General features: G+C 47.1%; 37 protein-coding genes, 1 tRNA gene, 1 other RNA gene and 2 riboswitches. Of the genes, 11 read left to right on the top strand and 28 right to left on the bottom strand.

Translation table 11 applies throughout. The annotated features are described in order from the left end of the window. Positions 1-443 precede the first annotated feature (443 nt). A riboswitch (cobalamin riboswitch) is annotated at positions 444-633 on the bottom strand. Positions 634-816: 183 nt separating this feature from the next. The 4 genes from PHQ97_11785 to PHQ97_11770 all read right to left on the bottom strand — a co-directional run bounded on the left by PHQ97_11785 (position 817) and on the right by PHQ97_11770 (position 5,330). Then, the gene (locus tag PHQ97_11785; GenBank protein MDD4393411.1) at positions 817-1,989 is read right to left on the bottom strand and encodes an MFS transporter; all 1,173 of its coding nucleotides are present in this window, start codon (positions 1,987-1,989) and stop codon (positions 817-819) included. A 619-nt stretch (positions 1,990-2,608) separates the two neighbouring features. Beyond that, positions 2,609-3,421 (bottom strand): heme ABC transporter ATP-binding protein, encoded by an 813-nt coding sequence (locus PHQ97_11780; GenBank protein MDD4393410.1) that lies wholly within the window; start codon positions 3,419-3,421, stop codon positions 2,609-2,611. Further along, positions 3,418-4,428 carry an iron ABC transporter permease gene (locus PHQ97_11775; protein MDD4393409.1) on the bottom strand — a complete coding sequence of 337 codons (1,011 nt, stop codon included), beginning with the start codon at positions 4,426-4,428 and terminating at the stop codon, positions 3,418-3,420. Before PHQ97_11775 ends, PHQ97_11780 begins: the two co-directional genes overlap by 4 nt. Then, positions 4,425-5,330 carry a cobalamin-binding protein gene (locus PHQ97_11770; protein ID MDD4393408.1) on the bottom strand — a complete coding sequence of 302 codons (906 nt, stop codon included), beginning with the start codon at positions 5,328-5,330 and terminating at the stop codon, positions 4,425-4,427. Before PHQ97_11770 ends, PHQ97_11775 begins: the two co-directional genes overlap by 4 nt. A 311-nt stretch (positions 5,331-5,641) precedes the next feature. Here PHQ97_11770 and PHQ97_11765 point away from each other — a divergent pair, with 311 nt between their 5' ends. Both PHQ97_11765 and PHQ97_11760 read left to right on the top strand, forming a co-directional pair. Then, the gene (locus PHQ97_11765) at positions 5,642-6,037 is read left to right on the top strand and encodes a PilZ domain-containing protein (GenBank protein MDD4393407.1); all 396 of its coding nucleotides are present in this window, start codon (positions 5,642-5,644) and stop codon (positions 6,035-6,037) included. Between the two features lie 133 nt (positions 6,038-6,170). Beyond that, entirely contained in the window at positions 6,171-6,614 is a 444-nt protein-coding gene (locus PHQ97_11760) for a DnaJ domain-containing protein (GenBank protein MDD4393406.1), read from the top strand. Between the two features lie 8 nt (positions 6,615-6,622). Here the strand turns inward: PHQ97_11760 and PHQ97_11755 are convergent, their stop codons facing one another. Together PHQ97_11755 and PHQ97_11750 are read right to left on the bottom strand one after the other, a co-directional pair. After that, positions 6,623-7,579, bottom strand: a complete 957-nt coding sequence (locus PHQ97_11755; GenBank protein MDD4393405.1) for an aldo/keto reductase — start codon at positions 7,577-7,579, stop codon at positions 6,623-6,625. 419 nt (positions 7,580-7,998) lie between these two features. After that, positions 7,999-8,208: a cold-shock protein gene (locus PHQ97_11750; protein ID MDD4393404.1), complete on the bottom strand. Its 210-nt coding sequence runs from the start codon at positions 8,206-8,208 to the stop codon at positions 7,999-8,001. Positions 8,209-8,920: 712 nt separating this feature from the next. Between PHQ97_11750 and PHQ97_11745 the strand changes: the two genes are divergently transcribed. Further along, entirely contained in the window at positions 8,921-9,406 is a 486-nt protein-coding gene (locus PHQ97_11745) for a TIGR00725 family protein (GenBank protein ID MDD4393403.1), read from the top strand. 3 nt (positions 9,407-9,409) lie between these two features. Here the strand turns inward: PHQ97_11745 and ispD are convergent, their stop codons facing one another. The 13 genes from ispD to hisB form a co-directional block, all read right to left on the bottom strand. Beyond that, positions 9,410-10,114: a 2-C-methyl-D-erythritol 4-phosphate cytidylyltransferase gene (gene ispD, locus PHQ97_11740; protein ID MDD4393402.1), complete on the bottom strand. Its 705-nt coding sequence runs from the start codon at positions 10,112-10,114 to the stop codon at positions 9,410-9,412. Positions 10,115-10,287: 173 nt separating this feature from the next. Further along, positions 10,288-11,592: an HPr family phosphocarrier protein gene (locus PHQ97_11735; GenBank protein MDD4393401.1), complete on the bottom strand. Its 1,305-nt coding sequence runs from the start codon at positions 11,590-11,592 to the stop codon at positions 10,288-10,290. A gap of 9 nt (positions 11,593-11,601) precedes the next feature. Next, the gene (locus tag PHQ97_11730; protein ID MDD4393400.1) at positions 11,602-12,783 is read right to left on the bottom strand and encodes a SufD family Fe-S cluster assembly protein; all 1,182 of its coding nucleotides are present in this window, start codon (positions 12,781-12,783) and stop codon (positions 11,602-11,604) included. After that, complete coding sequence (locus tag PHQ97_11725; protein MDD4393399.1) at positions 12,771-13,529, bottom strand: ABC transporter ATP-binding protein; 759 nt, start codon at positions 13,527-13,529, stop codon at positions 12,771-12,773. The genes PHQ97_11730 and PHQ97_11725 overlap by 13 nt, the downstream gene beginning before the upstream one ends. A 325-nt stretch (positions 13,530-13,854) precedes the next feature. Next, an RNA gene (gene rnpB / locus PHQ97_11720) (RNase P RNA component class A) lies at positions 13,855-14,274 on the bottom strand. 6 nt (positions 14,275-14,280) lie between these two features. Continuing rightward, positions 14,281-15,000 carry a C4-type zinc ribbon domain-containing protein gene (locus PHQ97_11715; GenBank protein ID MDD4393398.1) on the bottom strand — a complete coding sequence of 240 codons (720 nt, stop codon included), beginning with the start codon at positions 14,998-15,000 and terminating at the stop codon, positions 14,281-14,283. A gap of 196 nt (positions 15,001-15,196) precedes the next feature. Beyond that, entirely contained in the window at positions 15,197-16,333 is a 1,137-nt protein-coding gene (locus tag PHQ97_11710) for a Nif3-like dinuclear metal center hexameric protein (protein MDD4393397.1), read from the bottom strand. Between the two features lie 368 nt (positions 16,334-16,701). Beyond that, positions 16,702-16,774, bottom strand: a tRNA-Ile gene (locus tag PHQ97_11705). Positions 16,775-17,036: 262 nt separating this feature from the next. Next, complete coding sequence (gene rpoD, locus PHQ97_11700) at positions 17,037-18,803, bottom strand: RNA polymerase sigma factor RpoD (protein MDD4393396.1); 1,767 nt, start codon at positions 18,801-18,803, stop codon at positions 17,037-17,039. A gap of 31 nt (positions 18,804-18,834) precedes the next feature. Then, positions 18,835-20,640, bottom strand: a complete 1,806-nt coding sequence (gene dnaG / locus PHQ97_11695; protein MDD4393395.1) for a DNA primase — start codon at positions 20,638-20,640, stop codon at positions 18,835-18,837. 227 nt (positions 20,641-20,867) lie between these two features. Beyond that, complete coding sequence (gene hisA / locus PHQ97_11690) at positions 20,868-21,608, bottom strand: 1-(5-phosphoribosyl)-5-[(5-phosphoribosylamino)methylideneamino]imidazole-4-carboxamide isomerase (protein MDD4393394.1); 741 nt, start codon at positions 21,606-21,608, stop codon at positions 20,868-20,870. A gap of 38 nt (positions 21,609-21,646) precedes the next feature. Further along, complete coding sequence (locus PHQ97_11685; GenBank protein MDD4393393.1) at positions 21,647-22,348, bottom strand: hypothetical protein; 702 nt, start codon at positions 22,346-22,348, stop codon at positions 21,647-21,649. Positions 22,349-22,460: 112 nt separating this feature from the next. Next, complete coding sequence (gene hisB / locus PHQ97_11680) at positions 22,461-23,045, bottom strand: imidazoleglycerol-phosphate dehydratase HisB (GenBank protein ID MDD4393392.1); 585 nt, start codon at positions 23,043-23,045, stop codon at positions 22,461-22,463. 1,046 nt (positions 23,046-24,091) lie between these two features. Between hisB and PHQ97_11675 the strand changes: the two genes are divergently transcribed. Further along, entirely contained in the window at positions 24,092-26,542 is a 2,451-nt protein-coding gene (locus tag PHQ97_11675; protein ID MDD4393391.1) for a heavy metal translocating P-type ATPase, read from the top strand. An 8-nt stretch (positions 26,543-26,550) separates the two neighbouring features. Here PHQ97_11675 and PHQ97_11670 read toward each other — a convergent pair whose 3' ends face one another. Together PHQ97_11670 and PHQ97_11665 are read right to left on the bottom strand one after the other, a co-directional pair. Continuing rightward, complete coding sequence (locus tag PHQ97_11670) at positions 26,551-26,775, bottom strand: flagellar basal body rod C-terminal domain-containing protein (GenBank protein ID MDD4393390.1); 225 nt, start codon at positions 26,773-26,775, stop codon at positions 26,551-26,553. A 249-nt stretch (positions 26,776-27,024) separates the two neighbouring features. Then, the gene (locus PHQ97_11665; protein MDD4393389.1) at positions 27,025-29,310 is read right to left on the bottom strand and encodes a dynamin family protein; all 2,286 of its coding nucleotides are present in this window, start codon (positions 29,308-29,310) and stop codon (positions 27,025-27,027) included. 701 nt (positions 29,311-30,011) lie between these two features. Between PHQ97_11665 and PHQ97_11660 the strand changes: the two genes are divergently transcribed. Then, complete coding sequence (locus tag PHQ97_11660; GenBank protein ID MDD4393388.1) at positions 30,012-30,173, top strand: hypothetical protein; 162 nt, start codon at positions 30,012-30,014, stop codon at positions 30,171-30,173. Between the two features lie 46 nt (positions 30,174-30,219). Here PHQ97_11660 and PHQ97_11655 read toward each other — a convergent pair whose 3' ends face one another. Continuing rightward, positions 30,220-30,870 carry a YqgE/AlgH family protein gene (locus tag PHQ97_11655; GenBank protein MDD4393387.1) on the bottom strand — a complete coding sequence of 217 codons (651 nt, stop codon included), beginning with the start codon at positions 30,868-30,870 and terminating at the stop codon, positions 30,220-30,222. Positions 30,871-31,078: 208 nt separating this feature from the next. Between PHQ97_11655 and PHQ97_11650 the strand changes: the two genes are divergently transcribed. From PHQ97_11650 to PHQ97_11640, 3 genes are read left to right on the top strand one after another with little or no spacing between them, the layout of a single operon-like run. Next, positions 31,079-31,528 carry a hypothetical protein gene (locus tag PHQ97_11650; GenBank protein MDD4393386.1) on the top strand — a complete coding sequence of 150 codons (450 nt, stop codon included), beginning with the start codon at positions 31,079-31,081 and terminating at the stop codon, positions 31,526-31,528. 25 nt (positions 31,529-31,553) lie between these two features. After that, positions 31,554-31,838, top strand: a complete 285-nt coding sequence (locus PHQ97_11645; GenBank protein ID MDD4393385.1) for an MOFRL family protein — start codon at positions 31,554-31,556, stop codon at positions 31,836-31,838. A gap of 13 nt (positions 31,839-31,851) precedes the next feature. Further along, positions 31,852-32,739: a phosphatidylglycerol lysyltransferase domain-containing protein gene (locus PHQ97_11640; protein MDD4393384.1), complete on the top strand. Its 888-nt coding sequence runs from the start codon at positions 31,852-31,854 to the stop codon at positions 32,737-32,739. 305 nt (positions 32,740-33,044) lie between these two features. Here PHQ97_11640 and thiL read toward each other — a convergent pair whose 3' ends face one another. The 6 genes from thiL to PHQ97_11610 form a co-directional block, all read right to left on the bottom strand. Next, positions 33,045-34,040 (bottom strand): thiamine-phosphate kinase, encoded by a 996-nt coding sequence (gene thiL / locus PHQ97_11635; protein ID MDD4393383.1) that lies wholly within the window; start codon positions 34,038-34,040, stop codon positions 33,045-33,047. Next, positions 34,030-35,337 carry a phosphomethylpyrimidine synthase ThiC gene (thiC, locus tag PHQ97_11630; GenBank protein MDD4393382.1) on the bottom strand — a complete coding sequence of 436 codons (1,308 nt, stop codon included), beginning with the start codon at positions 35,335-35,337 and terminating at the stop codon, positions 34,030-34,032. The genes thiL and thiC overlap by 11 nt, the downstream gene beginning before the upstream one ends. Positions 35,338-35,554: 217 nt before the next feature. After that, positions 35,555-36,181 carry a thiamine phosphate synthase gene (gene thiE / locus PHQ97_11625; protein ID MDD4393381.1) on the bottom strand — a complete coding sequence of 209 codons (627 nt, stop codon included), beginning with the start codon at positions 36,179-36,181 and terminating at the stop codon, positions 35,555-35,557. A gap of 96 nt (positions 36,182-36,277) precedes the next feature. Beyond that, positions 36,278-36,376, bottom strand: a riboswitch (TPP riboswitch). A gap of 174 nt (positions 36,377-36,550) precedes the next feature. Beyond that, a complete protein-coding gene (locus PHQ97_11620; GenBank protein ID MDD4393380.1) occupies positions 36,551-38,131 on the bottom strand; it encodes a polyamine aminopropyltransferase in 1,581 nt (526 codons plus the stop codon). Beyond that, positions 38,097-38,942 (bottom strand): DUF350 domain-containing protein, encoded by an 846-nt coding sequence (locus PHQ97_11615; GenBank protein MDD4393379.1) that lies wholly within the window; start codon positions 38,940-38,942, stop codon positions 38,097-38,099. Before PHQ97_11615 ends, PHQ97_11620 begins: the two co-directional genes overlap by 35 nt. Before the next feature lie 3 nt (positions 38,943-38,945). Continuing rightward, complete coding sequence (locus tag PHQ97_11610; protein ID MDD4393378.1) at positions 38,946-39,662, bottom strand: hypothetical protein; 717 nt, start codon at positions 39,660-39,662, stop codon at positions 38,946-38,948. Positions 39,663-40,265: 603 nt separating this feature from the next. On the opposite strand from PHQ97_11610, the gene PHQ97_11605 reads away from it, so the two are divergent. The 3 genes from PHQ97_11605 to PHQ97_11595 all read left to right on the top strand — a co-directional run. Next, positions 40,266-42,539, top strand: a complete 2,274-nt coding sequence (locus PHQ97_11605) for a Tex family protein (GenBank protein MDD4393377.1) — start codon at positions 40,266-40,268, stop codon at positions 42,537-42,539. Between the two features lie 853 nt (positions 42,540-43,392). Continuing rightward, the gene (locus PHQ97_11600) at positions 43,393-44,445 is read left to right on the top strand and encodes a peptidoglycan-binding protein (GenBank protein ID MDD4393376.1); all 1,053 of its coding nucleotides are present in this window, start codon (positions 43,393-43,395) and stop codon (positions 44,443-44,445) included. Positions 44,446-44,868: 423 nt separating this feature from the next. Beyond that, the coding region (locus PHQ97_11595; protein MDD4393375.1) for a serine protease at positions 44,869-45,517 on the top strand (649 nt) is incomplete at its 3' end.

Raw genomic sequence — 45,517 nt, 5'->3', positions numbered from 1 at the left:
TTTGTGTAATTCAATAAGGTAGAAAAATATAGTAAAGCAAATGTTTCGTAATATGATAAAGTATGGCATTAATTCAGATGTAACCATCTGATATAATAAAACCCAACCGTTATTTGGGTTCATAGAATTTTTTAATTGTACAATCACCAAATACCTTTTTTTAACATTCTTCATCTCCGTAAGAATAACTTAAGGGGTACGATCGGCGGTCGTACCCCTTAAGCCTAACACTTCCCCGGCATGGCAAAGGAAGCGCACAGGAGTGCTTTATAAACTGCAATATATTTATTGATGCAAATCATTGTTGTGAGCCTTACACTTAGCGAAAAGCCATTTATTCTACTGATTCCGGCCAAAAAAAATCCCCGGACCGATTGATATCGATCCAGGGATGTCCCTTTTCTATCCTTGAAATCCAACGGCAAACCTTCCGTCCGCGAAAGCAGTACCGAGTATATTCAGGAAGGTCTTCTGACTTACGGATCATCCTACCTGCCGCGCCTTCCCATTTACCTGATGGTAAAAAGTGGCATGATGCGGCATTCGTCCCCGATTACAGCGGCGGGCCCGTCTCCGAATCTAACGGAGTTCCCTTTTAAGCTCGTTAAGAGCACCTGAATATAATTTATTTATATGTATTACTGAATAAGTTATTTAAAAATCCTATCGATGTCAATAACAATTTTTCTTTTTAAGAGCACCTGCTATTAAAAATATATTATATCAGGATATTAATCACACATAAAAAATCTGAAGCAAGTCAATATCCATACTAAAACACAAAAATAGAAAATCATCGGTTGCATCGCCGATGAATCATCGGCCGGACCCGGCAGCCTTATACATTTCAATGATACCCGTCCCCAGAGGAATCATCAGCATCGCAGCGCCCAACAGGACAACACCGATCCACTCAAAATGCACATACACGTATCCGCTGATGGTGATACCCGTGTACCCGCCCAGGTAATAAAAGAGCACATACAACGAATTGGCACGCCCCCGGCTGCAGGAGAGCTTCAGGTTCAAAGCCCCTACCGCAGTGGAATGAATCGCAAAAAACCCCGCACAGATGCCTGCAAGGCTCAGAATGATGGCAGCGATGGAATGAATCAGCGTGAAGAAAAGAGACAGTCCGAAAGCCACCGCACCCAACGCCATGGTCGGACCGTTTCCGAACCGGTTGCTGATGTTACCGGCAACCGGTCCCATGATAACCCCGATAATATACGACAGATACATCATCGTAATCAGACGGGTGGAGGCATTGAAATCCGATCCGGCCAGATAAAACGGCAGGTAGTTGAACACGGATGAAAACACGAAAAATGAACCAAACCCCACGGAATAGAGCCTCAGCAGATCGTATCTGGAAAGCAGTTTGATAAATCCCAGGTTATTATCTTCCGCCGCTTTTCCGGCATTGGATTCTTCACCGGGAAGCCATTTGACCGCGGCCACCGTTGCGATAAACAGGAGAATCGATGCGGTGATAAACGCATAGCGCCAGTGAAGCGGCGGATGTATCCACCCCCCGAGAAGTCGCCCCCCCAGTCCCCCGGCTACCGTAGCCGAAACATAACATCCCATGACCACATTCAGCCTGTGGGGAGGAAGGCTTCTTCCCAGATAGGCAGCCAGGCATGAGCTCAAAGAGGGCAGAAACAACCCCTGTATAAAACGGGCTGCAATCAGAAGCGGAAGGCTTCGGGTTGCGGCACACAACAGGCCGCATGCCGTCACCATGGTCCCCCCGATCAGGATAATGGGCTTGAGAGGAAACAGATCGGCAATTTTACCAAAGGGGAGGGTCGAGAGCGCAATGCCGAGAACTACCACTGAGATGGATAACGAAGCCATGGTTTCACTGACACCGAATTCTGCCTGAAGCACGGGAAGAACGGGCTGAGTGATATAGATGGTAGTAAACGTGGCGGCCACCAGGCAGAAGACAGAGGTCTCCAGACCGATGGAATGCTCGTGTTTCATAGCGTGAACGCCTTTAGTGTCTTATTCCTTAAACGCTGTCAAAAAAAACAAGATTATTTCCGTTATAGTTACCGCCCGCTTCGCTCGAGACGCGGAGAACGCAGGGCCTCGAAACGGTGGTTTTGATCTCTGCGATCTCTGTGCCTCGAGAGAGCGAGGCGAACGGGCGGTAGAAAATTCGGGCTTGATCATAACTGCGGCCATAACGTCGTGAGAAGCGCCCCGGCCGTTGCCGGCTTCTCCAGCACGATCCGGGGGGATGCCGGTGCCATGTCGTACGCCGGCAACGGCCGGGACTTCGAAACTACACGTAAGAGAATATGGCCGCAGTTATGATCAAGCCCGAAAATTAAAACGTTTTTTGTAACGGCAATTCCATGTAAATTGGGTTGCGGGCACGGCCCGCGTTAGAACGATTACGGGGCGTTTCCGCGGCACATCACGGCAACTGCTGAGTTCATGCGATGGCGGCTTGTATGGGAGGCTAACAAGATAAAACAGGTTCGTCAACTTATGATAAAACAGGCTGTCAAGTATGTTCGTTCGCCAATCGGGGCAATTTTAAAATCCGGATATGGTATGAACGGTGAACCCCTGATCAAAAAGGATAAAATCGCGGTTACCTCCGGTCTGCGTTCATAAATTTACGGGGTACCAGCGTCACCCTGGGGACCTTTCCCATGGGGCTTTCATCCACCAGGAGGGTACATCCATAGGCGGTTTCGAGCGTTTCAAAGGTGAGTACCTCATCGGGCCTTCCCAGACTGACAATTTTTCCCTCTTTTATCAGCAGCAGCTGATCCCCGTACATGGCGGCCAGATTCACATCATGGGACACCATCACCACGGTGATTCCTTTTTCATGTTTCATTTTTTCCATCAGGTCCATCACCCTGACCTGGTGGGCCAGATCCAGCGCCGCGGTAGGCTCATCCAGAAAAATAACGTCCGGCTCCTGACAGATGGCACGGGCGATAAATACCCGTTGACGTTCACCGCCGCTGAGCTGTGCGATGCTGCGGCCGGCCAAATGCTCAACGCCGGTAAAGGCAAGTGCCTGAACTGCAATATCAAGGTCCTTTCGCTCATGCAGCCCCAGCATGCCCAGATGAGGCGAACGTCCCATAAGCACCACCTCCAGCACCGTAAACGGAAAATCCATGGACACGGTTTGAGGAACAAAGGCGACGATTCGCGCCAGATCTTTTCGCGAATACCCGTGCAACGGCCGGTTCATAATTTCAACGGTCCCGCTGGCGGGCCTTTCAATTCCGGCAAGGATCTTCATCAAAGTGGTTTTTCCAGAACCGTTCGGACCGATAATGATAAAAAAATCGCTCTTTCGAACCGAAAAAGAGATATCGTTGAGCACGGACGACTGCCCGTACGCATAGGTTAGTGCACTGGCGTTAATGGCGTTAACGGCGTTCATCGTTTTGTCTTTTTCAGCAGGATAATAAACAGAGGCGCGCCGATCATTGCCGTAATGACACCGGCCGGCATTTCCCCCTGCTCGGGAATGGCCCTGGCCAAAAGATCACAAAACACCATGTATGCCCCCCCGCCCAACAGACATGCCGGAACCAGCACCCGGTGGTCCGGCCCCAGCAGGAGTCTGAGCAGATGAGGCATGACCAGACCTACAAACCCCAACAACCCGCAACTGCTGACCGTAGCACTGACCATAAACGAGGTGGTAGCCAGCAGCGCCAGGGTCACCAGTTTAACGTTCACCCCCATGGTCTGGGCCAGCTCTTTTCCCATCAGGAGAATATTCATCGTATGAGACAGCCAGAAAATCAGCACAAAGCACGGCAGGAGACATGCCGCGAGGATGGCGATCTGATGCATATCGGCCATGGAAAGGTCCCCCATCAGCCAGAACATGATATTATGAAGCCGTGAATCCTGTGTCATGGAGATCAGAAACATGATTGCAGCAGAGCAGAACGAATTGATCATAACGCCGGAAAGCAAAATGGATTCTTTTTTAATAAGCGTCTGCCCGAAGGAGATCATCAAAATCAATCCCAGAGTGATCATGCTGCCGGCAAAGGAGGTGAGGCTGACCCCCGGAAACCGCGATAAACCCGCCAGTATGCCGATAATGGCACCGACCGCCGATCCGCCGGAAATCCCGAGAATATAGGGTTCCGCCAGAGGATTTCTCAGCAGGGCCTGAAAAACGAGCCCTCCCAGAGAAAGCGTCGCTCCGACCAATGCTGCCAGAAAAACACGGGGAAGCCGAATCTGCCAGATGATGGACGAGGCCATGGAATCCGTCGGATTGCTTCCCGTCAGGATACTGACAACGGTTGAGAGGCTGCTTCCCGAAGAACCGACAGACAGCCCCAGGAGCATTGCCACGCAAAGCACCCCCGTCAGAGCCACTGAAACGGCCAGCATCCGTTTTGTCAGAGACCGGGGGGTGGCTTTCACTGCTGCTCCTTTACCAGTTCGGGATGAATCAGGGTCAATAGGAGTTCAAGCCCATCGACCAGTCGGGGGGTTGGACGGTCAAAGATATCAGAATCCACCACGGAAATACGCTGATACTTTACGGCAGGCAGATCCGGCCAGCAGGTCCACTGGGACAGAATCTCGTCAAACCCGCGTTCTCTGGCCATGGAGGTGATGATAAGAACCTCCGGCGATAAAGCGATTACCTGCTCTTTGGAAAACCGGGGATACGGTACCGGACCCTCCGAAAGGTTCGTGCCTCCGGCAATCGATATCAGCTCATGGGTGAATGTATGGGTTCCAACCGACACAATGGGGGATATGCCGATCTGGAAAAACACCCCCGGTCGATGCTGGCTTTTCTCAACCATGGCTTTCACCTTCCCGATGCGTGTCTGCATCTTCCGGACCAGTATTCGCGCATTTTCACGGGCATCGAGCAGATCCCCTATTTCCGAAATCGTATTCATCACCGTTTTCAGATCTCTTGGATCCACCGCATACACCGGTATATTCATTGCCTGAAGCCGAAAGGCGATTTCGCGCGGATTCCCGTCCTTGATGGCAATACACAGATCCGGTTTCAACGCGACAATTTTTTCCAGATCCAGATGTACATAGGAGCCGACCCTGGGGAACTTTGCCACTTCATCCGGATAATTACTGAATTGTGTCACCCCAACCAGACGGTGGTCCTGCCCGAGGGCAAACACGATTTCGGTTATGCTGGGTGCCAGTGCAATCACCCGTTTAACGTCATCAGTCACTGTAATCTGACGGCCCAATTGATCCGTAACACATATTCCGAACCCACGGGATGATATCAGCACCAGCGCTGCCGTCACCCATAAAATCCCTATCTGCTTCCATCGACGTCCCAATCCTGCCCCCATTGTTTCATTTGCGCCCACCTATTGGAAAACAGATGGATGGGCAGCAGTTATCCGTTAATCGGTTATCTGGCCACAGATCCCGTGTTTTAACGTTGATGCCCTAATGAATCAAGAAAAAATACGCCATCGATACCATACCGGAATGCTTTAACACGAAATGGCCACATCATCATTTCATAAATTTAATCAAAAAATTCAAGCTGTAATTGACATGCAGAGGGCTTTTCGTTATAGATGGATATCTTGGGCATTTAGTAAGCACGTAATTAAAAAATAATACAAAGTATATACATTGCGCCATGAAAAACAATCAAAGAAAACGCCCCCGATATCCGGTAAAAATTGATGGAATGGTTATCACTCCCGAAGCGTCAATCCCGATACTCGCAACGGAAATCAGTGTTGACGGCATCAGAATTCAGTCGTCAAAGCCCATCAGCTCCGGAACCAATATCTCCATATCTCTCCAGTTCGAAGAAGAGATATGGTTGTATGGAACGGTCATCTGGGCATTGGATTCAGGCTCAGAAAGTCAACGCATCTATCAAATCGGAATTGAAACATATGCTATTGGGATTCCTGAAATCAAAGCAATTTCGTTTCCGGAAAAGGCCGAGCTTTTTGAAGAAATCCTGAGCCGGTTACAAAAAATGGGGCAACAGGAAAAAAACTCATCATTACAGGAGGGGCTATAACCATCCCCCATTTTTAAATAGAGTAGTTTTTTCAAATTCAAGCAGAGCAAAAGTTTTAACCGCAGCGACAGCGGCTTTTCACTTGTCCGTTCAGAACCACTCCATAAATTTCAGTATTGCTGGCATAAAAACCATGAAAATTGTATTGACCATTCTGGGTCTGCTGTATGTAATCTGCCCATATGACCTCGATTTCATAGTCGGATGGGGGTGGATCGATGACCTTGTCATATTGGTTTTGCTCTGGAAATATTTTTACTCCGGCAAGGCCCGAAAGCAACCCGGGTTCTCCAGACCCCGGGGGTATTCGGGTACCGGAGAGAACACCGGCTCCTATCAAAACCGGTCTCGGGATAACGTTTCAGGTACGCAGGAAACGGATGCCGAAAAAGACCCCTATATCATTCTGGGTATCGATAAAACCGCCTCCATTGAAGATATCAAAAAAGCGTACAAAGAGCTTGCCAGCAGATATCACCCCGACAAGGTCAGTTATCTCGGAGACGAGTTCAGGACCCTTGCCGAAACAAAATTCAAAAAAATTCAGCAGGCCTATCAGAAACTGTGCCCGAAATAAGGACCGGATCATCCCCACAGTACCGGATTATCATCGAGATGATCTGTTACCATCCGCCCGATATCGCCGATAATCGACAGATCCGCCTGACTCAGCCGGATTTCGGCCGCTTTCACGTTTTCTTTGACCTGGTCGGCATTTCGTGCCCCGGCAATGGCACAAGTTTGTGGCTGGGCAATGGTCCATGCCAGAGCCAGTTGCCCCAATGTGATATTATAACGCTTCGCGATCGGCTTTAATTTTTCGATTGCCGACTGAACCCGTGTGAAATTTTCTCCTTTTAACAACCGGTTTCTGAAACGATGATCCCCCTTGGAAAATTTATGGCCCGGTTCGAACTTACCGGTTAAAATACCCTGGGCCATTGAAGAATAGGCGCATACCGTAATGTGATGCGCTTTGCAGTACGGCAGCGCATCGGTTTCCACATGACGCCAGAATAAAGAATAAGGCGGTTGCAGGCAATCAATCCGGCCATACCCGGCCGCTTCCTCCAATTGAATCCCTGAAAAATTGGACACCCCGATCGCCCTTATCTTCCCCTGATCCTTTAAATCATTCATGGCTTTCAGGGTTTCCCCGATCGGCACCGGCTCGGCACCGAATGAGCCCGAAGGCCAGTGAATATAATATAAATCGATATAGTCGGTATTCAAATTTTTCAGACTGCGATGGCAGGCCTCCATCACCTGATCATAACGGAGATGATTTGAAAATACCTTGTCGGCATATACCACCTGATCCCGAACGTCATGAAGCGCACCGGCGATGATCCGTTCCGAATGACCGTTTCCATAAGCTTCGGCAGTATCAAACATCGTAATGCCTTCTTCAAACGCCGTCCGCATGGCCTTTGACGTTTCACGATCGTCTATCCCCGCCCACATACTTTTGCCGGCCTGCCACGTCCCCATTATAATCGGGGATATCCGAATATTCGTAGTTCCCAACACTCTTTTTTCCACAGTCACCTCCCAGGACATCTCCGAATCCGGATAGCAGCCAGCTGCCTGATCGCGGCCCCCATCCGGGTTTTACTGCACCCATAACAAGTAATGTGCCAATGCCGGGCAACCAGCCGAATGGTACCCCCAATGACACATTGTCGGGTTGTACCATAAATCCATCAAATTTTCACATCATAAAATATCACCCGAAGCAAATGCAGGGCTTGATCATAACTGCGGCCATATTTTGCTGTGCGTAGTCTCGGAGTCCCACCCGCTGCCGGCGTACGACATGGCGCGATCCGGGAAAAAATTTGATTCGATTAACGACAGATTGACAGGATGAAACCGGATACGCGACTGCTCAGATGCGTACATATAAAAAGAGCACCTCCAATGATTACAAAGAGATGCTCTATACCTGTTTTGAGTGAGATTTAAACCGTTTCCAGTCGCGATACATTTTTAGCTTCCGGCCCCCGGTCACTTTGCTCAACATCAAAGCCTACACGCTCGCCCTGATTCAGTGTTCTGAATCCTGACATATTAATGGCCGTATGATGAACAAAAATATCCTTTCCCGTTTCCTGTTCGATAAATCCATACCCTTTTTTATCATTGAACCATTTCACAATTCCTTCTGCCAAAGCCATAACCTCCTTTTCAATAATGTTCAACCCCTTATTATTACAAAGCGTTAGACGGAAATCCCGGCGAAGGAAGACCCCTTCAGAGCACCCCCCCTAATCTTTTTAGATCATAGATTAAACTTTTAATACATTATACGTAAGAAATTTGTCAAGGAATGATGTACAATACTTTTTTATCTAAAATTGAGAAATACAGTTTATAGATTTGCCTTGTCAAGATATTTTTTTTTAAATTCATAATACCATTATATTTGATAAGATGCCGTTTATTAGCAGTGATAAAAGTTTTTTCAGCCTGTATTGCAATTCCCCTTTACAGTTAAAAAAAAGTACTATATTTATAGACATTGATTTTCATATCGATATGCTTTTATTCATCTTAAATATCATGTAAATTATTTTAATTTGAGCACTTTGCAAAAAGCTTTAACTGATATTATTCAGCCATAAAGGATATCTGCATCTATGTATCCGGTTTTAAGACCGGCATATAACCATATGAAGATATGAATTATCAATATTTAATCAATGAATTTTTATATTTTCAGCCACGGTAGAGTTTTTTTGTATGATCCACGTGTAGTACCGTTTTTTGTTGACCGGTGTGAGTAAGTCAAAAATTGAATATTAGTTAGTCTTAAAGAGCATCTCAGGCGTATTTTCAGTTATACCAAGTGAAGTTACAATATCACCGGGAGGACTATGAACTATGAAAACGTCTTTGATAATAGGCGTAATGGGAGGCGGAACCGCCTCAGCAGAAGAAATTGAAGCGGCTTACCTGCTAGGAAGTCTGATCGCAAAGCAGGGATGGATTCTGTTAAATGGAGGAAGAAACACCGGAATCATGGATGCCTCGGCAAAAGGGGCCTGGGACGAAGGGGGATTGACCATTGGAATATTGCCGGACAACAATTACAGCCGCATGTCAGAGTATATCAAAATCCCGGTATTAACCGGAATGGGAGATGCCCGAAACATGATCAATGTCCTTTCCAGCCATATCCTTGTTGCCTGCCCGGGACAGGCTGGAACCATTTCAGAGATAGCGCTGTCCCTGAAAAACCACAGGAAAGTGATCCTGATGAATTTTGAAACAGGGACAATTTTTAACGATTATCTGAAACAGGGATTGATCAGCTGTGTAAAAACACCGGGGGAAGTGATCGAAAAAATCAAAGAAATGATAGCATGAAATTTAAAGCCGGGCGGATGATGACTGACAACTGAGCAACGCCGTTGCAAAAATCAAATCTTCCCTTGTCGTGATCTTGATGTTTAAACGGCTGCCGGAAACCATCCTGACGCTTTTTCCCGTTAACTCCAGAAGGGAGGCATCATCGGTGGCGGTTAAGCCTTTTATTTCCGCCTCCTCATGCGCCTTCAGAATTGAACCATAACGAAACGCCTGTGGTGTCTGGGCCACCCATACGGCGGCACGTTCTACGGTTCCTATAATAAAGCCGGATGGATCGACTCGTTTCAATGTGTCAGATACCGGAATACCCAGCAGACAGGCCCCCCATTTTTTTGCGCCCTCAATACTGGCTGCAATATGCGACGGACGGACAAAAGGCCGCACCCCATCATGAATTACGACAATATCGTCCGGCTTCCCGCCCATGGATTTAAGCCCGTTATAAACTGAAATTTGTCGTTCACCCCCCCCAGGGGTGCAAATAACGGTTTTCTGAAGCATCAACGGCGGAAGAATCTGATTCCGGCAGTATCCCAGATCCTCTTCCGGCACTATCAAATAAATGGTGTCGATCAAATCGCAGGCATCAAATGCGGCGAGCGTGTGGCCCACAATCGAACAGTTACCAACCCGGATATACTGTTTCCGTTGCGTTTGTTTCATTCTCTCGCCCTTGCCGGCTGCAACGATCAATCCAAAAATCATAATTTTGTGTGCCTTGGCTCCTGAACAAAAACCCGATCTTCTTTCCAAGTTCAAACATCTTTAATATGGCTGATATTGATGTTTTTACAGCCAGTTAACGACTCTTTTTTTTGACCACTTTGCAAAGGTTTTTACGTACTGCAGAAATTCTGAACTCTGGTTTTATTCGGATTCTATGTAAGGTACTTCAATTCCGGCGGAAGCGGGACGCCCTTGCCCATGGTATCTTCACCGTAATTTACTCCGGCAAGAATTTTTATATCCCGTAATGCGCGGACATCCCCTTCAAACAAGACTTGTTTAATATTTTCTTTCTGGATCTGGCCACCGGCCCACTGGATATTGAGTACGCTGCTGGCATCAAACCGGCTCGAGCCAAAACACAGTTCCACCTGACCGCCATAATGCTGAACGATTTTGGCAACCAGAAGACTGGGTCTGCAGTGAAACCCGAGCTTGACCGGGATATTGACCGCGATGGATGACCGCTCAATATTTTCATTCAATATCTGTCTGGCAAGGCATTCGCCTGTTTTCAGAAAATGACACACGTAATTGAGGCCGTAATTGATGGTATAAAACAACAGCTGATGAGGGTCTATAAGTGCGGAGAGTTTTTCCTGTGCATTTTTATAGGTATTTTTGTAACCGGCATCATGAAGATGCCTCTCATAGAAATGAAGCAGCCGCCCCATCATTTGCATCAGATGAAACACAACGGAAAAAAATGACCGGAGTTCCTTCATTTTACGATTTCCGTACTGATATCCCCCGTGGATAACATAGGTGTCAAACGAAGACTGCAGATTATGAACCAGCATTTCAAATCTTCGAATTTCCACCTCGTTGACCTTGGCAGGCACAAGGGCCATGATTTCATCAATATTATATGGTTTGTAAAAGGCCAGCTGATCGAATGTCCTGCCAATATTTAAAAAATCACTGGCAATTTTGATAATATTTTCCTTTTGCTGGTCCTTGTCTTCATCATCGATGTCATATTCGAGCATCTCGCCGGTTGAAACGGAAATAAATTCCGAATCATCAAATCCGTGCTCCGGAATGGGAATATGAAGGCGCCGGGCTTCATCAAGAATCACCGGCGCCATCTTAATCAGCGTCCGGTTTAAAAACAAGAGAGTGGCTTCACCGTCCAGCTTGATTTTTTCGATGTCCGAAAGGTTATAAAACGGAAGACGGTTGGAGATATGCCGTTGTGAATAACTTGCCAGGCTCAGTTGCCGGACGGCGGCAGACAATTCTCTGTAAAAATACCAGTTTCTATTATTTTTTGCACCATGGATATCCAGAAAGTCTTCCAGCAGCTGCGAAGCACTTACAAACGTTGAATAAAACTTTTTTGTAAATAACGGACGAGGATCCCTGCATTTGGACAGACAGATACAGCATTTTAGAAAATCATGGGAAAAACACCTGGCCTTCTCGGTAAACGCATTTTCTGATAGGGACGTTTTCATCTCCATCTGCTACATCATATCCTTCTGGGTGTTTGATATCGCTTCATCCAATCGCTGTCTGAGACCTGACGGCAAACCCTCTATCTCCACATTTAAAAAGCCTCTCACGATCGTTGAAATTGCCTCATCTTCATCCAGGCCCCTTGCCATAAGATATTCGATCTCTTTCTGATCGATTTTCCCGACAGCCGCCTCGTGCGACATTTCCAGATCCGGCACATAGCCGCGAAGTTCCGGAACCGCATGCATGAGGCCTTCCTTGAGGATCAAGCCCTTACATTCCAGATGCGCTTTAATATCTCTGACTTTTCCGATCAGATCCCCCCTGGCAATGACAGTCCCACCGGAAACAATGGCTCTGGAGATAATCTCGGCCCTGGTTTTGGGAGCATTCAAAACAACTCTGGAACCGACATCCAGATGACTCCCTTTACCGGCCACAAGAATGCTGTTAAACCTTGCCACAGAGCCTTCTCCATCGAGATAGGTGGTGGGAAACATCTGAAGAGACCCGACCGATTTCAGAGAAATATAATTGGACACGAATACACCGCCTGCTTCCACATGCGTTACGGTTCTGGGCCGGACATTGACTTCCTCACCCCAGTCATGGATCATGGTAAACTTGACTTTGGCGCCTTTTTTAATATAAAACTCCGAAACCCCGACATGAAGGCCACTGAGCAGATGGGGTGCGGTCGCACATCCGGTAATGACATGAAGCTCGGAATTCTCTTCGGCGATCAGCACATTATGTACATTTTGGGCAAATCCTTCTTTGGCGATATACATGCAGGTCTGGATAGTTTCCTTCGCCTTGACACCGGCATGCGCATGGATAAAAAAACCTCCCTGGGGCTTTTGATACGCATAGGAGGTAAACATGTCCGTATCCGGAGATATGCTTTTCCAGAGATAGTCTTTCAGCCATGGATGCATTTCCTGAGCCTGCAAAATACCCATCATCTCGATTCCCTCCTGCTGAGACTTGCAGTGAATGACTGAACGATCTTTCTGAATAAACGTGCCTAACCGCCCATTTTCGCCTGAATCAATATCGACACCAACATCGAGGAATTTTCTGGCATCGCTTTCATTAATCTGTGACAGTTGATCAACATAATCGTGGTTCCCGGCATCGACCTCATAATTTTCAAAACGGATATCTTTTTCATGATCTACTTCGCGCATCTGATACACTCCTCATAGCCATATTCTCTGATCCAGTTTAATATATCCCGAGGATTTCTGGAACAGCACAAAACTCCGTTATAAAGCACCTGCCCCTTGTCAGCGGTGATATAATCCAGAATATGACCGGTATGAGTAATTACAAGAGCGGATTTCATATCTTCCTTGACAACGTCCTTGTGAGGTTTGATACTTGGAGTTCTTACATTTCGTCCTAGAAGTCTATTTATGGTATCGCCCAGCAGTCCTATATTCTCCAGATCGACACCCGATTCAGGTTCATCCAGCAGAACAAGATCCGGCTGTTGCGACATAAGCTGAAGCATTTCACAGCGCTTGATTTCACCACCTGAAAAATTCTGATTTACATCACGTTCGAGAAAATCAGTCATATTCAATTGTTTTGCCAGACTTTCGACATCTGCTGTTCCATTACGATCACAGATTTCAACGATATGACGGGTTTTCAACCCCTTGATCGTTGGGGGTCGCTGAAACGAAACGCCGATACCGAGTCTTGCCCGCTCATAAATCGGCATATGTGTAATATCTTCACCCTTGAATATGATTTTCCCGCGTTTGACGTCATAACCGGAGAACCCCATGATCGTCATCATTAATGTCGTTTTCCCGGAGCCGTTCGGTCCAAAAAGAATATGAGTTTCCCCCTTGGGGACTTCCATATTGACATTATCCAGTATGGTTTTTCCTCCGACTTCTACCCTCAGTTCTTCAATCTGAAGCATGCCATTCACCCTACAGCTGATATAGACAATTCTTTATAAAATCCTTCATGCATTAATGTACTGCCTTGTACCCAGACGAGTATTCAGACGATTTCATAAAAGATATCAAGAAAAAAAGCAACCGGACAAATGCACAGATCCCGTTGAATGTTCCCGAAATCGTTTTATGAGGTCATTCACGCATGCATGAGCCACTTCGCCACTTTGAAATGAAAATTATTGTTCCTATAATGCCTATAGTGCGTATAATTCTTTAATCACCCGATTAAACATCCATCAAGCCCGGGAAAACAAAGAATTATTTAACCGTTATAACCCAAAGACCGGCCAAAGCAGACCGTAAGCCGAATTTTGTTCCCGTCACAGGTTACCCTGTAACAGGTGACGATCATTCATCTAAGAGTGACAGTTGCCTGCCACTTCATGCGACCTACCCGGGAACTCGGACGGGCAGCCCTCAAGCGTTCCTCTATTTGGTCTTGCACCGGGTGGGGTTTACATAGCTTCCCCGGTCACCCGGGGAACTGGTGCGCTCTTACCGCACCGTTTCACCCTTACCAGGCGGGCATATCCATTCTGAACCTCCCAAGAGAGGAACCGGCAGGACATCCTGAACCTGGCGGTATACTTTCTGTTGCACTTTCCTTCACGTTGCCGCGACTCCACGTTATGGAGCACCCTGCCCTGTGGTGTTCGGACTTTCCTCCGGACCGACACTCGATCCAGCGATCGTCTGGTCTGCTTTGACCGGTTATTCGGTTTTTCTCCAAAAAATAATCCTCTGGCATTGCGGACAGAATCTCAAAATGTCATTTCGTTGCAGTTCATTGAACATCTGAGGCGGTATGTTCAGATGGCACCCCTGGCAGACAGCGTCAATGACAGGGACAACCGCCGTACCTATTTTTTCCTTTACCCTGAGGAATGTGCTCAGCAGTTCGGGCTGAATCGTACCTGAAATCACGTCCCAATCGGCTTTAAGCTGCTGGAGTTTTTTCCCCGCCTTTTTGGACTCGTTAATTATCGCCTTTTTCTCACTGGCGATTTGAGCACTGACCGCTGCATACTGCTGTGTTTTAATTTCCAGATTTTTCTCAACATCCTCGATACGATCCAGACATTCCAGCATGGCATCTTCAATCACTGAATTTTTCGATTTCAGATCCTCAATCTCTTTCAATATGGATTGATATTCTTTATTGGTCTTGACAGATCTGAGTCTTTCTTCGCTCTTTTTCGCCATGGAAGTATTCACCTTTGTGTCTGACTCATACGCGCGATATTTCTTCCTGACCTCGTCAACCAATGTTTTGTCCTGTTCAAGGCCAAATTCACACGCCTCAAGACGCGAGTCGAGAGCAGCATGTTTTTCCGTTACGCTCGCCAGCATTAATTCGATACATTTTATTTCCGTATCGATTTCCTGCAATCTTATTAAAACATAGATCTGTGCTTTAAAGGAATTTTGCATTTTCTTCATCCAAACATACTGAATCATAGTCGGTTAGCATGGAAACGAAGATCGAACCAATTTTTCGCATCGTACACAACAATTGCCGATTTTCCATTTTCAGCGTATGTCCCATATTTCAGGCCTCAACACACTCCATATATTCCGGAATGCTATTCTGACCCATCCCAAAGCCGAAGCAACTATCGTGTTTTCATTAAACAAGACTGAACGGTTCTTTTTCTATCGAACAGGCTTTAATACGGATCTGATTAAACCCGGCCGCTGTCAGGTGCTTACTGAGCCTGCGGGCAAGCGCCTCAACTACGACAATTTCCGAATTAAAGTGCCCGATATCAATCAATCCAAGATGCGCGTCCTCCACCATTCTGGCATCATGATACCGCAAATCACCACTGACAAACACCTGTGCACCGGATGATAAAAAGTCCTTCATGAGACTGGAGCCACTTCCACTGCACAATGCCGCCTTATGAATCATCAAATCAGGTTTGCCTGAAACTTTGACAAATGGCAACCCGAGTATCGTTTTAATTCTTTGCGCAAAGGCTTCAAGCGTCACAGGCCTCTGAAGCGAACCTACCCGTCCAAGCCCCTGATGTTCATCATAGCTGCATGCCGGATAGACTTCCCAGCTCAAGTCATCTTCCGACAGATTCTGTTCTTTCAGGTCCCGTTTTATCTGATCGAGACAACGCTGTATGTCTTTCCGGAGAAGAACGACCTCAATACGTATTTTATTTACCGGATAGATCGTTTTTTCAATACCGCCCCCACCTCCGGAACCGGGTGCCCGGGGTATGGAATCAGACTTGTATTCCGAAAATATCCGCCATGTTTTAAGCTCTGTTTTTCCGGCGGCCATATCATTGAGCGATGCAGCGATCGTGCATTGAGCTCCGGCGGAAGTGATTATGACCAGATGATATTGTTCAGAATCTGACCGCTTGACCAGGGAATATGTCTCCTCCAGTCCCAACATGGAGGAAAGGATATCGTTGACGCCGCCTTTTGCGCTGTCAAGGTTCGTATGAGCGGAGTATATGGACAGATGATGATGGACAGCAAGCTGAATAATAGAGCCGATCGGAGAGCTCAAATCAACGGATCGAAGCGGGTTAAAAATCAATGGATGGTGAGTGATTAACATATCCGCCCCCTGATTGCATGCCGCTTCGACAACATCATATGCAGGATCAAGCGATATCCAAACAGTTTTCACCGGCCATTCTTTACAGCCGACCTGCAGCCCTGGATTATCCCAATGCTCTGCCAGATAAGGCGGAGCGATCTTTCGCATTACGTTGATGATATCGGCTACTGAAGCAATCATGATCCACCCGCTTTCCCTGACAATCCAAAATTAGATATCATGGCATAGTTTTTCTATTTTGACAATAAAGTCGTTACAAAAAAACAGGGCTCGATCATATCTTCGGCCATATTTTCCGTACATACAGCTTCAGAATTCCCCCCCGTTCCCGTGTATGACATTGCACGATCCGGGGAAAAGATACCGGGGCCATCAAGCGTTAATCGGAATTACCAGTTTTCGCACAAACAAAAAAAGCGTGGCCATTATTAGAGACCACGCTTTTTATTAAAATAAGTAACCGGAAAAGCCCATACCGATCTGCATATCATATCGGCTGGAAACGCTTTGGCAGCTCCCGGATTCATTCAGACAGTTTATTTATGAAATGGGCCCACCTGGGTTCGAACCAGGGACCGACCGGTTATGAGCCGGTGGCTCTTCCAGCTGAGCTATGGGCCCTTAAAACGTTAACTCATATAGTAATTGATCTTTTTACCCCCGGAAACAGTTTTTGTCAAGCATTAGATCCGGGCATTCCGTAAAAAAACAAATCATCAGATGCTAAGGGCTCGCCCAAAAATAACTTTACATTTTAAGCACAGCTGCATCCTGCCTGGCTGCGTTACGAAAGCTCAGAATATGCCGGATATTCCTGCGCTTTCGTGCCTTGCCAGACAGACGCCTCGACACTTGAAATTGCGGACTTGTTTCTGAGCGAATTCTAAGTTTCTATAAAACTTTTTAATTTTTTGCTTCGCGTCGGATGCCGGAGCTTTCTCAGCGCCTTGGCTTCGATTTGCCGGATTCTTTCCCGGGTAACGGAAAAATCCTGCCCGACTTCTTCAAGGGTATGATCTGCTTTCTCTCCGATACCGAATCGCATCCGAAGCACTTTCTCTTCCCTTGGCGTCAGGGTTGCGAGGACCCGTCTCGTCTGTTCGGACAGATTCAGGCTTACCGCCGCTTCAGAAGGCAGCATGAATTTTTTATCTTCGATAAAATCACCCAGATGACTGTCTGCTTCCTCGCCGATCGGAGTTTCCAGAGAAATAGGCTCTCTGGCGATTTTCATCACTTTTCGAACCTTATCCAGCGGAATTTCCATTTTATCGGCAATCTCTTCCGGGGTAGGCTCACGTCCGAGTTCCTGTACCAGATACCGGGATGTCCTGATGAGTTTATTGATGGTTTCAATCATGTGAACCGGTATGCGGATAGTTCTTGCCTGATCTGCAATAGCCCGGGTAATGGCTTGCCGAATCCACCAGGTGGCATAAGTGCTGAATTTATAACCCCGCCGGTATTCGAATTTATCGACCGCTTTCATAAGACCGATATTGCCTTCCTGGATCAAATCAAGAAACTGGAGCCCCCGGTTGGTATATTTTTTGGCAATACTGACAACCAGTCTCAAATTGGCTTTAACCAGATCACTTTTGGCCGTCTTAACAATAATTCGGCCTTCTTCGATGGTATTCATTACCCTTTTCAACGTACGGTGTCTGGATTTTATTGCCACTTCCCGTTCTTCAATTTTCCGATGAATTTCTTTCAAATCCGAAAAAACGGCCTTTAATTCTTCCTTGTCCAGTTCGCTGTATTGAACGGCCCATTGAATAAATTCGTTTTCTGTCGACAGATACGATCGGACATCGTTCGATGACACATGAATACGTTCCGTACACTTGATCATTTCGGCGTTACGGGAATCAAACCATTCAATATGACTTTTAACGATTTCAATAATTTTATCAATCATATTGACTTCGAAACGCCAGTCTTTAATCACCTCATAAATCTTGTTGTTTCGGCGGGAAATATTTCTTCTGATCCGGCGTTGCTCATCTACAGAAAGTTCCTCCGAGAACAGCGTTTCCCGATATTTCCGGTTTTCCTCATCGATTTTTTGAATGGCATGAACTGTTTCGACAAAGCTCTTTATTTGGAACTCTTCTTCTTCAAAGGTTTCCCCTTCGTCGATATCCCGCAGCACATTTTTCGGTCGAAGCCCCCCGGTTTCAATATGCCCGCCGATATCCAGCACGCACTCAATTCCCATCGTAGTTTCCAGCAGAGCCTTTAGAATGTCTCTCTCGCCATCTTCAATTTTTTTGGCGATTTCAACCTCACCTTCCCGACTCAGCAGGGTAACAAGGCCCATTTCTCTCAAATACATTTTGACCGGATCCGTAACAGTTCCGAAATCCGTAACAGTTTCTTCTGACTCGATATTTGACGACTTTGAAATGCTGTCCGCTTCTTTGGCAGCTTTATTATTAACAACCTCGATATCCAGGTCATCGAATATCATAAGCGTTTCATCCATCTGATCAGACGAAAGCATCTCTTCTGGAAGAACTTCATTTATTTCATCATATGTCAGACAACCCTGTTTTTTCCCTTTCGAAATCAACTGATTCAGCAATTTCTCATCAACGTCTTCTTTTTGATCATTTTTATTTTTATTCGTCGGTGATTTTTTCGCCATATAGTAAGGCCTCCTGAAAATTCCGGGCGTTTTATTGTCTTTGTTGTGCCTGAATCTGCTTTTTTCTCAACAAATCATTCAGCAAATTATAATTATTGCCTTGCTCAGCTGCTTTGATCTTCTGCAACAGGATTTTCTCACGACGGCTTCGGCTGATTTCAAACTGGTCAATTAATTTCAGACACCCCTCACGATCCCAGGGCTCGTGGCCAATAGCAAGAGACGCAGCAATATTTCGTATGCTCTCATCTTCGATCAAGCTGACGATATCAGATGCCTTCCCGTCATACCGATTTGCGCGTTCAAGGACAAGCTTTCCAATAAATTTCAACGCATCATCATAAATATGGTCAAGAATATTCTGTTCACCAACCACCGGCAGTATCTCCGGGAACTGAAGCATCATGGCAATAATCTGGCGTTCCATCCTGTCGCTTCGGCCTGAGCCGCCACCCATTTCTGTGGCAGTCTGCTGCCGGGCGTTTGCCGCTGAAATTCGCTGAGTATTTCGCACCGGCCATGCCCCATTAGTTTTTCCGGTATCGACTGCATCAATTTTCTGCCAAACAACCGCCTCATCAATCCCGATACGTTCCGCAAGGTCTTTCACATACAGCGACTTTGCTACGGAATCCATCACGGATGCAATGGGGACGCTCAGCTCTGAAACGATACGAATCTTACCTTCTACCGTTAAACCGCATCGTTTTATTGAAGAATCAATCAAAAACTCAATAACCGTCATGGCGCCGGAAGCCATCTCGGCAAAGGCTTCTGCACCGGATTCAACTAAAAAGGAATCCGGATCGTGCCCGGTCGGGAGTATCAAAATCCGGGCTTCCACCTGCTCATTCATAAAAACACTGACACTTCGCATGGCTGCCTTGATGCCGGCATTGTCTGAATCGTATACGAGTATCATGCGGGCGGCGTACCCTTTCAACAACCGGATATGCTCCATCGTCAACGCCGTTCCCAGCGTTGCGACCGTATTTTCAAATCCATGCTGGTACAGTGTCAGCTGATCGAAATATCCTTCGGTAATGTAAACGGAATTGTCCTGCCTGCATTTATGCCTGGCCTGACTAAGCCCGTATAATGAACGGCTCTTGTTATATAAGGGCGTTTCAGGCGAATTCAGATATTTCGGCAGAGAGTCATCCAGCGCCCGGCCCCCGAACCCGATGACCTTCATGCCCGTATCCATAATCGGAAAAATAATGCGATCCCTGAAACGATCATAAAAACCGGATTGATTTTTTCTGGGTACCGCCAACCCGGAAGTTTTGATCCGCTCAACCGGAATTTGCTTTTTCATAAACACATCGACAAGATGGGTCCAGCCTTCCGGTGCATACCCGAGATGAAAATGGCTGATTGTCGTCTCTGTTATACCCCGACGTTCAAGGTACGCCATGGCCTTTTTACCGGACGGGCTTTGCTTCAGGCAATGTTGAAAAAATTCCATCGCCTGATGATTCATATTGATCAGGGCTTCTTTTTCAGTCATACATTTACGTTGCGCCGGTGAAACTTGTTGAGTCGGTATTTCAACGCCATAGCGTCCAGCCAGAAACCGCTGCGCCTCTGGAAAGGAAAGCTGTTGATATTTCATTACAAAACTGAAAACATCTCCACCGACTCCGCAGCCAAAACAATAAAATATCTGTTTCTCGGGGCTTACCGTGAAAGACGCGGTCTTCTCAGAATGAAATGGGCAAAGGCCAACATAGTTCCTCCCCGCCTTCTTCAAGATGACCACTTCCGAAATGATCTCAATAATATCTGAGGCCTGTTTAATTTCTGATGTTTTGTCTTCAGGGATAAAAATTGCCAAGAAGTACTCCCTCCATAATTATTGAAAAGGTAAGATCAGGTTCTGATGGAAGGGAAAAAGGGAAATATGGTTTTTACTCCTATGTCGATAGGTCCGGGAAACTGCCTCCCTCCGTTGAGAAGCATAAAAAAAAGAGCAACAGAATTTATGTAAAAAATATTTTACAGAGCTAAATACAATAAGGACCAAATAAGGATTTGTCAAGAAATTTCAAAAAAGCCAGAGACTCAAACAGACGATGGCATTTTTTTTGAAATCCGAATGGCCTCTTTCAAACTCAATGTCCCGTCATACAGCGCTTTTCCGGTAATGACCCCAACAACGCCAACCGCTTCCAATGGCAGCAGCTTTTTTATATCTTCAATGGTGGCAACACCTCCGGAAGCCACAACCGGAATCGAAACGGCTTCCGCAAGCCTTCCGGTTTCTTCGATGTTTGGTCCGGTCTGCATACCATCACGGTAAATATCCGTAAAATTAATAGCGGCCACGCCACAGTCTTCAAATTGCTTTGCCAGATCTACAGCCCGAATGCGGGTGGTTTCCGTCCACCCCTCGATTGCTACCAAGCCATTACGGGCATCTATGCCGACCACTATCCGGCCCGGATACACTTTGCAGGCCCGTTTTACCAGATCCGGATTTCTTATGGCTTCCGTGCCAATCACAATTCGGCTGACCCCGAGATCAAAAAAGGTCCGTATTGTCTGTTCATTACGGATTCCCCCGCCAACCTGAATCGGTACAGTTACACTTTCAACGATGGATTTAACAGCCTCCCCATTCAAGGGCGTTTTCTGGATAGCGCCGTCCAGATCCACCACATGTATCATTTCAGCGCCTTCCTGCTGCCACCGTTTTGCCATGGCAGCCGGATCATCCGAGAATACGGTTTCAGAATCCATTCTCCCCTGACGAAGCCGAACACAATGACCATTTTTTAGATCAATCGCAGGTATTACAACCATAATATTCCTTTATCTGCTGCGGATTAAGCACCGGTTTCTCATAGCGACGGAAAGTCCTTGAGGGCATCGTCAATGCCACCGGAAGCCAATTCCTCGGCTGATATCCATTGTCCCTTCCGCTTGATAAATGTTCCTATCTTGAAAAGATTTTCGCTTAAGGTCTGCTGAATTTCGTCTACATGCCCGTTCCAAATGAGCCGACCATCCGGCACACTGAGCAGCAGCATGTCCAGGCCGACAGAAGCCGGAGATTCAGCCGTATAACGAGTGCCTACCCGATGTCTGAACCGATAAACCCGATTGAGCAGGATGGCATCGGCGCCCAGCTGTTGTCCGGTTTTCATCAACAGCTCCAATTCCGACATTTCAGCCCGCGTTTCAGACAGAAGCGACGAAATGGCCCCCTGAGCCTGGCCCGGCGGTATCAGCACCAGCGCCTTTCGCTCCATCAACGCCGACATCAAATAATCGGTCAAAAAAGCATCCGCTCCCTCGGCCACCTCTTCGATTAAATATACCTTGCCACTGACCGGGCATCTATAGCTGGCATGATCTCCAAGCTTTCGGTAAAGATCGTCAAAAGGCATTACCAGAATTTTTTCAAATCGATCCAAACCGGTAGCCCGATCCGGATACAACAGTCGATTCTGGCATGCGCCGATAAAGACCACGAGCACAGCCAAACACAATACAGCACACAAACCCGGCGGTTTTGACGATAGCTTGCGATTTAATTTCATGATGTATTTTTTCTTTTTTCATCGCCGCTGTAGAAACTGCGAATCGAAATTCATCAATTTTACCCGGCATCTACCCTGTACCGACGGGCATTATGATTACCACAAGAAAAACTCACAGAGCGCCTTTGGAAGATCGAACCCCTGTTATCCGGCTATCCAATGCCGTAGCCTGATCCAGAGCCCTTCCAAACCCCTTGAACACCGATTCAACGATATGGTGCAAATTTTCACCATAGCGCACATTGATATGAAGGTTCATTCCGGCCCTGTTTGAAACAGCCCGGAAAAATTCCTTAACAAGGTATATACCCATGGTATCCTGCTGGCCGGATATCAGAGGAGCATTCAGTACCAGATACGGGCGGTTTGACAAATCGATCGTAACCGAACTCAAGGCATCATCCATCGGGGTGACGGCGTGTCCGTATCGGCTGATACCTTTTCTATCGCCGAGCGCGCTGCTTAATGCGTCTCCGAGCACAAGCCCTACATCTTCGACCGTATGATGACAATCTACATTGATATCCCCTTTTGCAATTACGGAAAGATCAAAAAAACCATGCACTGAAAAAAGGGCCAGCATGTGATCCAAAAAGCCGATGCCAGTTGAGACATCATACGTTCCCCTGCCATCCAATTCCAGTTTAATCCGAATTTGTGTTTCTTTAGTCCGTCTCTCGACTTCCGCATTTCTCATATGAATTCATCCTGCCTGAACCGCATCGTTTTATATATTAACCCCCGAAACACAATAAAATCAAACTCAGGTACCGGTATATGCAAGGTTTACGGCGAAATGTATTTTTCAGGAAATAAAAAAGAAGCTGTCTTGTATATGTATAACCGTTTGAAGTTATCCGTCCGGGAAAAAAATGGAAACAACCACATACGCCACCATTCAATATAGTGGTTAAAATTGAGTCAATATCTGTACATAACTGTTTTGTCAACTGTTTAGTTTCCTCATCCCGACACATTTTCCGGAAACATGCATGCTGCAGTCAGCATCTGCCCGGAAACAGAATAGATGCTTCCAGTTTAAGGTCGGCGAAAATTTTAACCTCACGACAGGGAAAATCTTGAGAATTTAAATATGGCCTGGCGCACATTAAAAAAACAGTCACTTGCATATGGGAAAAAGTTAACCCTTGCCCATCAAACCGAAAATCAGCGCCCTGATCTTCTGGCATGCAAATTTCATACACGATCGATACGGAAAACGAAAACCCATAAACAAAAGCGACATTTTGCCCACGGCATCAGGCAGCTATCCGGCACAATTCATTTAATGTTCAACACGTTGCAACAAATAAATTTGAACCGGGCAGCGGCATAAAAAATATTCCACCCCGGCTATTTTGATCGCCCCCCCTGACTTGCCAATTCCATTTCTATGAAATATACTTCATATTTCTATACCATAAAAGTTTATAATCCTGTCATGACTGCGTCATAATAACCCGAGCTTTCGGCTACCATTATACTCCTTGAAGCATTCACCTTTTCAATGCTATGTATGAAGCGAAACGGCCGATTTTATTTAACGCGTTTTCTTTTTCCTATAAGAAAATAACCCTGCCAGCCGTATGCTGAAACAATTTCAGTGGTCACTGATTCGATTTTATACCAGATGCAGACATTCTCACCTGAATGATCGAACCTGCCCGAAGCCCCCGCACCGGTTACCAGCTGATAAAATCAATCAAAAAATAGACCTATACTATTTAACTAAAAGGAATTGTCATGATGTCAGAACTGAACGCTGCATTTTCAGTTATCGGCATGTCATGTGCCAACTGCGCCTTAAACATTGAACGCGCTGTCCAAAAGATAGAGGGTGTATTAAAGGTCAGTGTAAACATTGCCACCGAACAGGCGTCCATTACCTTTAATCCCGGGCATGTTCACTTAAAAACAATTGTCGAAACCATTCAAAAGGCCGGATTCGACGTTCCGTCAGCAAAAGCCGAATTTCCGGTAATCGGAATGACCTGCGCCAACTGCGCCCTGAATATCGAAAGAATTTTAAACCGAACCGTTCCGGGAGTTCTGAAAGCCTCTGTGAATTTTGCCACAGAACACGTTTCTGTGGAATATATTCCTTCGGTTTCATCATTAGAAGATATTGTTTCTGCCATAAAAAATGCCGGGTTTGAGGCTGTCAGTCCGGACAGAATACTCGAATCCGACGATGCAGAACAGACAGCACGAAAGGCTGAAATCAAAAATCAGACCCGAAAGTTCATTGTCGGGGTTTTGTTTGCTCTGCCCGTTTTTATCATTAGTATGGGCCGGGATTTCAACCTGATCGGCAGCTGGGCCCAAAACGCCTGGGTCAACTGGCTGCTGATGGCGATGGCGACCCCGGTTCAATTCTACACGGGATGGGATTTTTATACCGGAGGATTCAAAAGTCTGAGAAACAAAACCGCCAACATGGATGTACTGGTCGCCATGGGCTCTTCGGTGGCATACCTCTATTCCGTTGTTATAGTCGCTTTCCAGTTTTCGGGCTCTCATGTGTATTTTGAAACGTCTGCTGTCATCATCACGCTGATAAAACTGGGGAAAATGCTCGAATCCAGAACCAAAGGAAAAACCGGCGGCGCCATTCGAAAACTGATCGGACTTCGACCGAAAACCGCCACCATTATCAGAGACGGCAATGAAACCGAAATTTCCATATCACAGGTCCAGGTCGGAGATATTATCCTGGTTCGCCCCGGGGAGAGAATACCCGCCGACGGATCGATTGTTTCCGGCCAGTCATCTGTGGATGAATCCATGGTTACCGGGGAGCCCATGCCGGCAGACAAATCCGATGGTGATTCGGTTATCGGAGGCACCATCAATGGTGAGGGGATGCTCAAATTCACCGCATTAAAGGTCGGACAGGACACTGCTCTGGCCCAAATTATCCGCCTCGTACAGGACGCCCAGGGCAGCAAGGCTCCGATTCAGGCTGTTGCGGACCGGGTCGCGGCTGTATTTGTCCCTTCGGTCATTTTTATCGCTTTCATCACTTTTATCATATGGTGGATAGCGACCGGAGATATTGTCGCTGCCATGATCCGCCTGGTGGCAGTTCTGGTGATTGCCTGCCCCTGTGCGCTGGGGCTGGCAACCCCCACGGCCATCATGGCCGGAACAGGAAAAGGAGCTGAAAAAGGCATCCTGTTTAAAACGAGTGCAGCTCTGGAAATGGCCTCCAGACTCGATACCATCGTACTGGATAAAACAGGAACCATAACAGAGGGAAAACCCGGGATTTCTGAAATTATCCCGCTGCTTCCGGATAATTATCCCCGCGAGGACATCCTGAAGTTCGCTGCTTCGGCAGAAAAAGGATCAGAACATCCTATAGGAAAAGCCATTGTCAATGAAGCACGAAACCGTCACATCGACCTCCGGGAACCTCAGCATTTCAAATCCTTCGGAGGATTTGGCGTCGAAGCCACGATCGACGGGACCTTAGTGAGGGTTGGCAAACCCCGATGGTTTGTGGATCAAGGCATCGACATGTCCTCCGGGCGTGAACCGATCAACAGGCTCCAGGCAGAAGGCAAAACCGTCATTGCCATTGTGATAGAATCCATGCTTTGCGGCCTGATTTGTGTTTCGGACAGGTTAAAACCCGATTCGAAAGCGGCAGTCAAACGCCTTAGAAGCCAGAACCTCAATGTTGTCATGCTCACCGGGGACAATATCCAGACTGCCCGGGCTGTTTCCTCACAGGCCGGCATTGACGAACTTATTGCTGAAGTACTCCCGGAAGAAAAATCATCGGCAATCAAAGCACTGCAGGATCAGAAAAAGATTGTCGGGATGGCGGGAGACGGCATCAATGACGCACCGGCGCTGGCTCAGGCGACCGTAGGCTTTGCCATTGGCACCGGAACGGATGTGGCCATCGAAACAGCAGATGTCATTTTGTCAAGCGGCAGCCTGATGGGCATCCCGAGGGCCATCACGCTCAGTAAAGCCACCATGAACACCGTCAGGCAGAATCTGTTCTGGGCGTTTTTCTACAACATCATTCTGATACCCCTGGCCGCAGGAATCTTGGCCCCTTTTGACATGTTCCCCGGCTTTTTAAGGCACCTTCACCCGGTTCTGGCGGCAATGGCCATGGCTTTGAGCAGCATATCGGTTGTTTCAAACAGCTTGAGACTTTATCATGCCCCGTTTAAATAACCCCCCAGCTACACAATAATATCCAGAAGAGTTTCGCTCATCTCGTCCTGCGCCTGAATCGATCGGATATTGGCTTTATGCCCCTGCTCAATGACGATTGAGTCAGCCACTTCTTTTTCCAGACTTATGTCGGACTTCTCATCAAAGGCACGGGACATGCGGTCTGCCACCCCCGCCATTTTTTTCCCCTCGTTGATCAGAGATGAAAGAGAGTTCGAAACTGAGCTGATCATAACGCCCCCATACTTTTTTGTTTACAATATCAAGCACGAACTATTTATCATTTTGTTTACGCAACATCAGAATATTAAAATATTTTTTTCCACAGATTACGCAGATTTCACAGATTATTTTTAAATTCAAACACCAACCTATCTTACTTTTCTTTTAATCTGTGTAATCTGCGTAATCTGTGGATAATATTTTCAACGCAATCTGCGGACCAAAGGCTATCTCTTTTTGATCTCAAAAAATAGAAATTCCTATACTATGTATTTACTATCGTCTGTCATTAAAATATCTGAAGTTTTTTTCGGCGAGTCGAGCTGTTTTCTCGCGTCACTGATCCGCTCAAGGACTTGCCGGGACGATACCGTTACAGCCTCAACCAGTTCACACGCCTCCTGTCGGGTAATCCGTTTTTCATCGACCATCTGTTGCATTTGCAAAAGGCTGGAACCATAATTGTTGAATCGCGATAGCAGCTGTTCCTGATATGATTTGCCCACGGCGTCCACAAGTTTTGATATATATTGAAATTTTAAATTTTCCTTATAATCATTGAAATGAGCGGCTACGGCCATGCGGGTTTCCCGTTTCAATTGCCGCAGCGCATCTTTAAGCGCCAGATATTCTTCCTCCTGATGGGAACTAAACGGTTTTTTCAACAACCGTTTAAAATAATTAACCAATCGATATGCACCCAGGCGCATCATGGCCTCAGTTCTTACTTTTGCCCGATAATTCACGGTCGCCGTTGCAGGTGAAATGGCCAATCTGTTGACGATCTTAATGGAGTCAAAATCCGGCGTCTCTGTTTTCTGGAGTTTCACGGGCATTCTGGATATTCCCAACGCTTCAACGGCGTCATTATATTGCTCCAGCGCATCTTTGATAATGGCATCATAAGGACGGCAAACCGTCTCAAAACACCGGCCGACCATCTCCTCCCTGGCCCTGACGAAATTAACCAGTTTAGGATTGACCGCCTCTGTCATAAACCCATCCAATGCCTGTTTGAATTCCTGAAATACCAGATAGAGTGTTCCGGAAAAACCCGAAGATTCAAGGTGTTGAAAATATTTTTCATGAGAGATGGAGTATCGTTGGATCCATTCACCGACATCTTTCAGAATTTCTCCATACCCGGCATCAAAGAATCGGTCGATATCCGATTTAATGTCTTGAGTAATTTTCCCGGCCGCGCCCTCCAGTGTGGTACGAATCATGTCCCGGATCGGTATCATGGCGTTTTGATGATACGAAATTTTTTCGATCATGCTTACGGCCTGAGCTGAATCTTCTCTGAGGACCTTCTGGCTGACCGCCCCCCAGTGCTCCATGGCGGAGGCAAGAACCGCAAAACGTTCAAGATGATTCCGCAACAACAGAGAATATCGATCCTCAGTAATTTTCTTCACCAGGGAAGATTCAAGCTGCAAGGTTTGCTGATCTGAAAATTCGCAGAAATCGGATTCTTTTTCCCATTGATCAAATCTGAATTGATCTTTTTCAGACAGATTCCCGGCACAATGCCGAAACAGATTATACAGTCCGGAGAGAGCATAGATTTCCGGATCTGGTTTGATCAAAGACAGATCTTCTTTGATTTTATCAAGCAGCCTGTTCAGATCATCCAGAGTTTCATGCTCATTAAAATCGCAGTTGACGACAAAGACGATGTTATCTATTATCCCCATTTTCTTAATAATGGATAAAAATTTAATATCGGCCTGACGCAGGCCGGTTCGACTGCTGATGACATATACAATCATATGCGTGAGAAGCAGATAATCCTGAATCATCGCAAGGTGCAGAGGATTTGGCGAATCACTCCCCTGGCAGTCTGCAATCTCTATATGCTCGCCCCCCAGCGTACTGCCACCGATTTCCAGTAATACATCCTTCAGATACACCGCCAGGCTGTCATTTCCTACAAATTCTTTATGTCGTTGAAAATTTTTACCGGCAAATACGCTGACCTTACCATCCGGGGATACGATATCCTTGATTCGCTCATATCCTTTAAGATAGGAAGACAGCAGGATACTGTTGGCATCTCGCGTATCATTGGCCACAAACTGCTCGGTCTTCAGCTCCCCCATGGCATGTTCGAGTTTCTGACGATCCTGAATTCGTCTGATATCAAACCGTTCGCTGTCAGATCGAGACGGGGATGGGAACAAAATCAAAGCCCGGTTCATATCGTCTGCAACTTCATCCCAGGATTTAAAATACAGCAACGCCTTCAGAGACTGCCCATACCGGATTCTGGTGACAATGGAAGTTACAACGCCCGCCCCGCGCTTTAAATAATCACCTTTGAACATTGAATTAATCAACGTACTCTTACCCGATTTAACCGTTCCTACCACTGCAATACGAACAACATCCTCCGTTATATGCTGAAACGTTTCCCGGCATACATTTCCCCATTCTTCGAAAAAAGGATCAGACATTGCCGAAAGCGACGCCGCGCGGGATTTGATATGTAACAGCTCCTGGTGGATCTGCAATATCTCGTTTTTCAATAAAGTGTATGCATCCATAGCTTTTTCTTTTTATGATAAAATATGAGTGTATATCCAAAAAATAAACGCCAATATCAACAGGTGATTAACTACCTTGCCTGACATGAATTGTCAAAGCGATTTACTCAATTCCGGCGTTGCATTGTCACCATGCCGGATGATATACACCGGTATCAGCAGTCTGACAGTTGAAAAAAATAACCCGAAAAGATCAGATTTACCTGCCGTATTCTACGAAACCGGCGGCGCTCTTTACCCCTCAGGCAAGTCAATGATACAGCATCTCTCGCGTTGCGAAAGGGCTTTCAGGCGGCTGCTGGAACATCACCGTGACGCCCCGGATCTGAATCCTTATCTACTTTCCAAATATCAGAAACGACCGTTTCTCATTTTTTACAATCAGGAATAACCCGGCCTTATCATCGAGTAAAAATCAACATACACGTCTGAGCAACCCACTGTTTCCCTGATTTATGGACTGGTGCCTTGTAAATTCAATCCTTTTATGCTATAGGTAAATAAAATTTGCTATTTATTATGTCTGCTTAAGCCTCAGGGTCATTGGATTTTTAAATTACGACAACAAATAATATTGGCATCATATAAAATATGATGCTTTATTCAGAACACAAGCCAGCCATTTTTTTCAGATCATATGTTTTCATTAAGGGGAGATATTCTGAAAAAGAAAGGAATTTTTTTAAGGAGAAATTATAAAAATGTCCGAAAAACATCCTGAATGCCCGTTATATAACCCCTTGAATTGCAAAGAATATTACAATCCAAAGCTTTGCGCTTTTGTCAGAAAAGACAAAGTGTGTCTGAAAAAGCGCAAACCCAAATCCAAAAACAAGGAAACAGCTGAACAAGGAGAATTATAGCAGTCAATCATGACAACTAACTCCCCATTTTCTTTGCTTATATTGATTATGCGCGGCCTGCACTATCTGAAAGAAGCAATGGATCGACCCCTACGGTTTTGAGAGCCGCATCCCATCTGTTTTCTTTTGAAACACGAAAAATTATTTCCTCGGTTACATCGCACGTCAACCAAGAATTTTGTTTCATTTCATCTTCTATCTGCCCCGGACCCCAACCTGCACAGCCCAGGCAGAAGATATAGGACTGCGGCCCCTCGCCTTTTGATATCGCCTCGATAACATCATTTGTATTGCTCATGGCAAGAGACGGTGTAACATTCAAGCACCCATTCCAGCCAAAAGGCGGGCCGTGAAGGACAAACACCTCATTCATATGAACCGGGCCACCGATATATACCGGGGTACGCTCCGTGCCTGAGACTGCCGGAAGATTAAATTCTTCAAATATTTGCTTTACAGTCAAATAGGAATGAACACGATTGACGACAATACCCAGGGCACCCTGCGCGGTATGCTCGCATACACATGTCACGGTTCTGTAAAAATTTGGATCCGTCAGCTTGGGCATCGCAATCAGGAATTGCCCCTTGAGCGTCTCAAGATAAGTTGATTTCATAATTTCCTCAAACGGAGAATGGGGTTGAATTTTGATGGTTTCAACGTAACCCGGCTTTTTTCCCGGCGCCTGCAAATCCATACCACGTTTCCAGGCTTATTTTTGACAAATCTTTTGACAAAGCCCGTTGTTCAATAATATATATTATTTATTGTTTTTTCAGAAGGCATTTAAAATATTCTGAACATACATACCCATAAAACGAATAGCCTACGTTACTGTTCATTATATTTCAACAACGTTATCGATAAAAACAGTAATACATTCCCCCTGCAGGAGCAACCGCATTATGAAAATCATTTCGCCTGAGCATCTGTCATCGGCCAGGCCCACCTGCACTAAAATCCGTCACTCCCGGAGCGCCGGATTTCACGACCTCCTTCAGCAGTACACTTCCGCGGAGCAGATTCCTGTCACCCCTTCAGCAGGCACTCTGCCGGAAATCAGTTCAGTTCATACCCCAGGCACGATTAACTCCGATGCCCGTGCCTTCAAAAGTGCAACGGACACGACGCTGGATCTGTTTGATTCCTACATCCGTCAGCTGAACGATCCTGAAACCAACCTGAAAGAAATTGAACCAACCCTGAGAAATCTCGTGAATCAGGCTGAATCCCTTCACTCAATATATGTTGACAGCGATACATGTCCACCTCAGCTGAAGCAACTGTTAGACCATCTGCTTATGGAGACGAAACTGGAACAAATAAAGTTTCAACGGGGGGATTATGTAGATTAAAACGGGTTGATTTTTCTATCCCTGTATCAGAAACCAGGAATTTACTCTGGCAGCAGCCACTGATATCGATGGTACGAAACGTATTGTCATCCTCAGCGGAGGAACAGATGGTACGAATCGACCGACAGATGCTGCAGGCGCATTTGCTGGCAACCCCGCCGTTTCCAGAGCCCGGCAGATGAAACTGTCAGCCGGCAAATTTCTATCCGACAACGATACCTATCATTTTTTCAAACGCCTGGGTGATTTGCTGATCACGGGACCGACCCATACCAATGTCATAAATCTTCACATCATGATTATCCGATGAGGCCTGAACCGGCATGGAACTTGAATTCAAAGCAATCGACCTGCGCCAGCAGAAAGACTACATGAATCTGCTGGCGCTGTGCCCTATAAAATTTTCAGATATCAGTTTCATCAATCTCTGGGCATGGGCAGAAGAATACGGACTTGTCTGGGCCCGTGACGAAAACCTGGTATGGATCAGACAAACCCGCCCCGAAGCCTGTTACTGGCCGCCGGTTGGCCCATGGGAAGACATTGACTGGCAGGCATGCATCGATCGGAATATAAAAAGGCCTGCACTGTTTACCCGCATGCCGGATCAATTGGTTCGGCTCTGGGAAAACCGTCTCCCGACCGCCCTGGCAATTGAGGATACCAGAGACCACTGGGATTACCTTTATCTGTCAGACGAACTGATTGAACTTAAAGGCAGCAAACTGCACAAGAAAAAAAACCTGCTGAACCAGTTCAAAAAAGGATACGATTTTACATACCGGAAGATAGATACTGAAACCATCGAACTGACCAGGCAGATGCAACAGGACTGGTGTACCTGGAGAGATTGCGAATCCTCGGATACGCTGGCGGCTGAAAACAGGGCCATTGAACGCGTGTTAACCCACTGGGAAATATTTGAAGGGATTGCCGGCGGGTGTATTTCAACCGGCAACACAATCATCGCCTATACGGTAGCCGAACGGTTAACGGACGATACGGTTCTAATTCATTTTGAAAAAGCCGATCCAAATTACAAGGGCGCCTATCAGGCCATCAACCAGATGTTCCTGGAGCACTCGAACCATCCTTTTTCCTTCGTCAACCGGGAACAGGACCTTGGCGATCCGGGCCTGCGAAAGGCCAAGTTATCTTACGTGCCAGCTGGCTTTGTCCATAAATTCCGGGTAGTCATCCGGGAGTCGTGACATGAGCCCCGGAACAGTGAGCCCCTTTAGGGGCCTTATTCCTTAAACTCTGTCAAAAAAACAAAATTTTTCCCGTTATAGTTACCGCCCGCTTCGCTCGAGACGCGCAGAACGCAGAGCCTCGAAACGGTGGTTTTGGTCTCTGAGATCTCTATGCCTCGAGAGAGCGAAGCAAACGGGCGGTATAAAATTAAAGAGTTTTTGTAACGGCAACTCCATGGAAATCGGGTTGCGGGCACGGCCCGCGTCAGATCGTTTTTGTCTTCAGATATTTTGATCTTGATCCGCCCGTTGATAGGTGCCCCTCAGGATTGCGGCCGGGTGTCATTAAAATGATTATACCCGCCCTTCAGCACGACGGGTTTCTGTGAGGGGTCAACAAGAAACCGGCCCTCGCTGGCAGGCCTGATCTTTCCCACCACATGATATTTTACCCCGGTCCGATCCAGTCGGTCCACGTTATCCGGAGAAACGGTAAAGAGCAGCTCAAAATCTTCGCCGCCGTTTAACGCAAACTCCACCGGATTTACACCCAGTGTTTTCCCGGCTTCGATCACATCCGGATGCAGAGGAATCTGATCCGCATACACACACGCCCCCACATTACTCCGGTTGCAGATATGATTTACTTCCGATGCCAGTCCGTCACTGATATCGATCATTGCATGGACAATGGGCGCCAGATGACGGGCGGCATCCATCCGGCATCGAGGGGTCAGATGCTTTTCCATCAAATAAGGGGAAACCGGTTTTTGTTCCGTCAGCAGCCTGAGCCCGGCCCCGGAAGCGCCCAGCATGCCGGTAACCGCCAGAAGATCTCCGGCCCTGGCATGACTTCGCAAACAAAGATGCTCACGCGGCACCGTTCCCAGCACCGTTATACCGATCGTAATCACCGATCCATGGGTGGTATCGCCTCCGGCAATCACCGCATGATGATTCCGGCATGATTCGGCCAGGCCACTGTAGAGTTGCTCCACCCACTGTACGGTTGTCCGGGGTGTCAGCACCAGGGATACAAACAGGCAGACCGGCGTCCCGCCCATGGCGGCGATATCACTGATATTGCATTCGGCCGCTTTGATGCCGATCTGATCCGGCCGGGCCCACGAAAGCTTGAAATGATCGTCTGCCACAAGCGTATCGGTCGTTACCAGAATATACTGGTCCGGATCATTGCCCGATTTTAAAACGGCCGCATCATCTCCGATTCCCACAACCACCTGGTCATGGTCAACCGGAACCATATGCGCCAGTCGGCCGATTAAAGCAAATTCTCCACCGATATCCTTAATATACATGTTGTTTCCCCGAATCTGACCCGCCCTGATTTTCTCTGGCTCTCCGGATCGCACACCACTGACCGCACATGGAGCAGGCGTGCTCTTCGTTTTTGCTCTCATCCAGTTTCACCTTATCCACATACGCTTCGAATTTTACCGGGTCAATGGATAATTTCTGCTGAGCGTCCCAGTTAAAATCCTTTCTGGCCTGTGAGATTTCCAGATTTCTCTGAACCTCTTTCTTGTTTTTCCGGCTTAAATCCACGGCAGCGGCCGCGATTTTTGAAGCGATCACCCCTTCCCGGACATCATCTATATCCGGCAGTCTCAAATGCTCAGCCGGCGTAAGGTAACAGAGAAAATCAGCACCAAAATAGGCAGCCAGCGCGCCCCCGATCGCACCGGCGATATGATCATACCCGGCCGCGTAATCGATGACCAGCGGCCCCAGCACATAAAACGGCGCACCATTGCAGATGGTTTTCTGTTTACGGATATTTTCTTCAATCAGATGCAGGGGCACATGCCCCGGGCCTTCCACCATGACCTGCACATTGGCATCCCGGCAACGCTGAACCAGCTCCCCAAGGACTTCAAGCTCCCCGAACTGAGCGGCATCATTGGCATCGGCCGTACATCCGGGCCGAAGCCCATCGCCAAGCGACATGGTAATGTCGTACGCGTACGCGATTTTGAGAATCTCATCAAAATGCCTGTACAAAAAACTTTCTTCCCGGTGGTGCCGCATCCAGTTCACCATAATGGAACCGCCCCGGCTGACCACACCCAGCTGCCGATGATCGGCCAGGGGAATATGCTTTTGAAGCAGGCCGGCATGAATGGTCATAAAATCCACTTTTTCTTCGGCCTGCTTTCTGACTACATCCAGAAACCGGTCAATGGTAAGCTCTGCGGGATTGTCCAATCCGATCATCGCTTCATAGATGGGGACCGTACCGAGGGTAATATTGCACTCGCTGGTAACCGCCTGCCGGAATCCGCTGATATCCCCGGCGATGGATAAATCCATGACCGCATCCGCCCCACTGTCTATAGCGGCTTTTACCTTCACGATTTCATCGCTGAAATCGCACTGCGTCGGAGAGGTGCCGATATTGGCATTCACTTTGATCCGTGTGCCTTTGCCGATACCGATCGGATCAAATTCCGTATGACGGTTGTTTCTCGACACCACCACATAGCCGTTGAGGATATCGTCAATGAGCTGCTGCGGATCAATGGCTTCATCCGCGGCGATTTTTCTGACAAACTCCGGGATACCCCCCTGTTTCAATTCATCAATCACTGTACTCATCGTATTTCCTTTCAGATGATATATAAATCTACAGACCAGGAATTTCCGTTTTTAATTAATCTTATCAAAATGTTACATGCAGAAGAACGCTACACTTGAGGACCGGTAGCGTTGATCCCTTGAGAATGCTATAGGATAAAAGCTTCCTGTTTCTTGTCTTTTGCCTCAAACGAAGTGATCCTCAAGCGATAGCGGTCCTAAGTCCGCCCGCAGGGCGCTATCTTGATCCAATCAACGACAACAGTTCATTAATCCTGGCAGAAATATCCGCCGAGTCATTGACTTCAGATATCATGGCAAAATAATGAGCCCCGGCGTCCCTTACCTGTACGATATTGTCTTTTGTGATACCCCCAATGGCCACCACCGGAATATCTGAGCAGCTTACGATCTGGCGAAGCATTTCAATGCCGATCACAGAGGCATCCGATTTGGACGCCGTCGGGAATATGGCGCCCGCCCCGATATACCCTGCACCAAAACGTTCAGCCGCCAGAGCTTCTTCGACATTGCCGACCGATACGCCGACAACCATATCATCAGGTACCCTGGAAATAACCTCCTGAAAGGACTCATCTCCCTGACCGATGTGAATGCCATGTGCATGGATATCCATCGCGATATCCACACGATCATTGATGATCAAAGCGGCATTTTCATACCGATTGACCAGAGCCAGCATCTCGCTTGCAAGGTCATGAAACGCATGGTCATCGATGGTCTTTTCTCTGAGCTGAATGATTTTGGCCCCGCTGTCGAGCAGGCGCCGGCAAAGCGCTATATTATCTGCAAAATAATAAATATCGCTCCTGTCCGTGTTAAAAATGGCTGATCTGTGTTTCATAAATAATCTTCCTGTAAAAATGATATGCTGAATTCGGTACCCTCAAAACAAAAAAAGCAGGCGACAGCGAAACGGAAGCTGACACCTGCTTTTGATTATCGGCTTTCAGTGTTTCCTTACGCTGGAATTATCCAGTTCAAGTTAAAGGGTTTTATCTCAGCCTGTTTGATTCGACGGGCACCCCTAACACGAAATAACATCATCATGTATTGCATGATGATACACACACTTTAAAAGAACCGCTCTGATTAATTGTTATCCGGATTGTCTTACAATTTGTTCAGATAGCAATTTTAACTGTCTTAGTCAACCGTAATTCGACATAATGATTTAAATATAACACCGACGCAGGCATCGGAAAACGACTGTTCAGTACATTCCCCAGGAACCTGCCTTATAGTACCGGGTGAGGACCGGCTTTGCCTCCGAATTGACCTTGATGCCCTTAAACCGGGCGTCATCCAGGACCCCTTTGCCGAAAAGCATCATCGATATCATGGCATCCGCATTGATAAACCGGGTTTGAATGTCTGAAAAAGTTTCATTCATCAGCACACGTTTAATAGTTGTTTCATCGGCATCTTCATCCCTCACACCGATGACCCATCCCCATTCACCCATGGTCGGGACCTGATTGTGATAGGGTACTGCCGAAAATCCGGCCGCACGAATAGTTTTCAGCACGCATAAAAACGCGTCTCTTGAAAAATACGGACTGGTGGCCTGAGTCACCAGAGCCCCCCCGCGTATCAAATGCCGTCGAAGCATCCGGTAAAAACTTTCCGAATACACATGCATCAAATCTACTGAATCCGGATCCGGCAGATCAATGATGATTACCCCGTAAAGTTTGTCATCGACTCCGATAAATTTTGCCGCATCTTCGTTAACGATACGCACCCTGGGGCTGAGCATGGCGCCTTGATTGATGGAAAGCAATACCGGATGGGTTTTGGCCAGGTTTGTCATGGCCGGATCCAGATCCACCAGGGTAACCGTCCGGACCTGATCATGCCTGAACACTTCCCGCAAAGCCAGTCCGTCGCCGCCCCCGACAATCAGGACGTTTGTCGCATCATGGGACAGTTTCATTGCCGGATGGACCAGCGGTTCATGATATTTTTCTTCATCAAAGGTGGAAAACTGTTCCTGCCCATTGATATAAAGCCAGTAATACTTTTTCCATTGGGTCAACACGATTTTTTGGTAGAGGCTCTGCCCCGAATAAATAATTTTATCTTTATATTTGACCTGTTCCCCGTAACGGATGACAGGCTTGGCAAACATCCCCAAACAGATAAGCATCACCAGCGTGATTGAAAAAAAACTAAACAGAACCGCTTTTTTTTTCAACAGATGGGCACATTTGAACAACATCAAAGAGGCAACCAGAAAATTAACGGTTCCCAATACGATCGGGGTATAGGTAAGGCCCAGATAAGGAAGCGCAACAAAGGCAAAAACCAGGCCCCCTACGAGAGATCCGAAATAATCTTTTTCCATAACCCCGGAGATATTGATCCGAAGTTCCTCACAGGACTCATTCAGGCGGGCCACCAGGGGAATTTCAAGGCCGATGAGGCTTCCGACCATAAAGGACAGAACGTAAATCAGCAGACCGATATAGTTGGTATAGGCTGCCATGCCATAAGCAAGCTCGGCACTCATGGCACATAAAATCGACAGAAAAAATTCTGCGGTAATGAACCACTCAAGGAGATTGGTCTGAAACCATCGGCTGATCCGGCTGCCGATGCCCATGGCAAAAAGCATCAGGGACATGACAACCGTCCATTGAAACACGGCGTTGCCGAGCAGGTAGGTTGCCAGAGTCGAAAGAACAAACTCGGCTACAATGCCTGCACAACCGGTCGCAAACAGACATATTTTAAGAATGGTACTGAAATCTGAGGTCTTATACACACCAGTAGATAATAAAGGATGCTGCAATGTAGGAAATCGCCTCTATATACGCTGCTCCCACATTCGGCTTTTCCTGCCTGGCAATTTCATCCGAAAGGCTCACCGTGGGAATCAGGATTTTATCTGTCAGAAATCGAATGACGGGCAATAAAACAAGGCCTGAAAGGGATACCAGAATAAAGCCGGATAAATCCGCGGACCAGGATTCAAAATCTCCCTCTGCCGCAAGCCCTACAATGACACCCATCGCAATCAGCGCCCCGGCAAAACTCACACCGGCCGCCACGTTGTCTTTTTCGATCTGTTCGTGAAGATCATAGGGAATCATCCGGTTATAGACGAGTCCCGCTGCTATCAGCATGACCTGGCCGATCGCCCAGAAGGCAATCGACGTCCATATATTACCGCCTTCCCCGGATACCGATCCATAAATGACCAGACCGGACGCGACGCTGACCCCGAAGGAAACCACGCCGGTTCCGGGGTTCTGATCCCGGATCAGTTCATCGTTCATCTTGAACCGGTATAAAATGAATTTGTCACAGAGAAACCAGGAAACATTCAGGAGGAGGATACTCATCAGTCCGTAAACACACAAATCGATCAGCTCATCCACGATTGTCTGATCAGGCCCCACTAAAATACCGCCAACGGCGATCACCAGCCCGAGATAATACCCTCCCACGCTGAGGGCAACAGCCGGATTATCTTTTTGCACCAGTTCTTCTGTCAGGTCATAGTCCCAATGTATCCACCCGTACACAATTTTACCGATAAAAAAAATCAGATAGAATATCCCGATCAGTACGATGGCTGTGATAAATTGATCCAGATTCATATGCTATTTCCCCAGGCCGCCGGCCCGGGAACGATAACTTGTCCGGGTCCGACCGATTCGTTTGGAAACTTTATTTGAAAAAGACGACTGTTTTGACTGCTGAATGGCCATCCGCCGCTTAAAAAAATCCGGTTTTGCGCTTTTTGCAACCGTTCCGGATGTACCGTACTCGTTATTCCGGCCAAAATATGGCGCTCCGCGGGATTTGGATCGCTGATAGTCATCATAGTCCCTCTGATACACCGGCCGATACCAACCGCCTAACAAACTTTTAAACAAAGCGTACTTTCCGTAAAATTCCCAGAATGAATTGCCCCTGCTGTCCTGAGCCCATTGCCCGTATCGGGCATCCCCCACAAAGGAATATCCCGGCGGGGCAACAGATGCGCTTTCCTTACCATCTGTTTTGGATACGAGACTCATTCCGAGAAATTTTTCATATTGCCGGTAATAATTCTCGGGGACTTCAAGCCATTCGGTTGTCGACACGTTATCTTCCCGGACAATTCGATACCGGTGATAATACTTTTTTATAAAATTCCCTTCCTCTTTCATATCCTCCAGAAGCACAGACCAGACCGGTGCATCCCGAAGCGAGGACGTTATCCGGTCAAGCGGCACTTCCCGGGAACCTGTACCGCAGCCATAACACATCACAAGGGCAACGGCCGAAATAACCAGACTGTATAGCAGCGGCTTACGTGCTGAGGATCGAATCATTAATTGATTCCTCTGTTTTTTAGTAAAAATTAAATTCATTTTACCGTATCCTTTAACAAAGAAGCCTGTACCGGTCAACCCCGTACTAAACCACATTCAAAAATATCACCAGATATTTTTTTTATTTCGGGCTTGATCATAACTGCGGCCATATTTTACCGTTCGCAGGCTCTGAGTTCCGCCCGTTGCCGGCGTACGACATGGCACGATCCGGGGAAAAGATGTCGGGGCCATGAAGCGTTAAGAAGCGCAAACGGTTTGAGGCGTGCCGAGTTTTTGCGCTTTAGCTTCATGGGCCCGGCATCCCCGGATCGTGCTGGAGAAGCCGGCAATGGGCGGGACGGACCTCGTGACATTATGACCGCAGTTATTGATCAAACCCTTTATTTCAAACAAATCCGTTGCCTCGTTCAGTTCTTTTACAGTCGGTCTCAACGCAATGGCGGAGGCCCGCTTCCATTCATATCCGCCGCAGGCCGGTCATCTTTCCCTTGACATTAAAGCATCAAGCATCTATATGGGCATTTTGTTCCGGATCAGGCGCCATGCCTCATGAAATATATTTTTTCAACCAAACCACATAATCTTTCGTAACGGACTATCATGAGCACATCACACATCTCCAAAATATCATCCGAACTGAATTTATCTGAATCTCAGGTAGCAGCCGTTGCACAACTCCTGGATCAGGATGCAACCGTTCCTTTTATCGCACGATACCGGAAAGAAGCCACCGGCAGTCTGGATGAAGTGGCCATTACCGCAATCCGGGACCGCATCAAGCAGCTTTTTGAACTGGAGGCCCGAAAAGAGGCCGTATTAAAATCTCTTCAGCAGCACGGCCACCTGACCGATGAACTCAATGAAAAGGTAAGCGGCGCCCTGACGATTTCAGAGCTGGAAGATATTTACCTGCCCTATAAACCCAAGCGAAGGACAAGGGCCACCATCGCCAGGGAAAAGGGGCTTGAACCACTTGCACTGCTTATTATTAAACAGACCGGGATAGATCCTGCCGAACAGGCATCTGCCTTTATCGATCCGGAAAAAGGGGTCGGCTCGGTTGATGATGCACTTTCAGGCGCACGGGATATCATATCCGAAATCATCAATGAACATTCCGAAGCCCGCGCAAAACTACGGCTCCTGTTTGCAACAAAAGGCACGTTTCACAGCCGGGTCATAGACGGAATGGAAACCAGCGGGACAAAATACAAAGATTATTTTGACTGGCAGGAACCGGTAACTACGGCTCCCTCCCACCGTATACTGGCGATGCGAAGAGGAGAAAATGAGGATATCCTCAATCTCGGCATTGCTCCGCCGGAAGAAGTTGCCGTCAGCTTACTCGATGACCTGTTTGTCACGGGAGACGGGAAAGACGCAAGCCAGGTAAGACTCGCCGTCAGAGACAGTTATAAGAGGCTTCTTTCCAGATCCATGGAAACCGAAATCAGAGTCGCCACAAAAGAAAGAGCAGATGCAGAAGCCATTGACATATTTGCCGAAAATCTCCGTCAGCTCCTGTTGTCGCCTCCATTGGGACCCAGACGGGTTATGGGAATCGATCCCGGTTTCCGAACAGGTTGCAAAGCCGTGTGCCTTGACCCGCAGGGAAAACTCCTTCACTATGACACGTTTTATCTTCATATGTCGGAAAAACAAAGCCGGGAGGCGGCTGAAAAAATCAAGAAACTGTGCAGCACATATCAGATTGAGGCGATTGCCGTTGGCAACGGAACCGCCGGCAGGGAAACCGAGGCATTCATCAAATCCCTTCCGTTTATTGAAGATATTCAGATTGTGATGGTCAATGAAAGCGGCGCTTCAATATATTCGGCATCCGAGACCGCCCGGGAGGAATTCCCGGACCTTGATCTGACGATCCGGGGAGCCGTCTCGATTGGAAGACGGCTGATGGACCCGCTGTCCGAACTGGTCAAAATCGATGCCAAATCCATTGGCGTGGGTCAGTACCAGCACGATGTCGACCAGAGCGCATTAAAGCAGGCACTCGATGACGTGGTCATCAGCTGTGTCAATGGGGTCGGGGTCGACGTCAACAGGGCCAGCGTTCAGCTGCTGACCTATGTATCCGGTCTGGGTACGCAGCTTGCCAGAAATATCGTAACCTACCGAAATGAAAACGGTCCGTTTCTAAACCGGGAACAATTAAAAAAGGTCCCCAGGCTGGGCCCGAAGGCTTTTGAACAATGTGCCGGTTTTTTAAGAATACTCGATGGTGAAAATCCTCTGGATGGCAGCGCCGTCCATCCGGAAAGTTACCCCGTGGTATACACCATGGCAACGGATCTTGCCTGTACGGTAAAGCAACTCATTCAAACCCCATCGCTGAGAAACCGCCTTGATATCAGCCGGTATGTCACCGAGGCCATCGGCATCCCGACGCTCAGGGATATACTCGCAGAGCTGGCAAAACCCGGCCGCGACCCCAGAGACACGTTTGAGTCCGTTGCATTTAAAAGCGAAATCAACGAAATCAAAGATCTGACCCCGGACATGCAGCTTCCCGGGATCATAACCAATGTTACCGCTTTCGGTGCCTTCGTGGATATCGGCGTTCACCAGGATGGTCTGGTCCATATCAGCCAGCTCTCAGACAGATTTGTCAAAAATCCTGCCGATATTGTCAAAGTGAATCAAAAAGTCACTGTCACCGTATTGGAGGTCGATCTGGAAAGAAACCGGATTTCGCTTTCCATGAAAACCACCCCGGAGCAAAAAAAACCGGCGAAGGCCAAGCCCGTGTCCTCTCCCCCAAAAAAGAAATCCGATAAGCACGGAAGCGGGAGCGAAAAAAATGGAGGCCATTCCCCGTTTAACAATCCGTTTGCCGACATATTCAAAAAGAATTAGTGACTGAATGAAACCCCTTATTTTTCCGGAGCCCGGCAGGCGAAAATTTTACCGCACAACTTTGATGAACTCGTAAAAACTGCCCACGCCCGTCATTCCCGCGCGGAGGGAATCCAGAGCATATTGAAATAACTGGACTTCTCTTTTTAGTAAAACGACAAATAAGGGCTGAATATGACTTTTTACATAGCCATCAACTTTCAGTATTTTGAGAATTAAGATTTTCGCCTGACGCACATGAAAAAAAGGGCTGCTTTTGTTCAGGGACTTTCTTCATTCATTCGATGACAAATGCCCCCGTCTTTAATACCGGTATTCAATCATTGCCACCCTGAGCTTACTGTTTTCAACTTGACACAAAAACGCACTTGCTATTATGATAATTGATAACAGCATTATCAGCGCATCGGATTTATACGCTTACACTGTATGAACAATCACCTTTCCTTTCTTTTAAACAGTATCTCTCACCATACGAATGTTAACACAGCGCCCAGTCAATAATTGAGAAAGCCGCAAAGATTCGGATACATCATATTGCATTTCGTCATTGCCGATATCTGGATTAAAAAAATGGATTTTTAGACGTAAGATCATTCTGAAAACCGATAAACGCCATTAACAGACCGCCCTCAACGAAGGGCCTTCAGGGTTATCGACCCGGGCTTTCGGTCCTGTAGCCGGCAAAAGCCGGACAAATGATTCCTGACCGGCGATTTTTCCGGATAAACCGCGAAATATTCAATCACGCAAATCCATACTGGCAAACGACCGGCAGCAAACAAGATAGACTTATGACTTCACGGCTGAATAACCCTTTAGAAAGCAACCCATACCCGAAAGGAGATAAACGATGAAAACAAAAATCAATTATGTACTCATTTTCGGTCTGTCATGCATGATGATGACTGCCTTAGGATGCGGCACCACACAGAGCGCAAGGCTCAGCCAGCTTGAAGGCCAGATCTCACAGAAGGACCAGGAACTCAAAGCCATTAAAAGCACCGCCAGCGAACTGAAAGCAGCTGTCAGACAGAATGAATCCGAACTGGTCAGATCAGAGAAAGCCAATGCAGAACTCAGAGCTGAAAAGCAGACCTTTGAAAAGGAACTTCAACGAGTACAACTCGAGCAGAAACAATTTGAAATGGCTCAAAAAAGCAAAATGGCTGAAGCATGCAGTTTATTCCCGACAGAAGCAAAAGCAGGTGAATGCTATGCAAAAGTATTTATTCCGGCTAAATACAAAACGGTAATGGAAAAAGTTCTCAAAAACGAAAGCTCGGAGAAAATAGAAATCATTCCGGCCAAGTATGAATGGGTCGAAGAAAAAGTGCTCGTAAAGGAAGCCTCAAAAAAACTCATGGAAATTCCGGCCAGATATCAAATTGTCGAAGAAAAAATACTGGCTAAGGAAGCGCATCAGGTATGGAAAAAGGGCAGCGGTCCCATAGAGAAGGTTGATAACGCAACTGGCGAAATCATGTGCCTGGTTGAGATACCGGCGTCATACAAAACCGTTCAAAAACACGTGCTCAAGGAACCGGCAAGGGTGGAAGAAATTGAAATTCCCGCCCAGTACAAAACCGTCAAGGTCTTGAAGGAAATCAACCCGGCAGACGTAAAGCGCATTCCCATACCTGAAGAATATCAGACAGTTTCCAAAACCGTTAAAGTTGACGATGAGCATATGGAATGGAGAAGAATCCTGTGCAAAACCAATGTGACCCCTCAGCTGGTTTCCAAACTGCAAAAAGCACTGCTCTCTGCCGGCCATAATCCAGGGCCCATTGATGGCGTCATCGGACCCAGGACCAATGCTGCCATAAAATCCTATCAACAGACAAAGCAACTGGCTACCGGTGCGTTAACGTATGAAACCATTGAAAGTCTGAACATCAGATAATTCAGCTTCCGACCTGCTCAGACATGCCCTCCGTCAGATACAGAATTAACCTGTTTGTACAAAGCCTGGATTCACCCGCGTTTGTCTCTGCCTCTCGATTACCCCGCATGGCGGCCCTCCCATGCGGGGTAATTTCCATTTTTCCAATCCGCACGCCATCATCGGCAAACCGTTTCTCCGGTACATGCGTCTTTGGGAATCTTCAGCCCCGCCGGCACAAATCAGATTTAAAACAGCGGAATAGAGGTCAATCCGGCTTCTGCACCATCCGTTGACGAAGACGTTCTGCTATCAATTAAACCTTCCATTTTGATTCCGTATATATTAAAATACGCCGTTTTAATTATGCCGGAGACAGCTTTTTAAGATGGCAGTCCTTAAAATCCGTCGCCGGTCAGTTCGATACATGGAGGGAGATATTTAATGAACACCACGCTTACGTCGCGCCTGCGCCTCACGGGTCTTCTGATCCTGCTGACATTGATCGCTGCATTTCCATCTGTTCTTCCTGCAGAAACACCGCCATCAAGCATCCTGTCATCACAGCCATTAGCGCATGACAGAGCGTTGCCGTCTGCAACCTCTTATCTAAAAAACATCCGGGAGGGGCGCCAGATTGAGGCATCCAATTCCCCTGCCCGCGCATCTGTTTCACCCGATCTGTTTATCGGGGCATCACTGGGAACCGCATGGCCGATTGAGTCCGGCTATGTCGTCACGAACAACCACGTGATCGCGGACTCTACGAATGTGCTTCTGGTCGACTCGTTTGGACAAAAATTCCGTGCCTGGACCGTGGCGCGGGATGAAGTCAATGACATCGCACTGCTTGAAGTCTACGACCGGGGAAAGCTCCCACCGGCGCTTCCATTATCTGACCTGCAGGCCGGACTGGGAGCCAGCGTGTTTACCATCGGGTTTCCCCGCATCGATATCATGGGGAAAACCCCCAAGCTGTCAATCGGTATTATCAGCTCTGCAAACGGTCTCCGCGATGATCCCATGACATATCAGACGACCGTGCCCATCCAGCCCGGAAACAGCGGAGGGCCGATGTTAAATATGAGAGGGG

The sequence above is a fragment of the Desulfobacterales bacterium genome (assembly GCA_028704555.1).
In the GTDB taxonomy this organism is placed as follows: domain Bacteria; phylum Desulfobacterota; class Desulfobacteria; order Desulfobacterales; family JAQWFD01; genus JAQWFD01.
The sequence above is the reverse complement of the archived record's forward strand: the minus strand, read 5'-3'. Positions and strand labels throughout refer to the sequence as shown.

Coding starts and splice junctions, on each gene's coding strand:
- PHQ97_11725 (MDD4393399.1), bottom strand. CDS start 13,529: ATGCTTCAGATTGAAGAACTGAGGGTAGAAGTCGGAGGAAAAACCATA.
- PHQ97_11640 (MDD4393384.1), top strand. CDS start 31,852: ATGGAACTTGAATTCAAAGCAATCGACCTGCGCCAGCAGAAAGACTAC.
- PHQ97_11610 (MDD4393378.1), bottom strand. CDS start 39,662: ATGATTCGATCCTCAGCACGTAAGCCGCTGCTATACAGTCTGGTTATT.
- PHQ97_11780 (MDD4393410.1), bottom strand. CDS start 3,421: ATGAACGCCGTTAACGCCATTAACGCCAGTGCACTAACCTATGCGTAC.
- PHQ97_11615 (MDD4393379.1), bottom strand. CDS start 38,942: ATGAATCTGGATCAATTTATCACAGCCATCGTACTGATCGGGATATTC.
- thiE (MDD4393381.1), bottom strand. CDS start 36,181: ATGAAACACAGATCAGCCATTTTTAACACGGACAGGAGCGATATTTAT.
- PHQ97_11650 (MDD4393386.1), top strand. CDS start 31,079: ATGAAAATCATTTCGCCTGAGCATCTGTCATCGGCCAGGCCCACCTGC.
- ispD (MDD4393402.1), bottom strand. CDS start 10,114: ATGATTTTTGGATTGATCGTTGCAGCCGGCAAGGGCGAGAGAATGAAA.
- PHQ97_11655 (MDD4393387.1), bottom strand. CDS start 30,870: ATGGATTTGCAGGCGCCGGGAAAAAAGCCGGGTTACGTTGAAACCATC.
- rpoD (MDD4393396.1), bottom strand. CDS start 18,803: ATGGCGAAAAAATCACCGACGAATAAAAATAAAAATGATCAAAAAGAA.
- PHQ97_11745 (MDD4393403.1), top strand. CDS start 8,921: ATGAAAACGTCTTTGATAATAGGCGTAATGGGAGGCGGAACCGCCTCA.
- PHQ97_11675 (MDD4393391.1), top strand. CDS start 24,092: ATGATGTCAGAACTGAACGCTGCATTTTCAGTTATCGGCATGTCATGT.
- PHQ97_11685 (MDD4393393.1), bottom strand. CDS start 22,348: ATGAAATTAAATCGCAAGCTATCGTCAAAACCGCCGGGTTTGTGTGCT.
- thiC (MDD4393382.1), bottom strand. CDS start 35,337: ATGAGTACAGTGATTGATGAATTGAAACAGGGGGGTATCCCGGAGTTT.
- thiL (MDD4393383.1), bottom strand. CDS start 34,040: ATGTATATTAAGGATATCGGTGGAGAATTTGCTTTAATCGGCCGACTG.
- PHQ97_11715 (MDD4393398.1), bottom strand. CDS start 15,000: ATGCAAAATTCCTTTAAAGCACAGATCTATGTTTTAATAAGATTGCAG.
- hisA (MDD4393394.1), bottom strand. CDS start 21,608: ATGGTTGTAATACCTGCGATTGATCTAAAAAATGGTCATTGTGTTCGG.
- PHQ97_11765 (MDD4393407.1), top strand. CDS start 5,642: ATGAAAAACAATCAAAGAAAACGCCCCCGATATCCGGTAAAAATTGAT.
- hisB (MDD4393392.1), bottom strand. CDS start 23,045: ATGAGAAATGCGGAAGTCGAGAGACGGACTAAAGAAACACAAATTCGG.
- PHQ97_11600 (MDD4393376.1), top strand. CDS start 43,393: ATGAAAACAAAAATCAATTATGTACTCATTTTCGGTCTGTCATGCATG.
- PHQ97_11670 (MDD4393390.1), bottom strand. CDS start 26,775: ATGATCAGCTCAGTTTCGAACTCTCTTTCATCTCTGATCAACGAGGGG.
- PHQ97_11730 (MDD4393400.1), bottom strand. CDS start 12,783: ATGCGCGAAGTAGATCATGAAAAAGATATCCGTTTTGAAAATTATGAG.
- PHQ97_11735 (MDD4393401.1), bottom strand. CDS start 11,592: ATGAAAACGTCCCTATCAGAAAATGCGTTTACCGAGAAGGCCAGGTGT.
- PHQ97_11760 (MDD4393406.1), top strand. CDS start 6,171: ATGAAAATTGTATTGACCATTCTGGGTCTGCTGTATGTAATCTGCCCA.
- PHQ97_11665 (MDD4393389.1), bottom strand. CDS start 29,310: ATGGATGCATACACTTTATTGAAAAACGAGATATTGCAGATCCACCAG.
- PHQ97_11710 (MDD4393397.1), bottom strand. CDS start 16,333: ATGATTGCTTCAGTAGCCGATATCATCAACGTAATGCGAAAGATCGCT.
- PHQ97_11660 (MDD4393388.1), top strand. CDS start 30,012: ATGTCCGAAAAACATCCTGAATGCCCGTTATATAACCCCTTGAATTGC.
- PHQ97_11605 (MDD4393377.1), top strand. CDS start 40,266: ATGAGCACATCACACATCTCCAAAATATCATCCGAACTGAATTTATCT.
- PHQ97_11785 (MDD4393411.1), bottom strand. CDS start 1,989: ATGAAACACGAGCATTCCATCGGTCTGGAGACCTCTGTCTTCTGCCTG.